Here is a 57,671-nt window from a genome sequence, read left to right on the forward strand (position 1 = left end):
TCCGCCATCGCCAGCGGGGAGTGCGGGCGGACGTCCTCAGGCTCGAGTGCGTAGTTGTCCTCGGTGATGAACGAGACATCCGGCCGGTGAAGGCTGATGGTGTACCGCAGGTATACCGTCGTGTCGTTGGTCCCGGCGTCGGTGGTTTCCTCGAAAGCGTCGGTGGTGCCGGCGGCACCGTAGAAGCCGTTCTGGGCACCGTCGATGGGATCGCCCATGAGTGAGCCNTCGGTGGTTTCCTCGAAAGCGTCGGTGGTGCCGGCGGCACCGTAGAAGCCGTTCTGGGCACCGTCGATGGGATCGCCCATGAGTGAGCCGTCGAGATACGTCTCCATCGTGGCGCCGCAGTTGTACTCGGCAGTTTCGTAGTCGGGCGCGCCGTCGGTGTCGTAGATCGTGATGCGCCGGTCGCCGTCGAACCAGTTAATCTGGTACTCACCGTTGGTNGCAGTTTCGTAGTCGGGCGCGCCGTCGGTGTCGTAGATCGTGATGCGCCGGTCGCCGTCGAACCAGTTAATCTGGTACTCACCGTTGGTACCCGGTCCCGTCTCCGCTTCGCTGTCGTTGTCCGTCCCGTTGGCGTAGCCGGTCGCACGGAACGTCGGGGTGTAATCGAGGTCTTCGATTTCGGGCGGGTCAAGGTCGGAGGCGCCGGTGGCCGCTTCGATCAAGATTCGGACCTTCCCGACGACGTGGTCGAAGCCGTCCCAGGAGACAGACAGCGACGGCTTGATGAACACCTCGTCGACGGAACCGTCGTCGCTNCGGACCTTCCCGACGACGTGGTCGAAGCCGTCCCAGGAGACAGACAGCGACGGCTTGATGAACACCTCGTCGACGGAACCGTCGTCGCTCGATAAGGCCTCCGGATTCGACGCCGAGATGTCGGCCGAGGCGGCCGCACCGGAGCCACTGAGCAGCGTGACCCCGAGACCCGAGCCGGCCGCGACCACCCCCGACATTCCCAGGTATTTGAGTACGCTACGCCTGTCCGCGTCGTACAGACCGNGCGTGACCCCGAGACCCGAGCCGGCCGCGACCACCCCCGACATTCCCAGGTATTTGAGTACGCTACGCCTGTCCGCGTCGTACAGACCGTCAAATGTGTCCTTGGACATTGCTCTGTGTACACCCGTCGATGGGTTGGTGGGTGGTGTTACACCTTCGCGCGGCGATCACTCCCAACCAGGAAGGGGTAGTTAACGATTCTACTTATAGTTGATGGATAATTGAACACTGTCTCGAACAGCGTGGTACGTAACTGACAGCGAGTGTGCCGAGACGAGATCCGGAGACGGTGTGCCGTCGTACCGCCGTCGAAGAGCAGTTCGTGCCCGCTCCAGCAATGTCGGCGAAGTGGATCCCACCCGCGGTTTCGACAGCCCCCTCCGTGGCGATGCGTCGGTCAAGCCGTCACTGAGGACGAGAGCGTCGAACCGTGCTATCGTGGTGACCAGTCGTGACGACCCGCCACCCAGCCTGTGCCCTCAGTGTTCAATTTCCGAGAGGCACGGTTCGAAAAATAACAAAAGTACCTCCATTATATCTGGGCAGAGAAACACTCCAAAGATCCACGAGAGACCGATGGACGGTGAATCCTCAGTCGATCACATCGGGGTAGAGTGAGTGTCTGCTTGAATGCAGTGTGAAACATACCCAAGCAGACAGTGAGTTAGAGGAAGAGCACCTGCTTGATTTTGTTGTCAACAGCTCCGGAGACGAACTTCCGATTGACCTCGCTGAGAATGTGAAGGTCACCTCCGATGAGTTGTACGAGGTCGTCGCCGGCGCCAGCGCCGGCAGGAGGTGGCCGTTCACGGAGTTCCGTGAGATGGTGTTGCGAGCTGCTTGGACAGCGCTTGGTGTCCGCAGGGCTGTTCCAGCGAATTGGCCACTCGACGACCGGTTCTTCCGGTAGCTGTCCACCGACCGGACAGCGGTCGTGAATGGCAACACTGTCGCTGGCGGCGACGAACCGCCGCCGGCAGTGACTCCTCTCCGTCGAAACTCACTGTCTGTGGCGTTTCGAGAATCAACCACGCATCGAAGATGCAGATTCAAGCTCTACTGGAGGGTTAGAACGTTCTCGATGTGATCGACTGAAGCTGATTCCATGCGAAAGCGAAGATGGCAGCACTCGTTACGCGTTTCTGCGTCGGCGTTGGTTGAAAAGGTTAGTAAACAAATAGTTCAATGATTATATAACAAAACAAATAGATCATTAGTTATATTAGAAAACAAATATATTATATACTATATAATGAAAATATAGTTTGTACGGTCCAATTTATATGTTGTTCGGATTTGAAGCCGAGAGGCTCTGTTGAAATCCTGTTTGTCAGACACTCTCCTCGGCGAAACAGCCGGTAAGTGGGATTACTTGTTGAATACCGTCTATTCTACTTGTACCTCCACGTCAATTGTTCACCGACAAGTCTGCTGCTCACGACATACCCAACACGGGTCGGTTACGGGGGCACCGCAATACTGGCCGGCCTTGCGGTGATGGACGGCATGTACGGCGACACGAGTACTGGTCTCGTCCTTGCTCTCGTCGCGATTTTTGTGGCGCTGTTCGGCGTGTTTAGTGAACGTGCATTCTAGGTACCCTGTCCTTCCCTATTCGACCAACTATCCTGTAAATCGCTGCGGATTTCAACAAAGCCAGTCGGGATTATATCTGTAATAGGCTCTGTGAAGTGGCTCCGGACCATCAACGAGGAAGATCGCGTCATCTATGTCGTGTCTTCACGGAGCTCCGTGAAAAACTAATCTACAAAATTATTTTGCAGATTTGAATTCGATATATAGTTGGTATTTGGTTCTAGTTCAACAAATCGTACAGCCAATACCGTTCGCCGCCAAGCTGAATCACTGTCTCATCGACGGCAGCATGAGTCGGCTTCGACCTGTTTCTGGCTGTAGATCTGCCTTGTGAACTCAGTTATAAATGGAATTCCTCAATAAGCAAAATAGTATTCAAAATAGATGATTCAGAAATGTGATACTAAATACAGGGCCTTATCGGTAGTCGCGGTGGTGCTACTGATCCTAGTTATTAATTTGACCTCGACCCGTTTCGCACCGAATTTGGACACCGCCACGGCCATTTCCAGTTCCATTTGTAATTTCATACGTCGATCACGATGTGGTCGTGGCTGCAGTTTATCGCTCGCCGAGTGCGTCGCCGACGATTACCAAATAACGACCATTGGCATTACGTTCGTATGTTTGTAATATACTCCGGGCGCTTTGTGCAGCTATTCGCAGGCGGGGCCCAGTGAACCACCCCCACGACATCGACGAGATCCGCGCCCGGATCGACGAGATTGTTTTCAAGCAATTGGAGACGGGCGAGATTGGAAGATGGTGACACCGCAGATAGACGGGATCAGCGATCCGTGGGTGAGTTCGCCCTCTACCGGAGTCTCTCGGCGGAACGGATCTGAGAGTCACCCCTCCGAGCGCGCGCAGTGAAATCACGGTGACAGTCAGACGTATAATCGAACATCTAACATCTCTGCGATTATCGACAGGAGTTCACTCGTCGTTCCGGGAGCGGCCGGCCAGTTCATCAACATACTCGAAGACACTGGGGCAACGGTCACGTACCAACCGTGTCACGTTGCCGAGGCTGAGATCCCCGTACCCGCGAGGAGCTAGCCGGATTCGACCTGGTGATACTGAGTGATGTAGGTGCCGACATCCTCCAGGTGACGCCGGAGGTCGACGCGGGTGACCGAGATGTTGACCGGTGAAAGGTGCTCGCGGAGTAGGTCCAGAAGGGCGGAGCACTCGAGATCGCCGGCGGATACATGAGCTTCGCTGACAAAGGCGGGTAGGCCCGCTACGGCAATACCGCGTTCGCGGACGCCCGCCCGGTTGAGATCGCCGACGCCGACGACCGGGTCGAAACACCAGCAGGGGCGACACCACGGAATCGAGCGTTCCGGGCAACGCGTTCCCGGCAGAGTGGCCACACGTCCTTGGCTACAATCGTGTCAGCGCCGACCCTAACGCGGACGTGCGGGCGACAGTGAACGGTAACTCGTTCCTTACCTAGGTGACCACGGCGCCGGCAGTTCATTCGCGTACGCGCCTGACTGTGCACTCCACTGGGCGCCTGAGGCGTTCCTCGAGTGGAACTACTTCCCGGCGCCGTGGGAGCGCCCCATCGACCGGGTTGTCCACGAGGCGTAGTCACGGGCCGGGCGCCTGCTACTCGTCCTCACCCGCCGCAACGCGCTCCGCGACGGCACCCAATCGACTCTCTCACGCCCACCAGACCGGCACGAGACGACCAACTATTTAGCGCTCGACAACGCACCCGCGAATACGATGCCAGACGATACCATCTACGAGGACTTGGGCGTCCCGAGCGTCGTCAATGCCACGGGCACGAAAACGCGAATCGGCGGCAGTCGGATTCGTCCCGAAGCGGTGGACGCGATGAATCGTGCGGCGGATGCCTTTGTCCGGTTATCCGATCTGCAGGCACGCGCCAGCGACCTCATTGCCGACGTAACGGGCGCGCAAGCAGGCTACGTCACGTCCGGAGCGGCGGCAGCACTAGCACTCGGGGCAGCCGCCTGCATCGCTGGGGATGACATCGGCGCGATGGCGCAACTGCCCGATACTGAAGGATTACCGGGCGAGATCGTGATGGCGCGCACTCACCGCACAGGCTACGACCACGCCCTACGGGCGGCGGGTGCGCGCATCGTCGATGTCGGGACGAACGACCACCACCTCGGAACCGGCGCACAGAACGTCGAGCCCTGGGAGTACGCTGACGCCATCACCGAAGACACCGCCGCTGTCGCATATGTGCAAAAACCGTACACGGAGCCCTCTCTCGAGGCCGTCTGCGACGTCGCACACGACCACAACGTGCCAGTCGTCGTGGACGCGGCTGCCGAACTCCCGCCGGTGACCAACCTGGAAGCGTTCATCGACGCGGGGGCGGATCTCGTGGCGTTCAGCGGTGGTAAGGCCATCCGCGGCCCGCAGACGACAGGCTTCCTTGCTGGTCGGGCGGCCCTCGTGTCGTCGGTCGCGGCGCAACATCTCGACATGCACGCGGCCGAGGCCGTCTGGGAGCCACCGACGACCCTCGTAGATCCGGAGGCGCTGGGTGGCGTCCCGCGACAGGGCATCGGTCGGCCAATGAAAGTCGGCAAGGAGGAACTTGCTGGGTTCATCCGGGCCTTGGACGCGTTCAAAGCGGAGGATCACGACGCACGCCAGCGCGAGTGGCGCGCCCGGTCTGAGCGTATCGCAGCGACCCTCGATTCGGTGGCTGGCGTTAGAACATCGATTACCGCCGCGGACAAGACGGCCGTCGCACCCGAACTGACGGTCACAGTCGAGGCCGGCTCGGCTGGGATCTCGGCCACCGAGGTCGTCGGTGCTCTCCGGCGCGAAGAACCACGCGTCTTCGTCGGCGCGGACGACCTTCCCGAGGCGTTCACAGTCAATCCCATGTGCCTCACCGATGAAGAAACCACGTACGTCGATGAACGCATTCGGGCACAGTTCGACGCGTAGTGGCCGCAGTAGTCACGGGAATCGATCGGTATCGATCCATTTTCGAACGTCGGTGAAGTTGGGCGACAGCGAGCAAATGGATGTCCGGGATTGGGAACGACAGTGCAGCAACCGGTGCACGTCCGAAGTGAGTGCGTCTGACCGTCGCCGAGCAAACAACCGGGAGCTGAGTGGAGTACGAGCAGCCGCTACGGCGCCTCGAACTCGCCCGCCGGTACGGCAGACCGGTTCGTGAGCCCATCGTCGGGCTGTCGACGGCAGATAAACAGCGGGCTGAGGCGTACTACAACCGGATTGTGGACGCCGACGTCGAACCAGGGACGATCTGAGCGAGAGTCGTGGAAACTGACGCGTCACCAGTTGTCGTTGAGGACACGGGAGGGCGCATTAAGTTTGGCGTGAATTGCGGTGGACGGTGACGGCTTCGAGCCAGTTTTGAGCTGTCCCGAGTTCGACATTGCTGAAAATAATTTTGAACGTGTATTTTCGATATTCTATTACCTAAATGATATTTTTGATGGCACTCCGACTTCCATGTCGAATGACTAGAAATCGACAGCCATCTTCAGCGAGAACTGATCCAAGATTGTCTGCGTCATCGACGAGAAATTCAACGTCATTCAGCTGGTAGCGCCGATGTAGCTCAATGAGAAACCATCGCGCCGTCTGTTTATTTGTGGTCGGATAGTGTCTTATACGGAGAATTTCGTTCGTATACGGATCAACAGCGCCGTACAGCCAGAACTTCTGGCCGTAGAGGTGAGAGCATCTTTTCGTCAACCGCGAGTTGCTCCTTAGAGACGGTCGAGATCGGCTGTAGATCAGCTTTATGAACCCAGTTGTGAATAGCGGTGTGACTCTGATCGAGCCCTTATTGGCCGATAAAGTATATACTACATAGGATGACATACACACCAACTGACATGTTATTTCTATAGTAGCCGATAGAATTTTTTACTCAGAAAATGAGGTTGCCTAGAATGGATCACCTCAACGAGATCTCCGTCGAAGAACTCCAAGAGGCGCTTGACAATGTTGACGGAAACAAGCCGACACAACGGTTGTTAGCCGCGATCGCGTACAAAAATGGCGTCACGCAAACCGAACTTGCCGAGTGGTACGATACAGAACGAAAAACGATCTACAACTGGCTCAAGCGGTTCGATACGGACGACCCACTTGAACAGACCGTTTCTGATGCTCACCGATCGGGACGAAAGCGAAAGCTTTCAGAAAAACAGCAACAAGCGTTTGAGCAAACAGTTCACGAATCGCCCCAAGAGAGCGGTATTGACGCACCGGCGTGGACGCCGGCGCTCGCACAAGAATACCTTCAAGAAACGTACGGCGTCGAGTACTCAGTCCCGAGTTGTCGGCGGTTGTTGACAGAGGCGGGGTTGAGTTTTCAAAAACCACGCCGTTCAACCGCTGAATCCGACGAAAACGAGCAAGATGAGTTCTACGACGAGATCAGAGAAAGTGGCGGGAAATGGATGCCACAGTAGTGTGTATCGATCAAACCAGGAAATCTGTCCAAGTGGAGCCGCGTGCTGCGTGGTTTCCGCGCGACACGCGGCCTTCTGTCGAACTTTCAGGCCGACGGGACTGGACGTGCCTGCTGGGCGCGATCACCGAGAACGGTGATCGCTTTTTTCTCGATTTACAGAGTACATCACCGCCGCTCACGCAAAACAGTTCATTTTAGCACTATGTGGTGAATTCGAAGATGATCTAATTGTTGTCCTCGATGAGCACCGTACTTACAGGCAACGGCCGTCACGGACTTGGCAGCCCGTGACGACCTCGCGTTTGTGACGCTCCCCTCGTACTCGCCGGAGTTGAATCCGATCCAGAAATGATGGAGACAGCTTCAAGCAGCTCTTAGCAACCAGTTCTTCGACTCGCTCGACGAGCTTACAACGGCAATCGATATCGCTCCTGATCAACTCTCGGTACTAAATATGAGTAACTATTTCTAACGTCTACTATACTTCAATCGCTCAGTGTGACGTCCGATCTCGCTCCACAAACGACAAGTCGATTTACGTAGTACGTTCGCTGAGGCGGTCGAATTCCGGCATAGACACTCAGAAATCGTCCGTCTCATCCTCTAACTGAACGCGACCCCATAATCGCCGATAGATTATTTAGGTACCATCGGCTCTGTTGAAATCCTCAACAGGGGACATATTCTGACCCGGTTGCGGTCAATACAGGTAGTTCAGCGTCCGTAGAAGAGATACGACAATACGAGAAACCCTGCTATCGGTCCTGCAACAAATCCACTCAATCCCCCGATTCGGCCACCAACAGACCCGCCAATAGCAGCCAGAATAAACCCGATAACGACACTACCAAGGATAAGAAAGGCTCCTGTCTGCCATTCCTCTAATATATCAACCCCGCCCTTATTGGACATATTTCACACATGAAATCCCTTTCATTAATAATTTGGTGTCTATCTGCACTCTTCAGCGACCGGCTGTTTCAGGCAAGACTATATCTGAAGAATAGATTTCAACAGAGCCGTACCATCCGATGGTTCACTCGAAATCACCAGACAGGAGCGACTCCTGTGATGTGGCATTACGAACTTGATCCGCGGGAAGGTAGGCCTCTCTATAAGACGTCTACGCTGTCCTGTGTTTAGAAACGTACTGCAGCGACACGGGCGCGACGGGCGCTACTTCGACTGTCGAGCGACTAGACCTTTCAGGCGTGAGACGGTCGAAATCGGCGTCCTGAAAAAAGCGATTTCTGACATCACTCTCCCGTCTCATCATAGCAACATCTACACTGGTGTAGTATCGAGATTGGAGCGAATGGCCGACTCGTTGTGGTACCCGTCCGTCGAAGACGTCGTCACCATCCACGACGACGTCGTCGCGGAGTACCCCGATACTCCCGCCGGTGTTCGGAACCGTGGTGACATCGAGTTCGCACTGAACTACATCGAAGAGGGGAACTTCGGCTCAGCGCCGGAAACCGTCCACCAGAAGGCGTATCATCTTCTGCGGCTCCTCGTCGCTAATCACCCTTTCGTCGATGCGAACAAACGTACCGCGCTCAACGTGACGGTCGTCTTCTACTTCCTCAACGGGTATCGGTTCGAGTACGACAGCGAAGTGAGGACGATACTGAAAGCGTTCGGCACCGACGAAGCGGCCGTCGATGAGGAAGAAACCGCCGAGTATCTGCGATCCCACACCGAAGAGTTGGATCTGGCCGGTGAGATCGAAGCGTGGCGAGACGAACTCGTCCGGTACGGGCTATCGGAGTTGACAGGCGATTCGTCGGACCCGAACGATTAACGGCGTTCGAAGCGTCAGTTCAGGTATGGCCACCGAAGAAGGCGCAGAAACGACCTCTCCGCTTGACGACGTGATGGAGGAGATCCGGCGGGAACTGGTTCGGCGGGTCGCGGCGGACGACCGAGATGCAAACCGAGAGATCTACGACGCTCTCGAAGACGAGTAACTGGTGCTGTTGAAATTCGTTGAGTTGGTCGCTTTTGCACCTAATTGCTGAACAAAAATCGGGTAGTGTCACCCACAGTTGGTTGATTGGTTGATCGTGTATATAATCGGTGTGCTGAACGCGGGAGATACAGGAGTATCAGCGTCTCCATACTGTTAGCGCAGCTCCCCAGCGTACGGACTGCCCTGTCTGCGGAAGCACCGTCGTGGAGTTCGGCGAACTACCGGACGAGTTGCGGGAGCGCCCGGAGGCAGATCCACGGCGGCAGCGACAGTCGGTCGAGCACCGCCGAGAGAAGCATACCGCCTATCCCGACTTACGTTAGGAAGACACGGCTGCGGCCAGCCGTATGCGATCCCTGAGGAAGCGACACCGGCGCGCTGACGGCTATCTACGGGATCGCATTTTTAACTGCGCCTCGTCCTGCAGGTAGCTACGGCTCACGGAGAGGTCGTTCACGAGACCAACGGCGCTGAACGGGACGTGCGATTCGAGAGTGTTGGCATTACATTCGCCACTACGCGGACATCCTCCGTCTTACACGGCACTCCGAATTCTCTTGAAGTGCCAGAGGACGCTTCACCGTCCAGTTCGGCTGTACGCGAATGCCATTGATGCACCAGTAGGCGGTCATCTGTCGGACGAAAGCACGCGCCTTGCAGTATTACGGCAGTCACCCCGCCGCAGTCACGCGATTAGAACGATACGGGCGCGACGGGATTATCACCGCGCGGAGCGACGCTCCCACCGGTTTCGCGGGTGTCGCTCCCTGCCTGCTCGCTTCGCTCGCGGGCGGGGTGCGCTTCCACCGACCGCCCCCTGGAACCGAGTGGCGGTAGCTTCTATGCGCCCTCGATTAACCACGGAGGGTTCAACATGCTTCTAATGGGTCGTAAGCCGGTCACCAGTTCGTCTGTTGATTCAGGATCAAAAGATGACGAGCAAAACCCGAACCCGAACCCGAGTATCGCCCACACATCGAACCGAACCCGATCATCAGTACCGAAACACCGACCCCAGTGACCAGCAGCAGTCTCTCCGAACCCGGGTGATCCGGGGATGACCCGACCCCGAGAGGCAATTAGCACCTACTTGGATGCGAGGCGATCCGAGGTCGCAGAATCAACTATCACCAGTCACAAATCTCGGCTCAGTCAGTTCCGTAGATGGTGTGAACAACAAGACGACCTCGAAATAATGGCCGATCTGTCGCCGTTAGATCTGACGCAGTATCGGTCGTGGCGACGGGAAGATGGCGATCTCTCACCTGCCAGTGAAAAGACGCAGATGGATACCCTGCGGGTATTCATCAGGTGGTGCGAGAAAATGCAAATTGTCGAGGAGAATCTGTCTAATGCCGTCGAAAGCCCCACGCTATCCAGTGACGAAAATAGCCGAGACGAGTACGTATCGGAAGATGAAGCCGAGATTATCCTTGATCACCTTGATCGGTTTGAGTACGCATCTCAGGATCACGTCGTCACTACACTGCTCTGGACCACTGGTCTGCGCACCTGCTCGATTCGGTCACTGGATCTTGGTGACGTTGATATTGACGAGGAGCTGCTGGAGTTACGGCACCGGCCAGACAGAGGTACTACACTGAAGAATCAGTATGCGTCGGAGAGAATGGTGGCGATTAAACCGACGACTGCGGCCATCCTCGAAGATTACATCGAGCATACACGTGTGGATCAGTCTGATGAGTTTGATCGGGATCCGTTGATCACGACGACGGTGAATGGGAGAGTTGGGTCATCTGTAATTCGGAAGCACAGTTACGGTCTTACTCGGCCCTGCGAACAGGGGTTGGAGTGTCCTCACGAACGTGACCCTGAGAGTTGCGACGCCGCTCAAAATAGATCAGAGGCGTATGGGTGTCCGTCGAGTAAAAGCCCTCACACGTGGCGTCGGGGGCATATTACGCATCTTTTGTCGAACGATGTGCCGCCGGAAATCGTGTCTGGTCGGGCCGATGTCACTCCCGAGGTTATCGAGGATCACTACGATAGCCGCTCGCTCCGGACACGGGTCGAACAGAGAAGGGGGTATCTCGATAATATCTGAGATTAAGTCTCAATGGTGCCAGTGACTCCGGGGGAGACGCACCGGCACCATGATCGCGCGTTCCTCACCCGCAAAACACGAATCGTAGACCTGCTCTCAGAACAGTACAGTTAGTAATCAACTGTCCAACAATCCGGAATTGCTGAGAGTATCTAATAGATTATTTACACTTGATAACGCAGCATCGTATGTCTTAGCACCATTTACCATGTATTTTCCACTCGCAAAGAGTAGGATAGTAGTTCCTTCTGTCGGTCGGTAAATGACTCCAGGGAACTGCTCTGGTTCGTATTCAGTATTCTCCATACCTAAGCCTATAATAGCCTGGTTGAGTTCTAATGTCAGATCAAGATCTCCCTGGATGACGATATTTTGAACCTCTAAATTAGTAGTCGACGGAAGCTTACTTGGAGCGATTGGCTGGAGTTCATTGATGAGATGGCTGCCCAGATCGTACAAATTTTTCTTAGATTTGCAGCCAACCAAGCTTGCCATCCCATTTGTGGGGATGAGGACCGTACCTTGCAAATTGCTTGGTTTGTAGACTAAGAATGGAAATGATTCGGGTTCATATTCACTTGAGCCAAGATAATTTCTAAGCTCTAACAGATCGAATTCCTGCTCAAGATCAATTGTAGCAACTATATTTTCGACCTTTAATCCATTCTCTGCGAGATCCTCCTCTGAAATATGTTCATCAATCTCATCTATCCGTGGCATAGGGTATTAGAATACCTCCAGGTAACTTTCTATTACGTCTTTAGTTTCCTCTGAAACTTCAAATAGTCTGTATACTTCGTTGTCAAGTTCAGATTCAAGTTCTGGTATATCTTTCTTATTTGCGGTATCTCTGTCTGATTTGAGAGCATCCAGAAGTTGTCTTACACCGTCTCCGTCAGATGGCACGGGGATGCTTATTGTTTCCCCGCTTTCGAAATGACGATTATTGACCACTGATTGAACGTATTCTGCCCGTAATTTGCTTTCATTTTCGTCTCCTTTATCGATGAGAGCGGATGTGATTTCGTCAGTACGTCCAGCTGTTACTGCGTACCGACCATTCTCAATTTCTTCAACTTGACTTTCTACTGGTTTGCGAGTTGTTTTCCATTTGTAAGTTAGGTAATCAACATCTCCTTGGTATTCCTTGACATACTCATTTGGAAATTCTTCTATTCGTTTTTGAAGAGATTCAAGATCCACTATTTTTTCAACAATTGACGCAATATCGCCGGTATGATTCGGCAACGGTATTTGATTGACATACTGTGATTTGTATCGGTATCGGAATGGTTTGCCACGTAGTGGAGGGCTTGTTTGTTTGATTGAAAATTCTGCAATAGAAGAGTTGAGCAGTCCTAACAGTTCTTTTTCCGAGTAGGGATTAGAGTCGCTGAACGTTAGAACATACACCGTGTTTTTGAAACAATCTAAGCCATTTGTGAATGAGAAATGGTTTTCAGTAGCCATATCTGGTGTTGCAATTTTGAAATCACCCTCAAACATTGACTTAGGATGGGATCCATGATATTCATAGATGCCTTTATTCCCTTTCTTTACACAGTATCTATCCTTCAGATCTTCCTCGTGCGAGTCTAAATGGGCTTTTATATTTGGATATTGGTCTATATCGACGAGGTCTCCCTGTTCATTATATGGGTATATTACAAGTTCGTCTTCCCACTCAACGGTCCATCTCCTAACATTTTTTCCACGGACTATCGGCCATAAGAGTGAATCTTCTAACTCTTTCTCTTCAGCATATTCTGGAGAGACAATAAACGATTCGTCACCCCCCGAAGCAACCCCTTCACGAACTCCGAGAGAAATATCATCAATCACATGCCGAGATTTGTTTCTAATTTGTTGCTCGGCAGTTCGAACCGGTTCTGGGGTGAATCGCCAGTTATCTTCGTTGAGTTCAGAGAGAGGGTATGTAGAAACCTCGATCGAGTCTGTAAGTATGTCATCTTGACCCAGATAGTTGCGAATGTCATCAAATATGTCTTCATCAGCTTCGTGTACTTTTGCATATGGAACCAATTTACGGGACTTGTCTCGATCAATCAACAGGATAGATGCAAAATTAGTCGCATCCGAGAATATGTCGACATCCCCAAATTCGATATACTGTTCTAATGAATATTCTGTTGAGATGAGACGGCGTATCTCTTTGCCGTAACTGGATCTGGTGAACTTATTTGAGGTAATATATCCTAATGTCCCATCCTCTTTTAACCACTCTAAGCCTCTTTCTAAGAACAGTACATAGAGGTCAAATCGACCGAAAGCAGAGGTATAGAGCTGTTTGTACCAATCCTGCTTAGAATCTTTTATATTTTTAATATTCACATATGGAGGATTCCCCACAACATAATCGTATTCCATATAATTTTTCACGACGAGTGCAAGAATACTGTCTTCAAAGATTTTGAATAGACGTCCGTCACCGTGATCCTCTCGTAAGTACTGCATCGTCTCTAAGACATCATCAACATACGGTTCAAAGAACTCCTCTGCTTCCTCATACTCTTGGTTAGTATAACGATTAATGCCCGTTGTGAGACCTCCCTGATATTCCCACATATCTTCTTGCATATGATATTTCACGACATCAAGCACACCCTGTAATGCTGCAAAGTATTCTCCAAAGCTCCGAACCCCTGCATTCACTTTTACAGTGTCATACTTTGGCATTCGGACTCTTTGGACGAGAAAGCCATCTTCTACCTCTGAATCAAGCACTTGATCTTCATCGACTTCAATTGGGAGAGGGATTGGAATCTTAACATCCTGATTATCCTCCGTTACGCTTTCTAAAGTCATTTGAGTTTGTCCATCATCACCGAGATCAATACCCGTCAGTTTACGCTCGTTACGGAGCGAGTCGGTGCGGAAGATGGGAAGCCGACGAATTGTGAAATCTTCATTATCTCGTTTGGCCTCCCGGTACTCAGGAAGAATCGTGACCATGAATCGGATCTGAGCCATCAACACCGCGAACGGGTGAACGTCCAACCCAACGATATGTGGTGTCGTACACAGGTCGGTGAGATGTTCCGACCAGTCCGGATCGTCGTCGTACCGGCGCACGTCCTCGATATATCGCTCGACGGCCTCCACGAGGAATGTCCCAGAACCACAGGAGGGATCAATAATACGCTCCTCCGAGACACCGACATCATAGTCCACTCCGTCCATGATGTACTCGATGACGGGCTGCGGCGTGTAGAACTCTCCAAGAGCCTTCCGGGTTTCTGGGTCGAAGTACCGCTGGTAGAGATTTCCAAGCGGGTCGCCCTCGATCCGGGAGAAGTCGAATTTCAACACGGCAAATGAAACGTGTGCGATAGACCGGCTGAATCGTTCTCGGGTTGCCGGACTCACGCGACTGACATCACTCCCATCTTTGGCTACGTCACGGAAGCGGTTGTACGGGTTGTCGTGCTGGCTGGCCGTCTGTTCACCGTACCCATCCGTCCACCAAACAAAAATGTCATCCTCAAAGAGACTCTGGACAAGCTGATTCCGCATGTCTTCAATCATTCCGTTAGCCGCGACAGGATAGGCGTCAAGATCGATATTACCGCTGAATCCGCCGAGTTCATCGAAGTACCGTCGAAGCCCTTTCTCTGTGGGGAAGAAGTCATGATCATCAGTTGCCTTCGCGAGCAAGAGTCGGGACAGAAGCGCGTGACCGGATTCCAGACAGAACATGAAGTCACGCAGTGACTGCTTTCCGTCGATGAAGGGTTCCCACGAATCGGGTGTGTCGTCGGGGACGCTTGCGTAGCTCGCCTCCCAAAAGTCGTAGGCCCCCTTGACGAACTTTGCCTCCTGCTCGTCCCGGAGTTCTACGAGGAGATCCATCATCGCAGTAACGAGATTTGCGAACGGGCTGTCCTCCTCTAAGCGGAACGTTTCGAAGAAGTGTTCCCGACCGAGTTGGCCGTCAAGTTCGACTTCATCAAGGTCATCAAGGAACGTTCCTACGCTTTCAGGGTTTGTGATGTCCCACGCTGGCTTCTGTAGGGCAGCGTAGAGGTCATTTGCATCGCTCTGTGTTGCATTTTCAAGCGAGATAGCAAGAAGCTGGGAACGCCCGTCGCGGCGGTACAGACGTAGTTCCTCGCCATTCGTGAGAACACCGTAGTCAGCTTTTAGCTCATCGACGTAGTGGAACAGCTGATCTTCGTGGGGGCCGAGATCGCGTCCGGTCGTTTTGAACTCGTAAACAGTGGTCACCGATTCGTTGCTATCCAGCGTAACGTAGTCGGGGCGTCGATTGTCGGGGAGTGTCCACTCGCTTCGGAGGTCGTGTCCGGTGCCTTTGTATCCGAGATGGGTATAGAAGTTCTCGTTGAGAAATGCGTTCTCGACGTCTTTCTCCGTCATATCGGCATCGAGCCGAGAAGCGATTCCGTGGAGGGAATCGAGAATCGCGGACGTGTCGGACATAGCAAGTCAGAGACAGCCACTCATTAAAAGGTTGTATCAAATTCCCTCAGTAGTTTCGAGGTACTGAAATTCCACGAGAAACAGAGGGGTCGTCTCGGTTGATCTTAGTGATTGTTATGACGTGAGCAGATCGGCGAGGGTTTTCCGATCGTCAATATCGCAGTCACTGGGTGAGTCCGGATCGCTGAGGTACACGCTCACTCCGCTCCGGTGCCCGTGATTCTGCACGTTCAGAATCTCGAAGCCAGTGGCATCAATTGTACGAGAGAGTGTGCTACCCACGAGTTTCGCACTCTTACGCTGTTCGTGGACGACTTCTAATTCGGTGAGATTTTCGTCTTCGGTGCGGTGGATGTCGATGGTTCTCGGGAGAGCGGCTATGTCATCGATCGTTTTCGTCTCGGGGGCTGCGAGTCGGTCGCGGTCGATGACGCCAGTGACTGCGGGTGGCCCGCTGATTGTCTGCCCGATATGTAATATCTCCGCGTTAACGTCTCTGAGAGCGAAGAACACGAGTCCGGGCACGAGTAGGTCACCGGGGATCGAGGATAATCTGATGAAGAAGTCACTGGGCATGGAGGGGGCCGTGGTTTCAATCTCGTCTGTGAAGTTGTATTTCTGAAGGAGCCTCAGTGATTTGGGAAGTTCGGTCGTGTCTGTGTTGGAGGTGGCCATCGCCTTGCTGTACCGATGTTATTCGGGTAAGAGTGAGCCATACCCGTGGTGAAAGTGTAAGTAATCAGACTAATATTAAAGGCACCGAAAATACACCGGAAGATCAGCCAACCAAAATCCCTATTTAAATATGACTTGTTGAGCGAATATCCAATATGTTTAGCTCAGAGCCAACTCTCGACATGCTCCCCTCATTTATCGTTGTAGTGCTGATTTCTGTTTTCCTCATTAGTATCGGACACCGGTTTATCGACACTGTCTCAGACAAAACAACGTGGACTCACTTCGGTGGAGGATTTGTGTCGGGATTGTATCTCGGATATGATGTCGACCCGGACGCGATGATACTGCGGGAGCTTGTTGACCTAACAGTGATTCTCGGATCATCGTTTCTCTCGTCTGTATTATCTGCTCTGAATATCCTGTTCGTTTTTGAAATCCTGCTTGGGTCGTTCTATATTGCAGACAAGCGAGGGAAGGCCGGAGTGCTTGGCTCTGTATTAGTGATCTGCTCCGGTTACTTGCTGCCGGGAACGACACAGGTGGTGGGTATCGGTTTATTCATAGCTGGCAGTTTGGCCTTCATGTATTCTGACGAGTCTGATTTCTGAATCCGGTGTTTGAGACGTGTGTGCCGTGATTTTAGTGGCCCTGTTGAAATCCTCAACTGGTGATATGTTCTCAGCGTTCTGCTGAATACAGAGGTTCTATGAAGCAAGCGAAGTTGTTCGTTCCCCACGATTATCGGTGGGATAGCGTCTGAGTACGTGTACGAATATAATACTCTAAGAGTCAAAGCAGACCGCACAACCTCCTGCCGGCTTTCCACCAAAGATAAATCATTAATCAACAAAACTCGTCTCATATCCCATGCAACCTAAAGACCAAGCAAACTTTCCCGAATTCAGCGGTTCTACATTTATACTATTCAGAATCGCAGAAATCGAAACCCTGGACACCTACGAAGACAATCTGGAACGATACCGGGAGAAAGACTTCTCCTACGTACCAATCCCTGAAGCTGACAAATACTACAACTTGAACACGGAATCACTCGAAGATCTCCACGAAAACCAGTACGTCGAAAAGAACATCAGCGTCCGAAAACTGTTCACTCTACTATCCACATACCCATTCCTCCTCCATGATAGCCTAACAGGATTAAAAGCATACGTTGACGAGGACGGAGACTACTATTTCGAAGGCGGAGATCCGCCCGAAGATGCAGTCAAGAAAGACCTCGAAGAATTGGAAGAACAACACCCGGACATCTTGGACGAAATCCGCCAATCCCGTTACTGGTTCGTTAATCTTGCCGACCTAAACCGCCGGGAAATCCGAGAGGCACTGTACCCTGTCGTAGCAGAACTTGAGTCAGAGATAGCGGACGCAATCAGAGAAGATGTTGACGAACCCGAAGACTTGTATCATAACGCTCCAGACCACGTCGTCGGTCGCCGAGAGAAAGACAGACTCAGAGATATGGGGCTTCACACAGCCGAATACCTGAACCTTGGCGACATGATCGGATTGCTGAAGGGCCGTCAACATCTTTGGGGCGATTTCGGATTCAGTGATGCTGATGAAGTAGAGGACCGTCTCGGGAGTCTCAACCAGCTCCGTAACAGCGTGATGCACTCAAACCGGACACTGATCCGAAGCCAGACAGACATCGAAAAAACACTGGAACGAGTGAACGACGCTCAACGGATCATCATTAAATCCCGAGGAGGCTCAGTTGAAGCACTTCAAACCAGATTGTGGGAAGAAGGATAGATCATTCAGGTCAATTGACCGAGTTCAGGCTTGACCTACGTTCCCAACCGACCGCTTCTTTCATTTTTTCCATCCACCAACTCCAGCCCCCCCCACCCAACAATGCTGCTTATGCGCTCTGTATCTCGCACGCCGATCCGATCAGTTCTTAAGGATTTCAACAGATCCATTTTGGTGTATTTACATTCGTAACTTGAGGTGTGTCGTGGAGAATCCCGAGCGGAAACGCGAGGTGTGGGGACCGACATAGCCAAACCCGCCAATATCGGTGGTTATCTCCCGACCGTTTAAGCACGGAAAGGAATCCCGATGAGATACGATGACACCATCGATTTACCTGCTGCACGCTGCGGTCGTTCTGAGTATCGCCGCTGGTTCCGTGATCACGCCCGTTATCTTCAGTGACTTCGCCCGGAACCACGTCGGGGCGGGTGCGTGATGAACGCTGATTTATCCTCCGGGGAGCTGCGGGTCGGTGCGGAGTGCGGATCTCCCACAGAACGGATCGCAGTGCTTGAGCAGGGTGGACGAGTCCTCCGCTGTGTGTTTCACCAAGACGTGTTCAATTCGCACAGCCTCAAATTATGGGGCGGGATTGAACGCGGGAAGATCGGGCGTGGGCATCTGGATCTGGAGCGCGCGGATGACGCGACTCGCATGGCGCTGCAAGCGGCTCTCGAACCAATCTCGTAGACTGTTGGTAGCGCGTTCCAACGTGGAATCCCGAGAAAAAGCTCCGGAAAACCGCTGTGTGTGGCCGAGAAAAAGCTCCGGAAAACCGCTGTGTGTGGCCGAGAAAAAGCTCCGGAAAACCGCTGTCCAAATCGCCATACACAACCGGGGTTCACTGATATTCATACAGATAGCTCCGGAAAACCGCTGTGTGGGTCCCGTGAAAAGACTCCGGAAAACCGCTGTGTGGATCCCGTGAAAAGACTCCGGAAAACCGCTGTGTGGATCCCGTGAAAAGACTCCGGAAAACCGCTGTGTCCCTCCTCGTTGTGACTGGACCTACACCTAACTACCTCTCTATTGGATAGGTGCGTATCGTCGAGACTGACCATTAAGGGCGGAGAGGCCACACCTCCGAGTATGGACGTATCCATGCCTGAGTCTGTGGATCTGGCGTCACATCATGTCGTTCCTGAATCCGGTATCGAGCGCGAGCGCCTCGATTCCTACCACGAGATCAGCCCCGATGAACCGACACTCCCGCGCCCGCCAGCCCCGCAGTCGAAACAGTACGCCGTGTTGGTCACGGATGACCCGGTCGAGATCGGAGGACGCACGGAACGAGACTGCTACCGTGTGGTGACAGAGTCACTGGCAGAGCCGGAGAAAGTGGGTGGTGAGTGGTGCTGGCGTAAGTCCGAGGTCGTACCGTGGACCACCGATCTGCACAACATCATCGTCGGTGACCACGCTTACGAAACGTACAGTGACAGGAGTCACGAGTACGTAGTGACGCTATTCGCAGGGGTGCTGAGTCGGGAACAGGAGGCGGTTGAGGTGGATGGCGGGCCAGGGACACAGGCCGAACTCGGATTCACAGGAGTCACTGGCCAGTGACTGCGGAGTGACCACCGCACAAGCAGAAATAGGCCGTGTGAACCGACTATTCGGTTAGTGCGAATGTGAAGTTGATGTCCCACGACGGCGATTGCACAGCATCCCGTTGATCGGGGAGGAGTCCGGTGAGCGGGGAATCGCATTCAATCGTGAAGTCTTCTGTTCGGAAGGTGCTGAGGATGCTTGCGTTGCTGTGGTATTCGTCACCTGTCAATATCTCGCTTGCCACGGCGCGGGTCTGCTCCGAACTGTCGTCGTAGACGCTGAGGACAGTTACCTGAGCGCCCCAGTCCAGCAGGACATCATCATCGTCAATCCGATGCTCGATGAGCAGATACCCATCATAGTCGACAATGTCCCCGGAGTCGTACAGGGTGACGTGCCCGAGGTCTGAGGTGGCGGTGAATTCCGTCTCGTATTTCTGGACTGCGACCTTGAGGTCGCCCGAGGACGCGATTGTGTGGTTGTTGTCTGCTGTCAGTGCATCTGCGGCGTCTGCGAGCGTCTCGTCTGTATCCTTCATATCTACAGTTCAACCCCATTAACATATAAGGGATTTCGAGTTTTTGAGTCTGGAAACGAGACAGAAAACCCGTGAGGCGCTTGTTTTCGGTCGATTCGGATTATCTCGGATGAGCCAGTGACTGCGAATTAGTTACTAACGCCGGTACTGCTCCCAGTATCCTCTTTTCGGAGTATCGAACCGCAGTTCTTCCACCGTATCAATACAATGGTTGAATCCCCACATTGCGTTCGCGGACTTTTGTTGATCGAGAATAATCTCCTTACCCTTTTCTCGATACCATCTCTGTTCGCTTGGAGTCGGTACCTTCACCGCGATCTCTCGGGCCTTCTCTATTTCATCCATTTCGGCGTGAGGACCGCGAACATATTCCTTATTCGGGAAAGCATCACACATCTTCTCAATCATGACTCTGAGCAGATCCCCGTATTCAACGGGCGCAAATACCTCTCGGAAAGACGTTAATCCTTGTAGGAGATTGAACTTCCAGATTTCCGTCCGTTCTGAAACCTCTATCCGGGGTATGTCCCCATCCCCGTGTAGAGGCTCGATGTCGAAGGTAGCAGGATCAAGAAGCATCAGTAGGTGGTTGGGGCCGATTGGACAGTAAATTTCCACTCGTTCGAAGAAATCCATCGTATTTGGATCTCGATCGGGATGTACATCGCGCCACCAGACGACAGGGAAGTCAGATGTGAAGAAGGGCAGCTCGGTATGGTTCTCGATTACACGCCAACCCATCATCATCAGGTTCTCAAAAGCGTGTTTCGAGTCGTGATGCACCACATCTTCCCAGTCATAATTTTGCCCTCCAAGAGCTTCGTTAAGGGTGCCCATGGTTTGATGGAACATTTTTGATCGTGGTGTTCGATCGCGCTGAAAAAGAAGGAACTCAGAGATCCAGATTAACTCGCTCTCAGAAAGAGAATCGCCAGAGTCCAACGATTTAAGCGCATTACGCATGTCTTCTTCCGCATCGGTTGTTTGCGGGTTTTCGAATAATTCGTCGGCGAACCCTGTTGCTGATGCCGCCTTCTGGATTGGATAGTAATCCTTGGGGTGATAGTAGTCGCCACCGCCGTGCTTTTCTACGAGTGAGTACCGGGAAATTCGGTCATCATTTTCGGGGGCGAATAGCCTCAGATACGCTTGGGGGACGTAGTGTTCATTCTTCATTTATACAGGACACATTTCTAAAATGAGATGAATTTTCCGGAGGTGGATTCTTTTCCTCAGAGTCACTGAGTCGATATATGAGCGACCCCACCGATGGTGTATCGGAGTGGGTGGATCAGACGACTGCATACCGCCGGGTGCGGTCAATCGCCAGTACTGTGTCTCAGCCTCGTTCTGTGAAGTATATCGCGTCTGAGGCGCGAGTGTCTGAGGTGACGGCGCGCGAGTATCTGAATCGGCTCGCTGATCTGGGCGTCCTTCTGAAGTCCGAGCGAGAGGGAACACTGGTGTATTCCGAAGACCCGCTGTACACGCGGATGAGGGGCGTTCGAGAGCTGCTGAACGAACATGATCGAGAGGAGCTTATCGAGTTGCAGGCGGAAATCGAGGCAGACTCCGAGGCACGGGATTCGGATCTGGTATCGTATCGACTCTCGCTGGTAGAGGAAGCGATTGAGAACTACGATCGGTTACGGGTCTGATCAGTACAGGTCTGTTGAGTTTAATCAGTCTGAACGCTGGGTTTAATCACAATGTGTTCCTTCACCAACTATGTCTCGCTTGGGAGTCCTCCGTGACCTAATCTCCCGCTACATCTCCTCATTTCTCTGGTGGATCGCGGGAGAGATTCCATTCCTGAAGACAATCGTCCGTACAATACCGATCGTTAACCGGTGGTTTGCTGAACGTATCGGGGAAGATGTGACTGTCGCTGATAGATCGTCGATGGACAATGCGGAAATCAGTGTCAAAGTCGATACAATGCCGACGCCCGCAGAGATGGAATTCAAAATCCCGGTAGATAACCTCAGCGCGGACACTCTCGAAGTATCTGGGGTAGACCTTCGGGTCGGGGTCAGCAAGGACGGTGATGCACTTGGGAAGGTTCAATGGTTGGATGACAGAGGAGTGGAGGATCCGCGATTCATCGTAAATCCGTCTATCTCCGGGAAATCCGAAACTGAAGCATTCCGTGTTCGACTGACGCCGCGCCCGTACATTTACCGACGACGTGATTCGTTCTCAATCTATGTCTCGGGAACAGTTCGATTCAGAACGTCATTTGGTTCTGTGTGGATTCCGATAACCCAGATGGTGCGTATTGATGACGACCTCATCGAAAGCCGATTCAGCATCGCTCACGGAGATGTTGATGGGCGGTACCCGTCAGAATTTCCGGGATAACTCACTACGTATCCTCGATCGATCAGACTTCAACAGACCCTGGTAAACCCTTATGTGTAATTGGACGAGAAAGGGGATATGGCAACGATCAGTGAGGAACTGGATGTTGGCAAAGTCTCACTAACTGACGTAAAAGAAGCGGGTTATTCCGCAGAATACGACTATCTGTATGTGAGGCTGTCTGGAGACAATTACTATTTCGTCACCACCAGTGGCGATAGAGTTGTAAAAGGCAAAGTAGCTGAGAAGGCGCTGGACTCATCCGAAGCGAATGATAAGTTAGATCAGTTGATTTCGGATGCTGACGATGATTAATGCCGGTTGAGACATTAGTGGGGATTGCTCAATATTGGGAAGCGATCATAGCTGCATCGGCGTTGGTTGTCTCGATTCTGTCGCTGTTGCGGGATAAGCAGTCGCGGCAGATGGATATGCTACACGAGGTTTTCCGGAATATCGGTGAGTTGAATTCTCAGCTTGTCGATTACAATCCCAGTGAGAGGGACGAAGAACAGCGAAAGCAGGACGGGAAAATAATATTTCAAGAGAAGGCCAAGGAGTTTGACTATCTGTGTTTCTTGATTAATCGGAATAAAGTCAAGGAGAGGGATGTTTACGAACTCGGTGGTGACGATATAGTCGACTTCTATGAGTCGTATAGTGATCGGATGGATGGTGAAAGCTATTCGGACATAGAGCCGGTCGTTGAACGCTGGGAGACACACCCCCCGACAACGGTATGGAACCGTCTGATATTGAGATGGAAGAAAACCAGACTGGGTTCTCCTACCGAATCATCTGAGGGTGAAGAAAGTGAATCAGAATCAAGCAGCAGTGAAGATGACGCTGACGGTGAGACTGAGAAAGCCGAGTCCTAACTCTATCGACGGTTAGTGGTTCCCGGGAACGGATGGGGACGTGTGCCTCTGACTTGGCCGGGCTGCCTCCTACAAGCGCCCGCGCGTCCCCGTCTTGCGATTAGGGGCCGAAGTGGTATCTCTGTGTTGGTAGAGTCTGTCAACGACTCGGGGGTCGCCGAGGTCTGAGGTCTTAAAAACCCCCTCCGAATTACGAGTGTAAACCCACGAATCAGCGCCTCTATACGTTGTTTTTGGAGGGTGGGGGACCCCGTGTTTTCAGTGGGTCAGAGTCAATCGAGGGCATCGCCCCGGAGTTGAGCGTCGAGCCACGGATCATCACCATATCTTGCGCGCACAATCTCCTCGATCTCGTCCGTGATCGCAATTCCGGCATAATTGCTTACCTCAAGCTCTGTGGCGGCCATTCGCCTCGTTAATTCAGAGTTGAGATAGTCAATAGTCAAGCCGAGGGCTTCCGCGAGCTTTTCGTCGCCGTGTTGTTCCTTGAACGCCCGGATGTCGTCTCGGTGAGACGCGGCGTCGAGAATCGCCTCGAAGGTTTCGGTTTCCTCGATTTCGTCTACGTCGGTGTTTGTCATGGTATCTCAATCGTGATCGTCACAGATTACGATTGGTGTTGCGTGCTACGTGATACCGTGACGTGATCTCCGGGTATCTGCCGCGAATGTCGCCGATGATGTGTCCACGAGGCCGCCGACCCCCTGCCACCCCCAACAGATCCAAGTGTGGGCACACCTTTGTGACCATTACGAAGATGCCCGAAACGACGAAGACAACGGTCGTCCAAGACTCCGAAGGATATTATCGAGTTAGAGTTCCGAAGTCCCTCGGGGACGCCATGGATCTCGCTGGAGAAAAAGTAGAGTGGTCGGTTGACTCGGGGAGATCCCTCAAAATCACTCGGGTGGATGACGATGAGTGACGTGGTTCGCGTCATCAGGCAGTCGCAGGGCAGCGAGGACAGTATCTCCCTCCAGCAGCAACGAGAAAGCACCCGCGAACTCAGTGAGGAACTCGGCGCGGAGTCACTCGACACGATTGACCTCGGGAACACCTCGGGCTTTAGTCTGTTCTACAAAGACCCAGACGATGAGGGGCGTCTGGATGCTAACTCCGAGATGAAGCAACTGATCGCGGGGTTGCGCGCCGGACGGTGGGACTGCCTGATCGCGCACGATGACACGCGACTCGCTCGCGATGAGTATTTCAGCGTGATCAAACACGCGGCTTTGGAAGGTGGGTGCGAATTCAGATTTGTATCGGATGTTCCGGATGACCGACTGACGTTCCGGATTCAGAGAATCGTCGAATCGGAAGCGAAGGCCAAGGAGATCGAGAAATCCAAGGCTGCGGTGGAGCATCGCCGTGAACAGGGGTTTTACCACGGAGCGCCGCCGTTCGGACTCGAATTCGATGAGAACGGGGAATTTTTGGTTAAGGACATGGGTGAGTGGCCGATCGTCAAGCGCGTGTTCACCCTGCGGGAGGAAGGACAGTCGTACCGTGACATCTCCAAAACGATCGGCGTGATCAGCAAGAGCGCAGTCGGCAACATCTTAACCGATAACCGGGAGCTGTATTTGGCTCGGATGCCTGCGGATCACCCCGCTGTTTCTGCGGATTAAGTTCAGTGACTGCGGAGTGACCACCGCGAGTCACTGAAAACTGAGCGGGTGGCTGTGTATTAAGGGCAGTGAGGGACTCCCGTGATACAGCACCCAATATTGGGTAGAGTATCATGTTAGACTCACTCAGAAGCGGTGACGGTACAGCACGTGAAACAATCATCAGCATCGGATTCGCGGCGCTAATCGTCACGTCCATGGTCGCGTCCGGGTTCGCGGCTGCTCCCGCATCAGCCGCGCCGGAAGACGACAACAAAACCGCGCAGTGGACGACTGCTGCTGATTGGATCACCACCGTGGAATCCAACAGCGACACGGTGGTCACGGTTCGGGACACGGGCGATCTCAGCAGTAGCATCGTGGCGTATGACAGCACTGGCTCCGAAAAATGGAGTCGGGCGGAATCCGACTACATCAACGATGACATCGCGGTCAGTGACTCCTACGTGTACTACGGCACTGCGAACAACACGGCAGTGCTGCGCGATGTTGACACGGGCGACCTCGTGTGGAGTGATTCACGTGACCGGGACTGGGTCGGTACTCCTGCAATCAACGAGGACGCCGGGATGGTGTACAACACCGAAACTCGGGAATTTCTCGGGCATGACATCAACACCGGCGAAACTGAATTCGTGACCCGGCCAACGTCCGCGTCGGAGATGAATCTGATTACGTCCCCGGTGAACGGGGAGATGTGGGTGGTGACCCCGGGATTTAGCGGTGGAACTGCACTTACGTCGATCGATCCGGCTACCGGGAAGTCTGTGGAACGGTCGACGTTCTCTACTGCGGTGGGTGTCGCGTCAGGAGCGACCGATCACCACGACGGTGACTTCTACATCGAGGACTCCGGCTCGCTCGCTGAACTGACCCCGGAAACTGGTGAGTCAAAGCGGATCGACGTGGACGGTGTTGACTTCAGCACGGGCGGGTACTCTGTCGGGCCGACAGGAGATGTCCTGACGGAAGTCACGGATGACCAGGACGCGGTGATTGTCGATCCTGACACCAGCGAAGTCACTGATGAGTACCCAACTGGAACTGACACACCGAACAACTACGAGTACGCTGATGTGTCCGGGGATGGTGAGGCATCCGTGTTCGTCGGAACGACCGGCAGCACTGGGGAACTGAGTCGGTGGGGTGCCCCGACTCCGAACGGTGTCAGTGGGAAGGTAGTGAATCAGGACGGTGACCCTGTCGCTGACACGCACGTGAGTGTGTATGCGACTAATGTCAGTCACCCGGACATCGCTGACGCGCAGGACGCCCTCGACTACACCGAAGAAATCAGCGGTGTGAACGTGTCCAGAATCGGAATTCCGGACAACTACGATCTGAAGGGCGCTCTGGAGTCGGCGGACACGACGATGCCGATGGTGCATGACACTGCGGCGTGGCATGACCCTGACGCGGGCGGCGTCGACGTCGCTCCGGGGTCGGATCTCGCTGAACCGAGTTTTCGGGTTGAAGCGGGGGAAACGCACACGGTGAGTCTGTGGGATCCCAGTGAGGAGTCGATGGGGTTGCTCTCGGATCCGTATGACCGGAATCTCCCGGCGACCACGACAGGCGGCACCGTGACTGTTGAGCGGTTCGGGGCGACTGGATCCGTGGTCGACAGCTGGGAGCAGGACACTTCCCCGAGTTACTCCGCTGTCGGGCGTGAGAAGGAACACGAGACGCTGCGCCTCACTCTGAAAGCCGGGATTTACCGGATTGACGCGCACGATGGCGGTGAGGCGTGGGTTGTTGCTGGTGATGGACTGAGCGCGGAGGACTCGGTGGATGACATCCCGGGGACTGATCTCGGATTCAGTGACTCGCTCGGGGATTCTGACCGGGAGCAAGAGATCAAGGACGCGGTGAATGATTCGAAACTCACTCGCCTGCACGCGAAGACGAACAGTGACGGGGAGTTCCGTTTCGGTGACCTGCCGCAGAATTACGAGGCGGTTGCAGTGACTGCGTATGGCGCGGAGACGGACATGATCGAACAGTCCACGGATGTCCCTGACGCGGTCACTGACCCGTCTCTTGGGGAGTTCCGGTCGGCGTACAAGGACGTGGATGATGCTGGCGGAATCCCGGAATCTGGGCTGAGTGTGGTGGTGCAGTCTGAGCAGGTGACAACGTCAGTCCCGAATCAGAACGTCGTTGTGCCGGTGACTGAGATGAACAGCCCGGGGATCGAGACGCTCGGCGTGGCGATGTCGCGCCTCGATTCGCTCCGTGATCTGCTCGATTCGGAGGATTACAGTAACCTCAACGACGTGCTGGGCAACACCCCGGATCTCTCCCAAGAGGAGGTTGAGGAGCGCATCGATGCAGTCACTGATGTCATCGATAACGGCGGGGATGACGGGGACGACAGCGGTGTCAACGTCCCGGAACCGGGCTGGAACACTGACGACGGCCCTGACGTGGATGTGGACACCGGCGATAACCCGAGTGTGACCGTCACCGTGCCGTTCGCCGGGTCGTTAGTGATGGAACACACCACCGTCATCGCCGAATTCAGCAACGGGGATTCTGCGGTTCTGAACGAGTCTGACTACCGCATCGAATCCGGCCTCCTCGGGAACGACAAAGTCGTGATTGAGGACTACGAGCTTCCTGACGACGCTGAAGGCGTGGAATTCGATGTTCTCGCGAGTGACGGTGGAGTCGACAGTGGCGCTGAGAACACGACTGAGTCGGTAGAGGAAGCCGCTGACTTCGGGCGAGAGAAGGTACAGGTTCAGAATCCGGGGAGTGACGGTGAACTTCCGGGGATTGCGGCGTTCGCGGTCAGTGACTCGCAGCCGACTCCCGGTGATGACATTGAAGTCCGGGTCGTGCCCGAGGACGATGACGACTCCTATCTCGGTGTGGCGAATGCGTCAGTCACTGCTCCGAACGGTACGGAAATCCCGACTTCCGCAGCTGGTGATCTCGTAACTGCTCCCGTGAGTAGTGCCGGGGAGCATCACGTTTCGATGCAGATCGAGACACCGACTGGATCTGTGACGGAATCCATCAGTGTCGGTGCTGTGGAGTCCCCGGTTCCTGTTCCGCCTTCGGTGCGGGTTGAGTCCGGGCCGAGTGGGTATTACGGCGTGGCTGCGGACGGCGCGGAACACGGCGCGGTGACAGTGACTGGCGCTGAAACTGACATCGAAATCGACGCAGCGGACGCAACTCGCCCGCTGCACGTGTATGCGACGGATCTTCCAGTGACTCAGGACATCACGATCGACGCGACAGACGCGGAAGGTGAACCGGTTAGTCAGACTGCCCCGATTAAGCTCCACACGTCGGAGTTACCCGCTGAAGCACACGTCAGAGCGCACGGGGAACCGATTGAGATTGACGGATCCGAGAATGCTGCGGGTGTTCGGAAGAACACTGGTGATGGGACGCTAATCGAAACGCGGATGCAGGACGGCAGTGCTGACGTGTCCGTCGTCACCTCACCGAGCATCTTCGAAGAAATCGAGTGGTGGTGGGACACCTCGAACCCGCTCACCGGAATTCCGGTGCTTCAGAGCGGAGCTGTCGGTGTGGGAGGTGTTTCTGCGTGAACGATTTGAGTCGGCGTGACCTGATGAAGGGCGGTGGGTCAGTCGCCGCAGGTGCCCCGTTCCTCCTCCCGACATCGATGAGCGAGTCGGTGTTCGCTCCGGGTGTTGAAGCGCGCACCACCCTATTCGGCGGATTCGACGCAGATGGAGTTCCGGCGGGGGTGAACAGCGATCCGAAGTGGGTGGTGTCGACCGGGGACACCGCCGAAGTCACTGACTGGGCGGACGGGCATGACCGCCGCCTCATCCGCAGTACGGACACCGAGGGCGGGCGCGTAGTCGTGTCCGCTCCCGCTGAGGAAATCGGTGCAGCGTCCTCGCTGTGGTCGTCCGGACTGGTGCAGGCCGTTGACGTTGACCGTGTCGACGTGGTTCGTGAATTTGCAGTCGATCCGGTGGAGTCACTGACGCAGAGCGTGAGTGATGTGCCGACGCCGCCCGGTGACTGGATGGTGTCTGCACTGCCTGAGTACGAGATTAATCGGGGGGTTGCAGTTGGTGAAGACGTGGAACCGGCATCGATGAGCGCGGTGAAGGACGTGCTGAACGTCCCGGACACCACGGCGACCGGCGAAGGGATCACTGTTGCAGTGCTTGACACCGGCGTTAATTACGATTCCTCGCTGTACGGTTCCCGGATCGTTGCGGGACGGAATGTGTTGGAGGAGACGGACATCGATCCGTCGACGGACGACTACAGCGCCACACAGAACACGAATCTGCACGGTGACTGGGTTGCGTCGGCAGTCGCGTCATCCACGACCGGAATCGCGCCAGATGCCGATGTGATCCCGGTGAAGGTTCTGGGTGATGACGGATCGGGGGACACCGAGTTCATTCTTGACGGCATCCAGTACGCCGCGAATCAGGGCGCGGACATCTTGGTGATGAGCCTCGGCACGCCAATGAGAACCCCGGACGTTGAAGACGAACTCACCCGTGTCATGTCGGAAGAAGGAGTCACTGGAGCGTTCGTCGCGGCTGGGAATAGCCGCCCGTCAACTCGGTACGTGAGCAGTCCAGCGAGTGAGCCGGACACGATCACGGTCGGGGCTACGACCACGGACTCGCCCACTGACGCGATGAGCGCGTACTTTTCGTGCGTTGGAGATCGCCCGGAGACGGGCGCGGGCGTCGACGTGGCCGCGCCCGGGATGCAGATCAGAACCGACGTAGCAGACAGCACCGGAACAGTCACCAGCAAGGAACTGAGCGGTACGTCGATGGCCGCGCCGATCGCGGCAGGCGTCGGCGCACTCATGCTCTCGTCGAACTCCGAGGTAGTCGGTGATCCGGTGCTGTTCAGGAAGTCGATGCGTGATGCGGCGGTGCCTGTTCCGGCAGCGAGTGAATCGGAGGTTGGGGCTGGCATGGTTGATGCGTCTCTCGCGGAGTCACTGGGTGAATCAGAGAACAAGCAGATGGATGTGCAGGATGATCTGGCCGCGTACCGAGGAGCGACAAATAAGTTACTTCCAAAAGTATGGGGAGCGACCGGGCGCGAATTCCCCAAGGATTTCAGTCAGTGACTCACCCCGAATCAAACGCAGTGACTCGACGGGCGTTCCTCGCAAGTGCAGCTGCTGTCGGCGCAGTCGCGGGTTCTCAGTCAGTCACTGCAACACACCCCGAACAGAAACCCGATCACGTCACTGTCCGGTACGACACCGACATCATCGAGAGGTATCAGCCCGCCCTGGTACTGGATGGAGTTGAAATCGAGCCGTACAGTTACTGCGCAATGGTCGCTGAATCCCCGGAGCGTGGACTCGGGTGCGTTGTCGGATTCCATAGGTACACGCATCAGGAAGGGTTCTCGATGGAGGACTCGCATTTCGGCGACACTGAACCCGCCTACGTCTTTTTCGACAGTCGAACCGGGGATGTGGTGCAGGTCGTCTACAGTGGGTATCACTGGTATCAGGCGAGTACGTGGGCGAATAACCTCGACTACGTGGTTGACGATCGGCAACGCCCAATCCTCCGGGTCATCCCGCCGCATCACCACCACACCACCGACTTCGCTCGCAGTGAGATCAGTGACGTGCGGACTGACATCCCCACCAGCGACCTCACTGAACGCTATCCGGAGTGGCTGGAAGATGATCTTGAAGACCAGATCCGTCCGGGTTCGGTGTATAGTCCGTGGAATATGCGGGACTGGGAGGCGTGGTGGGAGCCGTCAACGATGACGGAATTCGAAATCACATTGCAACGAATCTGGTTGGCGTGGGAGGGCGTCCGACTCCGCTGACGAGTCAGTAACTCCACTATTCAGCACGTCTCACGACTTCATGTTGGCAGGTCATGCCAACCTCACATCGGGTGTGAGGATTTCAGTTCTTCCCTGTACTCCGACCAATATAGGGTTGCGTGGCGAGCAATTAAGGGCAGTGACCCATTCCGAACATCCGGATGAGTATCCTAAACATCAATCGCAGTAGCGTCATCAGTCTGATGATGGCGCTGATCATCGGCATGGCCGCCGTTACGGGCGGCGCAGCCGCAGCCAGCTGGGACACAGAGACGACAAACACCGGTACCGAGAGTGATCTGACGGGAGGGCCTGCCTCCTTCATGATCGACTCCGACAGCGACACCTCCGGGCAGGACGTGTACGTGGAGACACAGGGCGCGGCGAGTAGCGACCTCACTGTTGAGGTAATCCCGGCGAATCCGGACGTGAACACGACGCTCTTCAGCACGTCCGACTTCACCACGCAGGATGACGCGAACGGGCACTACTCGGCGACTCTGACGCAGACCGAGCTTGAGAACAACCTCCCGCGAACCGCCGGGCCGTCTCAGTACACGGTTCAGGTCGTGAATTCCTCGGACGAGGTTATTCTTTCGAATCCGCTCGAACTCACCTACGACAACGGTGACACCGTCATCTCGCTGACGGGTGATTCCACCGGGACGACGGGTCTCGACACGCCGCTGCTCGCTGACGGACTCACGATTTCGGAGCAGGACACGCTCCTCCCGAACTTCCTCACGGACGACAACACCTCGGTTGCGTCGATGTCGAGTCAGGTCGGGATTCCGACCGACCCGGCGAATGCGTCCACGGTCATCTCGCTGGACAGTCAGGAGACTCGTGACGCCTACGACGCCGCCGCTGCTGACGCTGAGGCTGGCGAGCAGATCGATGCCGTCGCCTCCGTCAACAGTGAGCCGGTTCAGGTCTTCGCAGTCGGTGACGCCGCTCCTGAAGACGTTGAGGGCGCGTACCTCACCTACGACGACACTGACGGCGACCTCACCCTCGAAACGAACGGCGACGAGAATCTCGAATCCGCGAACACCGCGTTCGTCACGTCGACCGCTGGTGACGGCGGGTACGGCCCGTTCTCGGAGTTCGGCGTGTTCAGCTTCGACTCCTTCGATTTCGGTGACTTCTGAGATCGTAACACAATGAAATGGAAGCATGTCGGGTACATGTACGCCGCGATGTGGGTGATCGCCATCGTGCTTGCCGCAGAGATGGCTGTCCGCAACTTAATCTCGACAGATGACGGTGCAATCGAGGAGAATCGATCGATGAACGACCGGAACGCCGAACACGACGACACCGAACCGGCGGAGTAGGGGTGTAGAAGACTCCGTTCGCTGCACCGTTTTCTAACCAATTTCAGAAAACAGAATAGAAGACAAGAACCCATGAATAGGAACACATTCCTCTCGGTTGTCGGTGCTGTGTTACTGGTCGGCGCTCTCCTCTACGGAGCCGCTGGCCTCGCAGCAGCCGACACCACAACAGACACGAACGTATCGGTACTCGATGAGATGATTTACGGCGATGCGGCAGCGGAAGACCCCGGTGTACTGGATCAGGTCAGCGCCGCCATGGACGGATTCCGAGGCGCTATGGAGGGCTGGGTTGAGCAGCAGCGGTACGACGCTGAGGAGGCTGACGGTGTCGATGCTGCCGCTCAGTCCCTCACCGAGTCGATTAATGCACAGTCCAGCAGCGAAGCACCGGACGGTGCAGTGACTTGGTCGGAGTACCTGAACTCCCGGGTCACTGCGGATCAGGACGTACAGGTCATCGAGGTCGACATGCACATGGACGGAGAATCCGCGACCCGGTACATCATCGCGGACTACAACACCACCGACTCCACCTACAACTCAGTGACTGCGGTGCAGGGAACTGACCGGTCGGTGGATCGTTCAGTGACGCTGTGCGGCATGGCAGCGGATCAGGCCTCCGAGGAGGTTGAAGCGGTAGTTGACGGGTTCATCTCCAGTGACTCGATGCTCACGATTGACGAGGTTAGCCGACTCAACTCGCAGTACGGCGACCACGTCGCCGGGGACATCGATGGGCTTAACGATGAAATCGGGGCGGACTGCTCGGTGGGTGGTTCGCAGTGAATGCCTCGGATGTAGTCGTGAAGCCCGTGTCGTGGACATGGACACAAGTCACTGGGTGGGCGAGTAATGTCCGGAACCTCGTCACTGACACGAGTCTGGACGACATCCTCCCGCCCGCTGTCACCGAGGGTGTGGAGTGGCTCGCGGAGCAGCTCCCGCTTGCGTTTGGAACCGGGAGTCCGGAAGACCAGATCAAGGCTTCAGCCGTCCTCGCGGTGGCATCCATCATCACGTCAGTGTTCAGTGGCGGCCTCACGATCGGGGCGGTGCTGGTGTTCGCACTCACTGGGATGATCGGCGCGCTCCGATTCTGGCCCGCGCTCGACTCGGCGTGGGGTTCGCTCGGTGATGTCCGGGGTTCCGGCGGCGAGAAAGAGTGGAGGCGTCGATGAATGATCGCGCGCTCACGATCCTACTCGGGATCATGGTGGTGTTGTCAGTGACGACTGCTGGCCTCGCAGGTGCATCAGAGTCGGTGGAGGCGGCGGAATGCACGGCAGTGACTCACAGTGACTTCCTCAGCAACGAGGATGCGATCAAGGCCGCGCAGACCGACAGTGGCGGGACGAGCGTCGAGCAGAACACGGAGGTGACCGTCAGTCAGAATTCGGCGTTCGTGAGAGTTGGCGCTGAGAACCCGAACGGATACTGTGTCGAACTCACCGTCGAGATCAGTAACGAGGTCGTGGCTCCGAGTGACATCGGCAGCGTCACTGCATCCGGTGACTCCCAGACTGAAGCCGAGTGGGAGGCAATCCACGACTACGACTCCGGGTCGACACACACGCGCGTGACGATGCGACTGGGCGCGGGCGAGGACGCAATCATCGCCCCGTCCAAGACTCGGGTCATCGCGCTGGACTGGACAGGGCTGACCAGTGAGGCGACGTCGGGCGATGCGTCATGGATTGGCGGCTTGTTCAGCCCGGAAACCGAGTTAGAGCAGAACGAGTACGTGATCACGCCGCCGGAGAACGGCGATGTAGTGACTGTGGACTTGACGGCGGAGGACGGCACTGAGGTGCAGGACTGGCGCGCGTCCTACGGTGACAGCCCTGTGGAGCAGGACGTTGAGGATCCGGTTTACTACACTCGGGACACCGCTGCGGATCAGCTCACGTTCCACTTCAACAAGAACCGGAATGTGGACTTCGTCGCGAATCCCAGCACGGCGCAGAAACTCCAGACCGACATCGACTCGTACTTCAACGGGTTCGACAGTCTGTTCAACTGGGGGGCGAGCTAAATGGCGGGGACGTGGGATGTTGTGCTGCTCATCGCGGGCGCGGTACTGCTCGCTCCCGTAATCGTGAACCCGTCAACGTGGCCGATTGCCGCCGCGATAGGGCTGACCGTCGTACTCGGAGGGAAACTGTTGAAGTACCTCCTCGGGGAGATGTGGGATCTGGAAAAGCAGCGGCGGATGGGGGAGAAATCCGGGTTCAGTGACGACCTGATGTACGGATCCGAGTCCGGTGACGATGACCGAGGTGGTCGATGAGTTCCGTGTTATTCACCGCGCCCGTGGCTCTCGCAGGGATCCTCGGCGTTATCGTGTACGGTAAGTGGTCGGACTCGGTGACGACACTGAGGGACGGGAGTGCGGTCGTGAGCAGCGCGCTCCGAATCATGGTCGGGGTGTTCTTCGTGAGTACGGAGTACCCGCTTTTCGTGGTTCTCGGCGTCGTGATGATCGCAATCGGCACCGTCATGGGGGCGAGTGGGGCAGACCGTGTTCTCGGTGGGCGACTCCGCCGGACGCTATCCACGTGATCCCCTGATCTGAGTCACTGCGGTCAGTGACTCCCTGATTCTGACGTTTGCCGTCCAACCATTTATCCCCAGACTCCTACCAATATCGGGTATGATCGAACGGAACGCGGAGGAATTGAGAAGCGAATTTTTGCAGCACGTCGCTTTTATCGAGGATAAAACCCTGAAGACGGAGATTCTGACGTGGATCGATGAGAGTGTCATCCGCACCGATTCCGTGTCCGGCGCGGAACACGTCGAGGGGCGGCTTGCGGAGTTGAAGGCGTCGAATCCGATGCGGCACGACTCCGGCGACCCCGAGGACGACTTCCCTGCTGACTGCAAGGGCTGCCCGCATTACGGTGTCGTGTGCCCCGTCATCTCCGACCGCACGACGCGGGAGACTCGGCACCGGCGACTGGAGCAGGCGGAGACGGAGCAGGATCGCCTCCGCGTGTATCAGGACATCGCCACGGACGCGGACTGCCACATCATTCCCGCCGCGATCAGTGACTGGAAGCAGAACGACCGCGAAATCATCGAACGCGGCTACGAACTATTCTCGGCGATGGTTCGGCACCTCGACTCCGACGAGTTAGACGTGGACGCGCCGGACATCGGGGACGACCCCGAGATCGAGGACGTGTGGCGCGACACCCCCACAGAATCCGGCGGGATGCAGCTATCAGAAGACGAACTGCTGGATCGCGGTGTGTTACAGTCCGAGGAGGCGGATGGGTGATGCAGGCGTCACCGACCGGACTCGCGATCGCCGTTCTCGTCGTCGTCGGTATCGTGGGGGTGACGTGGGTCGTGAGCCGCCGCCTCCTCCAAAACTCGGGGAACGCCACGGACGCGGTGGACACCCCAGCAGACTCCCCTGATGACCCCGATGACGTGTCCGAGTTAGGGATCACTGACCGCGCAAAGTCGTGGACTCGGGCGAGGAAGATGCTGTACGGGTCTGCGGCGGCGGCGGCAGTGCTGTTGTCGGGTGGGGCGTGGCGTGTCATGCAGACGGGAGCGCCCACGTCTACCCTGCTGAGTCCGGAGGCCGGGATGGTCACGATCGGAGTCACTGGCGTTGTTCTCGGCATCCGATTCCACGCAAGCCAAAACGACTCCACGAACCCGTTGTACGTCCAAAACGAGCAACCGGGCGGTGACGATGTTGTCCGGAAAATCCCGCACCCTGAATCCGAAGTCACGGTTCGTGATGGACGCCCTGTCGTCCCGGAACTCACTCCGAACCCGATCCTCGGAGTGTTTCATCGGTTCAAGTTACTCGCGGAAGACCGGAATCTTCGCAGCACCAGGAAGCCGGGGAGTGACCGAGTTGAACACATGGTTCCGGATCACGCCGTGGAGCTACCCGATGGTGGGTGGTTCGTAAGGACGTGGGCGTCAGCCAGTGACTCCGGGGAGACGATTCTCGGCTCTCCGAGCGCCCCCGCTGACTACACTTATTCCAGCCCTCGGTCGATGAGTTACGCCGAGTCGACGGGGCAGCGAGAGGAAATTCGGCGGATGAGGATAGAGAACCGGGAGCTGAGGAAGACGGCTGCGAAGGCGGAGTCGGAACTGCGGTCGTGGCGGCAGACAGTCTTGAATGAAGAATTCAGGAACAAAGAAGAGATGAAGGAAGAATTCGGAGAATTCACTGAGCAGATCGCGACGGTATTGGACGCCAGTCAGGACGGTGGGAGTGATGACGGTGACGACTCCTCCGACTCCGTGTTCGACGGCGGTGATTCTGAGTGACTCGTCGATTCACTGCACTCACGGCGATCATGCTGGTGGTGTGTCTGATCGGCGCGGGGGTCGGCGGGGTTGCGGCGGACTCGCCGGGAGTCACTGCCGACCAGTTCGCAGTGGGTGATCAGGTCAGTGAACCCGTGGATGAGGAACCCACGCAGAACGAGACGGCTGAACAAGACGGCGGCGGGAACACGTCGACGGAGTCCAGTGACTCCGACCAGCCTCCCGACACAGACACGCCGTCGATGAGTGACACCGCGCGAATCACCGGGGTGGACACCGAGAGCGAAGTCGGGAGTGCGACCGCGCGCGATAGCGCGAACGGCACGGCGTTCAACACGAAGGGGGAGTTCGTTGTGTTCAGGGTGTCGGAGCCGCTGGACGCCGCCAGAATCCAGCAATCCCCCGCGACAGTTGAGATGCTCGGCCCGCAATCCGTCATGGTGGAGTTCGAGTCGGATGCCGCGCCGCTCGATGAGGAGAGCCTGTACACGCTCGAACTGTTCTACACTGACGGCAGTGACTCGCAGGTGGATCTGTACGCGAGTGACACTGACATCACAGTCGGGTCTGACGTGATGGAGGACATGCGCCCGGTCATCCTCGGCATCATGGACAGAGCGGAGGAAGCCGGGTACGAGGACAGCGCGACCGGACTCCAGAATTACGTTGAGGACACCGAGGAGACTGCGGAACTCCTCGACAGCGTCTTCTCGGAGCAAGCGGCGCGACTCGCTCAGATCGGACTCATGGCCGCAATGAACCCGCTGTTCTGGGTGATTGTCGTGTCCGGAGCCGCGCTCCTCGCCGTTCGCTCCTACCGACGCGATGGGCGCATCCACCGACTCATCAGCCAAGACACCGGGCAGGACACCCGACTCCTCCGCGAAGCATGGCTTCAGTGGCAAAGCGACCGACAAACAGCGGCGGAGGAGCCGCTGTCCGAACTGAAATCGGTCGGTCAGATGGGGGAGATTTACTGGAGAGACACCTACGGCGTCTCCTCAGTCGCTGACCTCGCGGAAATCGCGCACAACGGAATCCCCGTCGAGGACGAACACGGGGACGTGAATCACGTGGGCGGTATCGAGGAACTGCAAGAAGCGGACGACCTGATGGAATCGTGGCTGGAGCCGGTGTGCCGCGAATCTCGTGTGGCCGCGCCCGAGATCGCGCTCGCGCATCTCAAGTCTGCACTGACTCGGATGTGCAGTGACCACGGGATGAGTCACCGGTACCGGTCGACTCGGGAGGACGTGCGTCGACTCATCGAACAGCGCGATGGATCGACGGCCAGCAGTGAATTCGACACCGATGGAGGAACCCAATGATGAACCCGCGTGACGTGGTGAAGAAACTGGTCGGTGACCCGGAGACAGTGGAAGACCGAGTGCTTCCCGGGGTTGCGCTCGTGTCGATCTCAATCGCCGCCGCCGGACTGATCTACACGTTACTCATCCGGGGGATAGAGGCCGGAGGCGCGTCGAGTCTGCCGTATCTCGAACCAGTGATGCAGTACGCCACCAGCCCGTGGATCCTCGTTCTGGTCGCCGTGTTCATCGGGCGCGCGTGGTTGACGGGAAGCAAGAAGCGGGAGGCGCGCACGGCAGCCACAGCCACCGGGCGCTCCCCGCGAACGGTGAAGCGCCTGTCGATGGAGGCGTCCCGGGCGTCCGGCTGCACGCGCGCAATCATCACGTCCGAGGATGATGTGGAGTCGGCGCGTGACCGGATCGAGGCGGCGCTGGACGGTGACGCCGACCGATTGGAACCCACCGCAGTCACTGACTCCGAGGGTGACGAATCCGGTGGGGAGTCACTGAGCAGTGACTCCGAATCCCCACGCGACGGTGCGTCGTGGAGTCAGAAGTTGAAGGAGAAGCAGCTGGACGTGGCCGCGACTCTCGACATCCCCCGCGTCATCTGGGGCGGTGTCATCCCGGCAGTCACTGCTATGGCCGCGCTCCTCATCGCCGTTCAGATCTGGGTGAGTCCGATTGTTTACCCGTTCATCTTCGCCGCCGGAGTCGGGGTCGGCGCGGCGAATCTGTGGCGGCACCACGTCATGGATCACCGCAGGATCGATTCGTTGGAAGGGTCTACCAACATCGAGCAGTGGGATCAGGTCGCGGCGCTGGTGAAAACGGTGGAGACGCCTGACAGCACCGTGTACATCGGGTGGCTCCGAGGAACGGCCTTCGCTCACTACAACCGAGGCGAATTCAGTCACGGACTCGCAGTTCGGGCGTGTGAAACAACCCATGGCGACCCGGTGAGTCCGTCCATCATGACGCAGTACGCCCGGAATCTTCAGAAGATGTACCCCGACTTACGAGGGTTCTTGGCTAATGAGAGGGAGCAGATCATCCACGATCTGCTCGATGAGGTGCAGGGCAGCGACATGGGGATGATCCCCCGGCAGACACTCATCACTGACGTTGTTGAGAAAGGAATCAAGAACTCCGCCACGGGACGTATCGAAGGCGATCACGGACACGATCCGAAACTGGTCGCGGAATGTTACAGGGCACTCGTTCCGGCGGCGCTGGTTGAGGAGGACATCGAAATCGAGCGCGATGGGGAGTCGCAGACAATCCCCTCCGTCCGACTCCGAACCGACCCCGTGCCGCTGGACTTCAGTGAGATCACCGCGCAGTTCAGCTTCAGATTCGGATCCCTCGGTTCCCCACGGTATCCGGTCCCGGACACTGGCGTCGATGACATCCCGGAGTGGGCAGAATCCGCGATCAGCGAGTACCACCCCGACAACTGAACCCCACATTCAAATCTTCAAATGACCACAGACTTCAGCAGTTTACAGTCCAGTGACTTCGGCGAGACGACGGACGCGCTCGCATCCACGATCGAATCCAAACAGCAAGACGTACAGGAAGAACGCGCTCGTGCCATAGAAGCGTATGCGCGGAAGCTCATCAAGGCGGCGCAGATGAGTCTCAGCGGCGTCGACCCGGAGTCGGTCGCCGATGACACCAGTGACCGCGACATCCTCAGAGAGATCCATCACGTGCTACGGCTCTCCCCACGGATCGAGGAGGTGATGTCCCCAGCCACGGACACGGCAGTGACGCCGCGATCCGCGTCCCTATTCCGTCGATTGTGCAGCAGGTACGACGACGAGAACCCAGTGACTGCGGACAAAACCGCCGAGCTACAAGTGTACGTCGAGGCCGCCGAGTCACTGGGGTGGCTACACAGCATCAGCGACATGACGAGGTACGCGCCGATCCGGCTGGAGACGCTGGACGTGGCGGGGTCGCAATCACGAGTCACTGAATCCAGTCCACTCGGTCGACTCCGAATCGCGCACGACGACCCGAGTAGCCTCGAACACCGCGCGGTGGACATCCCACACGAGGACTGCGAGCATATCTTGATGATCGCCAACCCCCGCAAAGGGAAGGACAGTCTCGCGTGCCGTATCGCCGGGAATTTGAAGGATGAGCATCAGTACAAGTGGTTTAGCCTCTTTGACGACGGGCGGAATGAGACACCGATGATCTCGATTCCGAACACCGAGGACGCAATCAAGGAGTCACTGGCGAACGTCGATCAGGTGCCGAAAGGGTACCAGTCGACCGTTTGGGTTCCGAACAGCAATCTACCAGATCGCCTCCCGAGGAATCACCGCCCGTTCGCTATCGGGGTGGATTCGCTGACTCCCGGCATTATCGCGTCACTGAGCGGCGTCTCCCCTGAGTCCAGCGTCGAACGGAGGATCAAGCAGGCACTCAGTGACGCGATGAATCACGGCGGGGACGTGGACATCCTCATCGATCGCCTCGAAGAACTGGCCGGTGAGACGGCGGCAGTCGTGGAAGTCACGGAACGAGTCGATGACGGAACAGGGGAAGAAACCTCCGCGAGAAGCTATGAGATGGGTGAGGCCAGCGTTCTGGAGGACTGCGCGGAGTCACTGATGCTCCTCGCGTCAGAGGGTCTGCTGGTGGACGCGGGCGATCCGTTAGCCCTCGATATGCCCGCCGTACTCGACGATCAGGAACACGTTGCGATTCTGAACTGCAATTTTCTCTCTGACGGCGATGAGCATCTCAAATTCCTTTTGGTTAATCTGTGGATGCAGCTCATCTTCCGCGCGCGAGACACACACCCGGATCTCCCCCGTGCAGTCCTCGAACTCAGGGAGATCAAGAATCTCGCCCCGAGTAAGCTCGGCGACACCAAATACCGGCAGGTCGTGCAGTCACTCCGGCAAACGATCTACAGGATCGCGAGTCAGGGCGGATCACGGCGGGTGATGATGGTCGGATCCACGCAGAAGCTCAACGACGTGTACAAAGCTGTACGCGGCAATTTCCCGTTAAAAATCGTGCTTCAGATCGGGGAGGAGAAAATCAACACGCTGCGAAGCGCCGGGTTCAACCTCAAGAATAAGGAAAAAGACCAACTGAAAGGATTTAGGGTCGGATGGGGGATGCTCATCAGCCACGACGGGAAACATTACCCGATTCAATGGAGTGGCGCTCGCTGCGGGCTGGGACTCGGGGATCAGCACTGGCTCACGCGGTACGCGGACGCCGCAGGCGCGCGCATCCACACCCCCGGCGAGAGTTTCACCGTGGACACGTGGATCGACATGGACGGTGGCGTCCACCACACCGAGGAGGATGGAGCGCCGAACACGCACCAGTGGTACCTCACACCCCCGGACATCGTCGGAGAGATCGACGGGGAGCCGATCATAGACGACGCGGTGCTGACAGAGTCACTGGAAAAACGGCAGGGAACGCCCGCTCCGCCGCAAGACCTCCGCCCCGCCGACGTGACGTCGGGTGAGGTTGATCGGGAGATGACGATGATGAGCAGCGACCGAGCTGAACAGGCCATTCAATCCGGTTCCAGTGACTCCCCGGATTTGGTCGGTGTCCTCGGGGAGTGGGTGGAGTTCGAGGACGACAAATTTGGTCGGATGATGAGGACACTGGAAACAATTGAGCGGCATGACCTCGGGAGTTACGACGACATCGCGCAGAGATCCGGCGTCAAAAGGAACACGTTGAGTAAGTACATCAGAAAACAGAACGAACTCGGAGCTGCCGTCGAGAAACACGACGACGTGTACCAGATCACGGAGACAGGGTACGATGCACTGCCCTCCGTCGACTGGGACTCGGCCCGTGACTGACTCTTACGCGCACGACATCAGTTGGTGGATCCGCCCCGACTCACCCCCTACTGGCTGGGGTAGTGTGTGCGATCAATACCCCGCCGGAATATCGATAAAGCGCGTGCGTCACGTACAGTGTATGCGGGGCACCTTGCGCGCGGCGGCACAACGCACACGCTCGCGAAGAATCGCATGACGTGACCGGGGCAGTGACTGTGCCCGAGTCATCGAACCCTACCAGTCACTGCCTCGGTTCATCACCACCGACAGACTCGGGTTCGTCCTCACCAGACTCGTGGGGATACGCGAACACATCCGGCGCTCCCGTCCCAGTGAAGTACACCCGGCTCAGTGGGCCGGGCCGCCAAATACTGCTGCGCGGCGGATCACGCTCCACCCATCCCTCCTCCTCCATCACGCGCAGTGTCCGTCGCGCCNCCCGGCTCAGTGGGCCGGGCCGCCAAATACTGCTGCGCGGCGGATCACGCTCCACCCATCCCTCCTCCTCCATCACGCGCAGTGTCCGTCGCGCCGTCTTCCGTTGCGACTCAGGAATATCATCGAGTTCCTTGATTTTGAACGAATTCCCGCGAGCTAACTCCTCAATCAACGTCATCCATATCTCGTCTTTAATCGCCACACCCACTCACCATGCATCCACGCAGTCACTCNATCATCGAGTTCCTTGATTTTGAACGAATTCCCGCGAGCTAACTCCTCAATCAACGTCATCCATATCTCGTCTTTAATCGCCACACCCACTCACCATGCATCCACGCAGTCACTCACCGCCATAGAACCCACGATATTGGTGAGAGTACAAACCGGAGAAAACTCAGCAGGTCAGTGACTCAGCAATACACCCCGATTTTACTCTGCGTTCCGAGACAACTTATTTTTCGCAGCTCGGACGTTCTGCGACACGGTGGACTGACTCACATCACGCTTAGACGCCCAGTCTAACTGGCGTTCGTTATTCATCACGGTTTGGATGTAATCCGTGGATTCGGCGGGTGTGCAGCCAGCTTCTGCGAGTGCAGTGTGGGCGTAATCCGATGTCAGCTCCGGTTCGTGCCAATCGGTTTCAGGTTCAGAACGGTACGCAGGCGCAGTATTAACCGACTCGCCGGTAGACTCGAACGTCAATCCGAGGCGAGAGAACGGGTTTGCATCCATGATTCCAGCAAATTCGAAGAAATCGCGGATCACGCGACGCGGAACAAGAGTGCGGTAGTTGTGATCAATCTCCGATATTACAACATCGATGCTCATCTCTTTGTCTTCAACTGGCTGCCTGATCTTGTCAACGGGGATGTACCCATCTGTCTGCTTCACATCCTCCCAAAATGCGGCTTCAGCTTCGCTCGCTGCTTGCTCCACGATCATGTGCCGGATGGACTCCCAATGGTTGATTAGGCCGTTGTTGATGAGGCCGTTGTTGATTCCTTCGCGGTGTTCTTCCGGAGCTTCAGCTGCGTACTCGGCAAGTTTCTCGCTGATGTGATCAGCAGTCGGGAGGGTATCGAGGGCCGGGAGTTCGTGAATTTTGAAAGTCCCAACCTCCTTTACATCCCAGTATTCAGTGCCGTCTTCCGTTTCGTCTCGGTGTAATTCCACGACTTTGTCGGCTTCGGGGATGTACGACAGTACTCCGTTTTTGATTTCAGAGATTGGCGTCCAGTTACTCGGGGTTTCTTCGAGGGTTTCAGCGGGCAGAACGGCTGTGCGGATGGTTGTGGACTGTGCGTCGTTCGAATCAGACATGTTCTGTCTCATTACATTCCATTGTTTTAGCTACCCCTATATAAGAGTTACATCGGATTATAAGTATAGCTTAATTTTTGGGTGTTTCTCAAGCATCACTGAAACAATAGCCAGAAAACCAGACCCAAGTCACTCGGGTACCCACCATTTAAGATCGGGACGCCATTCCGTCGATACACGCCCCGATACACCCACGCGGGGCGGTCAAGGAACACAACACAACAACGTCAAAACCAGACCACAGTCCTCACTTCGCCGCGCTTTCTGCTTGTTGTCAATCACGGCACGCAGTCACTGGGACTCCCCCAGTCACTGCACCTCATACGTCCACTGGGTAGTGCTTCCCGAGGTCCGCGTCCATGTCCTCAACCGCGTGATTACTCAGTGTCGCTACCAACCGCCGCGCCTCCTCCAGATCCGGCATCCGATCCGACTCCGACGTGGCCGCATCCTCAATCGTGTCGAGGCGGGTGTCCAGATCATCGAGTCGACGCTCCACCCTGAGCAGTCGCTCCTCCGCGCTGCGGATGTCGTTCGATTTGGGATTGAGATCCCACGACTCCGCTTTTTCGACACCGGAGTCGGTGAGGGTTGCGCGTGTCGGCGGGATAGGTGTCGGGGCTGTGTCGTCCTTGTCAAGAGTCACTAAGTCCGCAGCTTCGAGTTTCTGGAAGCGGCGGCGGACATAGTCGTTGTCGGTGATCCCGGTCACGGTTTTGGCTTCGGAGGTTGTGAGTCGACGGTCATCCTGCCGGGAAAGTGCGTCGAGTACCAGCAGTGCGTCCGAATCGAGTCGTGTATCTTTGTGTTTCATCTTACAATTGTCGGCATGGAAGAAATCCCTATAAGAGTTGCGCAGAACTCTACGCGCGAGACGTGAGAAACCAATCAGAAAACAGTAGAACCCCAAAATACAGCGTAATGAGTATTAACGAGTCACGTGACCGGCCACTCGTAACGCGCAATGAGTAACCCAAAACCAACAGGTGAGACGGCAACGTGAGTTACGCGACAAAATCCCTCGCATACTAAGGCGAAATAGAAAGCAGAAGAGGAAATCGGGGTGAGGAGAACAAGGAAAGATCAGAGATCAAGAGCAGAACGGGGGTGAGAGGGAGCGAGAGCAGGAAGAAGGAGAAGAACGGTGAAGGGAAAGAGGAGAAGAAAAAGACGGGAGAGAAGAAGAGGAAGGGGTCACGGACGGGAGACAAGAGAGGAAGAAAAGGAAACAAAAACAAGGGAATCAGGAAGTCGGGAAACACGAAAGAGAATCGAACTGAAGCGATTACTTCACCCCGGAAAAGCTGTAGCTGTCATTGCTGTATTGCTGTTGGATGGCTGTAGCGACCGTAGGGAGCGTCCGAGCCTCCACGCGACCAATGGCCCTCGCGACCCGATCCCCCGGCGCGTGCCCGGCACCTGGACACCCGCGCCGCCCAACATCTACTCCACCTTGTCTACCTATTACGACTGTTCTGCCTACTCTACCTATTACGACTGTTCTGCCTACTCTACCTATTACGACTGTTCTGCCTACTCTACCTANCGACTGTTCTGCCTACTCTACCTATTACGACTGTTCTGCCTACTCTACCTATTACGACTGTTCTGCCTACTCTACATACTTTGCCTATTACGCCTATTCTAACCGTATTTTGAACCCACACATACAGTAATTCGGTATATTTTTATATTAATCAAACACATGAACAAGCGCACCGCGCAGAAAGAAACGTCAGGGTTTGGTGAAGTCCCGAGAGAAATCGGGGGTTGCTGGCCGCTCAGTGAACAACTGGCCACGTGATCTGAGGCCTCCGATTCTCCCGGATTCAAACATCTCACCGAGATCTTGCTTTTGACCGAGCGTCGAGTCACTGGCTATTATCACGGGCACGCACACGTGTGGACGGCCAGTGACTCACGTCGCCGCACACCGCACCGCAGACACCACTCACAGGATTCTAATCAAGCTCACCGGCAACACCTCATAACCACCGAGAAACAGCTCCACCAAGACTACTCAGGGAGATACGACTGCATCACCAACAGCGAATCGAAATGCGGCGCAGCACGACCCCGACCCAATACGCACACGCAGATCACGATCACAGTCACTGGCCCAGATCACGTCCCGAACCTTGGTCGATATACTCCCGAAAGGCAGATTCCATGAGATTCCATGGGATTACCAATACACACGCTCACCACCACCTCACCCCACTCACTCATCGAAATCCCGTTGAAATCACACCCTCGATTCCCATGGGATCACCGACCCCCCACATTTTGTTTTTAGACGGGGTCGCGCTCAGAAACTCGTCNCTCACTCATCGAAATCCCGTTGAAATCACACCCTCGATTCCCATGGGATCACCGACCCCCCACATTTTGTTTTTAGACGGGGTCGCGCTCAGAAACTCGTCACCCCTCACACCGACCACCAGATCCAGTAGCTCCAGTACAAATCCATGGAATCCCATGGGATCACCAATACACACGTTCACCACCACTTCACTCCATTCACACGCCGAAATCTCGTCTGAAACACCCCTCGATTTCCATGGGATCACCGACCCCCCACATTTTGTTTTTAGACGGGGTCGCGCTCAATACTCAGTGAGATTCACGGGGAACAACTCACCCCATGAGATCCCATGGGATCACCAATACACACGTCCACAGCCACCTCACCACTGTCACGCGCCGGAAACTCGTCTGAAACACCCCTTGATTCCCATGGGATCACCGACCCCCCACATTTTGTTTTTAGACGGGGTCGCGCGATATGACTCAACCCCCCTCGCTCAACAACTCAGCGAAGTCGGCGGCAGCTGTCGCAGGGCTGTCGCTGTCACGACCCTGCTGTACTACTCGCGGGCAACTGTTATGCTTACTATTAATAAAAAAATTAAAAAATAGAATAGATAGTTAATATAATGGTTATACACAGAAACCCTTAAGTAGATATGTCCCGTACATTACCGTAGAGGGTCTTACCGACAGACCTACCGCACGGAGTGGGGTAGGGTCGTCCCTCGACCCCCTCCGCCTTTTCCTCGCGCCCCCCGCTAAAAACAAAATGTGGGGGTGCGAGATCCCATGGGATTTCGGGGACGTGAAACTGCTTATTTTGGGGGTAGAACGTCGAACACACGTCACAGTACGGAGTACCGTGATCCCATGGGATTCCATGGATTGAGGTGTTTCGACTATTCACCGAGAGTATTTTGAGCGAGATATGAACCGTGATCCAGTGACTTTGGCCGAGATTGAGTTACATCACGAGATCCGTCTGTGAGGTGCGCGCGACATCAGTCACTGCGTCACTGATCAGGGGGTGTTCGTGTTGAGCGCGCGACCCCCGCTAAAAACAAAATGTGGGGGGTCGGTGATCCCATGGGATTACGGGGTCGTGAATCTGGTTATTCTCGGGGTAGACCCGTGTTTCTATGCCGCAAGTGGGGAGTACGGCAATCCCATGGAATTTCCACTGGAGTCACTGGACCCACTGGAGCGGGGGGTACCACTGGATCTGGTGGTTCACTGGATCCGGTGGTTAATTTCACCTGAAATCCGCAACTCAACAAGGCATATAAGGGGCGCGATCTGACACCGAAATACGATGACCTCAATCCAAACTACAGTCGATGACGACATCGCGGACGCATTTACTCAATGGGCCGAAGAGAATTACAAAAGTAAAGCCGCTGCACTCCGCGATTACATCAAAAAAGCCCCAAAAGGCGAATCCGTTCACAGCGCCACAACAAACGAAGACCTCGAAGACCAGATCGAAGACCTCCGCGACACGATCGAATCTGGGTCGATCAACGTTCAGAATCAGACTCATCAGAATCAGGAACAGAACAGTGCTGAATCCGAAAATGAAGACGTGGATCTGATCGAGATGTACGACCCGGATGTTGACGCAGAGGAGTTGCCTGACGACCTCACCCCGGAACACGACGATGAATCGTGCGTGCGCAAAGACATCCTCGAATCTGTAGTCAAAAAGTGGGAGGAAACCGGTGAAGTCCCCGAGCTGAATCCGACGCACATCAGCACGGATCCCCGTCCGCAAGGCGGTGACACACCCGTTGCGCTCGGCATCGGGATTATTCAGCACCGATTCGAGAACACGATCCAGCACTCCTCGATTGTGGACGTGTTAGCGTCTGATAACGGTGGATTAGGGTACACGAAGCAGTACGTCCGGGAAAACGGGCACGCTCACGACATTGCAGGCACTATGGTGCCTGTCCCCGGCGAGGATGGCGTGTACATCGTGGATGACGACGTTAAGTCAGCCGCACTCACCCAAACCGAACACGAAATCGAAACTGAAGTACAGGCGCTCGAAAATGCGGATGATTGGCGGTCGTTCGATGCGTCGATTCGGAAGCTGGATGACCTCCTGAAAGACCTCCGGACGATTAAGCAGAACATGGGTGTGACGAGTCAGATCAGCGAGGACGATGTTAATGACGACATCATAGCTGCTGGCCGTGATCTCAGCGAAGACCTGTTCTTCGACGCGCTCGCGGACGCTGAAGGCGTTGTTGAGGAGTTTGAGGAGCGGTTAGAAGAGATGCGTGACGCAGATACGTATCCGGAGTACGTGGCTGCTGACCCCGACTATAACCGTGTAATCAACGCTAAGGCCACGGTCCAAAAGCCGGGCGATCATGATGACCCATACGGTGCGTTATCGCAAGACGATCTCAGCGCCGCTGACGACGTACAAGACCGGTTTGAGGAGGTCAGAGGGCAAATCAAGAGAGTTCGGTATCACAAACAGGGCATGATTGAGGAATCCGAAAAACGCCGCGTTGAGTACCGCGAACTGGGTGTTCAGAACCTCGTGGACATCGCGATGGAAACAGAGGATCTGAGTGTCGCTGAATCGGCAGTGAACGCTATTGACGACCTACACGCCTGCAAACACAGCACTACACGACAGACGTATGCTGATCTAACGATTGAGGTGGATTACCAGTCGATGCGCAGTAAACTCACCCGTAATTTCCGGCAGTTAGAGAGCTGTGATTGGGGTCTTTGGGGTTAGGTTTCTCAGTTCTCTGTTGTTAGTTCTCTTTCTGTTTTTCGTTCCCGTGACTGCGAACAGACTCACGCAGTCACTGGGTTCGAGTTCGGTTTCGGATCTCGATGAGATTGAGGACATGGCAGACGATGCTGTGGAGGCCGTTGAGGACCATGCTGAGGGGAACCGTGACGATGTTGTTGGTGGTGTTGAGGCGTAGGCGGGTCGGCCAGTGACTGCGGGTGGGGTGACGGCGTCCGTCTTTTCTGCGGTGTGCGGTGAATCGACGAGTCACTGGCCTCGGATGATCGATCCGAATGATGGCCTCGGATGAGCAATCAGAAACGCATCTCGATGGCTCTCCCGATTTACTCGACCCCATAGATGCTCAGTTCTTCATCGAACCCGTTCCGTCTCAAAGCGTCACTCGACCCCAAATACTAACATGAATGCCGTTTTGGTTCTTCCCGAATCGACAGACGGCGGCGACCGTCGTCACGGAGCGTGACGAAATCACCCCTCGAAATGAACCCGAAATACTACCGATCGCTACGCTGTCCCGTGGTTTGCTATGTATCCGCACCAAGAGGGTGTGTGACGGGCGCGACGGGATTTGAACCCGCGGCATCTTGGTCCGGAACCAAGTGCTCTGTCCGCTGAGCTACGCGCCCTCACGACCGGATATCCGCGGCGAGCGTTTAACGCTTCTGACTGCGGTCGCCCGGATCGGTCGACGGCGGGAAATCGACGCAGTCCGGCTCGGCACTGTCACCCCGGCGAGACGCCTTTTGAAGGTGAGATCTCCACTCGAAATCGTCCCCTTCGCCGCCGTGCTGCTGTCACCGGCGATGTTCGACGGCGCGCTCACCGCGATCGACGAGGAGCGCGCCGGGCTTCTCGCGATGGCGCAGGCGCGTTCGCGCTCTGCGTGAGCGGCGGATTCGCCGACGCATGGGACGCGGCCGAGGCGAGGGATCTGAGCCGCCGAGGCGATCCGCTTCGACGGGAGGGAAGGCCCAGCGACCCGATGACGGGAGATCGCTCGCAGCCACCTGTGCTCGCCTCTGATTATCCCGTCTGATACTCTGAGGGCGCGGGTTTATCCGATCGCACCCGAAGGGGAGACCGAACTAGCGTGACCCTCCGCCCGACCGATCGTCCGTCGACCGCCCGTCGAGACGCCCGCGCCGGCGACGACCGCCGGGAGTCCGACGACGGCGGGGAAGACGGCTCCGTCCGCGAGCCGCCAGCCGCGAACGGGGCGGCAGCGACGACCGGGGCGACGGGGGCGCGCGGTGAGGCTGACGCGGACGAGGATGTCGAGTCGGCCATCCCGGACGCTCCGGGTGCCGACCGCTTCGTCGCGGCCGTCGCGGTCGACGGCGAAGTGCTGTTCGCCGGGCCCTCGGTGCCCGCGGTGCTCGGGGTCGAGCGGACGGCCCTCCTCGGGGGAGACCTGCTGGACCACGTCCACCCGAACGACCGCGAGCCCGTCGCCGACGCGCTCTCCGCGGTCGCGACCGACCGCGTCGTCACCCACCGGCTCCGTCACGCCAACGGCGGATTCGTCTGGGTCGAGTCGGTCGTCGACGAGGAGTTGGCCCCCGAGTTCGGCGGGCGCGTCGTCACCGCGCGCCGCGTCGACGCCGAGCAGGCCTTCCCGGAGCGGTTCCGAGAGTTCTTGGAGTACGGCACGGACCTGGTCACCGTCGTCGACGACGACGGTCGAGTCCGGTACGAGAGCCCGTCGGTCGAGGAGGTGCTCGGCTACGAGCAGGGGTCGACCGTGGGGCGGTCCCCGCTCGGCTACGTCCACCCCGACGACCGCGAGCGCGTGACGGAGCGGTTCTACCGCGCGCTCAACGACCCCGACGCGACGCCCACATTGGAGTACCGCTACCGCACCGCCGACGGCGACTGGGTCTGGCTGGAGTCCCGGACCCGGTCGCTGCCGGCCGACGCCGCGGTCGGGCACTTGCTCATCAACTCGCGAGACGTGAGCGAGCGGAAGGCGCGCGAGCGCCGCCTCACCGACCGCAACGAGCGGCTGGACCGCTTCGCCAGCATCGTCTCCCACGATCTCCGAAACCCGCTGTCGGTGATCCGGGGGTCGATGGAGATGGCACGGCTGAAAGGCGACACCGAGCCGCTGGAGCGCGGCGAGCGCGCCGTCGACCGGATCGACCAGCTGGTCTCGGAGTTGCTGACGCTCGCCCGACAGGGATCCGGGATCGACGAGCCGACCGAGTTCGCGCTCGGCGCCGTCGCCCGCGAGGCGTGGGACACCGCCGGGAGCGCGGACGCGAGGCTCGTCGTGGGCGCCGACGCCCGGGTGCGCGGCGACCGCGGTCGCCTGAGACAGGCGTTCGAGAACCTGTTCCGGAACGCGACGGAACACGCCGCGCCGGACGGCGGAGAAAGCGTTCGACCGACCGACGGGGGCGAGGACGCCCGGCCGACCGACGGCCCGAGCGACGCCCGGCCGACCGATGGCGACGAGGACGCCCCGCTCACCGTCGTCGTGACCGCGACCGACGGGGGGTTCCTCGTGGCCGACGACGGACCGGGGATCGCCCCGGCGCACCGCGAGGCGGTCTTCGACCCCGGCTTCACGACCCGCGAGGCCGGGACGGGCTACGGGCTCGACATCGTCCGCGAGGTCGTCGAGTCGCACGGCTGGACGGTCGGGCTCCGGGGCGGCGGCGCGGACCCCCCGTGCCCGGACGACGTGGCAGTCCCCGGTGGGGCGTGCTTCGTGGTCCGAGGGCCCGCCCCCCACGCGGCCGAGGCGGGCGAGCCGTGGATCGACGGGTGACCGCGATCGGCGCGGGCGACACGGGAGCGTCCCGTCCCGTCGCGTTTATTCCTCCCGCGCGCCAATCCGGCCCGTGACCCCCGTGGACGCGACCGTCCGGCCGGTCGAGCGCGCCGACCTCCTCGCCGTGATCCGGATCGAGCGGGCGTGCTTCTCGGACCCGTGGCCGTACGACGCCTTCGAGCGGCTGCTCGACGAGCCCGCGTTCCTCGTCGCGGAGCGGGAGGGGGCGGTCGTCGGCTACGTCGTCGCGGATTCCACCCCGAATCACGGGCGCGACATCGGCCACGTGAAGGACCTCGCGGTCCACCCCGAGGCGCGCGAGGAGGGGATCGGTCGGACGCTGCTTCGGTCCGCGCTCGCGCGGCTTCGCGCCGTCGGCGTCGCCGTCGTGCGGCTGGAGGTCCGCGAGAGCAACGCGGCCGCGCGCTCGCTGTACGCGGACGAGGGGTTCGACCCGATCCGCCGCATCTCGAACTACTACCGAGACGGCGAAGACGCGCTCGTGCTCGTCGTCGACCTCGCGGAGTGGGCCGGCGGGGAGTGACGGCCGCGTTGCTCACGCGGAGTTCCGCGTTTGACAAGCCTTAGTGCCCCAGGGGCGAATCCCGTGGTATGAGTTCGGTTCCCGAGCGAACGGAGATCGACGAGTCGTACAAGTGGGACCTCCAGAGCGTCTACGCGGACGACGAGGAGTGGGAAGACGCGTACGAGGCGGTCTCTGACCGGATCGAGGAGCTCGCGGCGTACGAGGGGCGCGTCACCGACGACGCCGGAACCCTCCTCGAACTGCTGGAGCTACGCGAGGAGATCTTCCGTGACCTCCAGCGGGTGACGACGTACGCCCGGCTCCGCAGCGCCGAGGACACCCGGAACCAGGAGTATCAGGCGATGTCCGCGAAGGCGTCCTCGCTCGGCTCCGAGGCGTCGAGCGCGATCTCCTACCTCGAGCCGGAGCTCCAGTCGCTCACGGAGGCGGAGGTCGACTCCTTTATCGACGCCGAGCCGGCCCTCGACGAGTACGAGCACTACCTCGACGACGTGTTGCGGATGAAAGAGCACACACGCTCCGCCGAGGTCGAGGAGGTGCTCGCCGATCTGTCCGAGGTCACCGACGCCCCGAGCGAGATCTACTCGATGCTGACGAACGCCGACATGACCTACGGCGTCGTCGAAGACCCCGACGGCGAGGAGGTCGAGATCACCCAGTCGAACTTCACGAAGCTCCAGAAGAACCCGGACCGGGCGTTCCGCGAGCGCGTCCACGAGACGTTCTACGACGAGTGGTCGAGCGTCCGAAACACGGTCGGCACCTCCCTCGAAAAGGCCGTCAGAGAGCACGCGACGAGCGCCGAGATCCGCGGCTACGACTCCGCGCGTGCGGCCGCGCTCGACGGCTCGAACGTCCCGGTCGAGGTGTACGACACCCTCGTCGACAGCGTCGACGACAACCTCGACGTGCTCCACCGCCACGCGGAGCTGAAAGAGGAGGCGCTCGGCGTCGACCGGCTGGAGAGCCACGATCTGTACATGTCGCTGACGGGCGATCAGGGGCCCGACGTGGAGTACGAGCAGGCCCGCGAGTGGGTGATCGAGGCGGTCGCGCCGCTGGGCGAGCCGTACCAGGAGCGGATGGCCGAGGGGCTCGACTCGCGGTGGGTGGACGTGTACGAGAACCGCGGGAAACGCTCGGGCGCGTTCTCCTCGGGCACGTACGACACCCAGCCGTTCATCCTGATGAACTACCAGGACGACATCGCCTCGATGTTCACGCTCGCGCACGAGCTCGGCCACTCGATGCACTCCGAGCTGGCCGGCGACGCCCAGCCGTGGCACGACGCGAGCTACGAGATCTTCGTCGCGGAGATCGCCTCCACCGTCAACGAGACCCTGCTCACCCACCACCTGCTCGACACGGTCGAGGACGACGCGCTGCGCACCCACGTCCTCGACGAGTACCTCGAACGCTTCCGCTCGACGCTGTTCCGGCAGACGATGTTCGCGGCGTTCGAACAGCGGATCCACGAGCGCGTCGAGGCCGGCGAGGCGCTCACCCCCGACGCGTTCGACGAGATCTACGCCGACCTCAAGGGCGACTACTACGCGCCGGCCGAGCTGACCGGGGGTATCGAGCGCGAGTGGGAGCGCATTCCGCACTTCTACTACAACTTCTACGTCTACCAGTACGCGACCGGTATCTCCGCGGCGGCCGCGATCGTCGAGCGCGTCCTCGACGAGGGCGACGAGGCCGCCGCCGACTACCGGGAGATGCTGAAGGCCGGCGGCTCCGACTACCCCCTCGAGGTCGTCGAACTGGCGGGGATCGACATGGCCTCGCCGGACCCGATCGAGTCGGCCGTCGGGATCTACGACGAGTACCTCGACGAGATCGCGGCGCTGCTGGATCTGGAGTAGGTAGTCTCGACCGTCGAGCAACGACGCGTCGACCGCCGCTCTGGGAGGTACCCCGATCGGTGAACTGCACCCTCCCGTCGCGGAACTCGGGAACTTCGGTCACCCGTCCGCGAAGAGACCGTCGACGATCGTCTCGATCATCGCGTCTTCGACCTGCTCGTAGGCGACGTCGTTGTCGGCACCGATCGGGGCGTTTCGCGAACGCGCAGTGAAGACGAGCGACATGAGTAACTGATCGATCAGTTCGGGATCGTCGTACCGGAACGCGTCGAGTTCGGCCCACCGCTTAGCGAACGGGAGCTCGGAGTGTCGGGTGTCGGAGCTGATCGGATCATCGGGGACCTTCGCGTCGGCGATCCGATCTTGGAGCGCGCGTAACTCGCCGTCGACGATCAGCGTGGAGATGAGCGGGTTCGATCGCACTTCACTGAGGGTCGTTTTCAACAACACGCGCACCTCTTCGCGCGGAGTGTCGACCGCTTTGACGGCTTCGGCGATCTGCGCCTCCAGCGATTCGCGCTCCGCGAGAAGCACCTCGACGTACAGCGCTTCCTTCGAATCGAAGAACTGGTAGAACGTGCTCGTCCCGATCCCGGCCTCCTCCGTGAGGTCGCTGATCCGCGTGCGTTCGAACCCGAACTGAGTGAACAGATCTCTACCGGCCTCGATCAGTTGATTTCGGATACGCTCTCGGTCTCGTTCGGTGAATCTACTCATTATCGTGGTACTCAGACGCTGTCTATCGATCGGTATCGGTCCATCGATCATGCGTTACGAATCCAGAAACAAAGAGTTTATTCATTTTTGGAACCGTGAATAGGTATGGAACGGACTCCGAGATTGTCCACCGAGGTAGGGCCTGTCCGATATCACCGTCGTCAGACGCGCACGCTGACGGGAAACCGATGATGCGCGGACGAGCAGACGGACGCGACGACCGAGCTGGGGGGTGGTCGGCGTGACGCGGACGAAACTTCTCGCCGTGTTCGCCGCGGTACTGATGCTGACGAGCGGGACCGTCGGAGCGGTCGCGGGCACGGCGCACGGGGGCTCGACCGCCGGCGGGGCGACCGCGGACGCGGCGACCGCGACCCTCGACGGGACGACGGCCGCGGACCCGGCCGCGCGACCCCAGACCGCAGGCGTCATCCGCGGGTCGCCGGAGCTCTCAGTGACGGCCCCGCGACCGGAAGTCACGCCCGGCCGGACGAACGAAGTGGAACTCCAGATCATCAATGACGGCGACATGGACCTCGGCACGCCGGAGACACGGGAAGTGGTCACCACCGCGCGCAACGTCCGCCTGACGGCCGACGGCGGCGACACCCCGTTCACGGTGGAAACGGGCACGATCGGGCTCGGTTCCGTGACCGAAACCGCACCCCGTGAGGTGCCGATCGCCGTGAGCGTGCCGAACGGGACCGAGGCGGGGAGCTACGAGCTCGACGTCGAACTGGAGTACTCCTACACGTACCAACAGTCCGGCGGCGTCACCTACGACCGGACAGAGACGGTCGACGCCGAGGTCGAGTTGGAGGTCACCGAAGACGCGCGGTTCCGGATCGTCGACGTGACGACCGACGCGCAGATCGGTGACCAGGGAGTGCTCGAGGCCGAGATCAGAAACGTCGGCGCGACCGCCGCGAACGACGCGACGGTCGCGTTGGAGTCGTCGAGCGCCGGACTTGGGCTGGGACAGGGAACCTCCGACGCGGCCCTGATCGAATCGATCGCGCCCGGTGAGACGGTCACGGTCCCGTACGACGCTTCGTTCGCGGCGACGGCGCCCGAACGGAAATACGCGATCTCCGGGAGCGTCTCCTTCGAGACGCCGGACGGAATTCCCCAGGTCGACGAGGGGCTTTCCGCCGGTGTGGCGCCACTCGGCGAACAGACGTTCGCCGTCCGCGACGTCGAGTCGAGCCTGCGGGTGGGTGAGGACGGCGAACTACGCGGAACGGTGACGAATGACGGACCGGTCGCGGCCAACAACGTCGTCGTCCAGTACGCGGACGAGTCCGGGAGCGTCATTCCGATCGAACGCTCGACCGCAGTCGGCACGTTGGAGCCGGGCGAGTCGGCCGACTTCACGCTCCCGATCGCGATCGGCGGTGAAGCGGAGGCCGGACTCCGTTCGCTCGGACTCGCGGTCCAGTACCGCAACGACGGCGGTGAGGCTCGCCTCTACGACGAGGTGGCCGTCGACACCGAGGTCGCGCCGGAGCGGGACCGGTTCACCGTCGCGGTCGAAAATCGAACCATCGATGCGGGCGGGACACGAACCGTCGAGGTCGCGGTGACGAACAACCTCGAAGAGACCGCGAGCGACGTCGAGGCGCGGCTGTTCGCCGACGATCCGCTCGACACGGGCACCACCGACACGGGCTACGTCCAGTCCCTCGAACCGGGTGAAACGACGACGATGACGTTCGAGTTGACCACCACCGGCTCTGCGACGGCCGGGAGCACCTACCCGATCTCGCTCGACTTCCGGTACGATGACGCAGACGGCGACAGTCATCTCTCGGACACCTACCGCGTTCCGATCGACGTGACCGAGAGCGAGGGCGGCGGGATTCCGATCCCCGTGATCGTCGTCGCGCTCCTCGTGATCGGAACCGGCGGACTGGTCCTCTATCGGAGGCGGCAGTAACTGATGTCGGTCGGTGAGCAGATCGAGGCGGGGACGCGGCGGCTCAACGACGCCATCGTCGACAGGCCGCGCCAGGTCATCGTCGCGTTCCTCGTACTCACCATGGTGTTCGCCGGCGGGATGGGGCTCGTCAGCACCGACACCGGAGCCACCGACGCGTTCACCGAAGGCCTCGACGAACAGGAGGCGCTCGATGCGGTCAACGAGCAGTTCGACGACCCGTTCGAGCCGAGAAGCGAGTCCACCCAACTCATTCACACCGGCGGGAACGTCCTAACCAAGGAGGCGCTCGTCCGCGACATCCGGCTGCTCGAAGAGCTGACGAACCGTGACGACCTCCGGGTGGCGTCGGTTAACGGACCCGCGCCTGTCGTTGCGAGGGCCATCGACCCGTCGGCGACGACGGTCACCGAGCAGCGGCGCGCACTCGAAGGCGCCACTCCCACTCAGATCCGTCGGGCGGTTCGCGGACTCGAAGGGGAGCCGCAGTTCGGCCGGGCGCTGTCGACCGATTTCAACCCGACGAGCGCCAGCGCGTCGGCGTCGATCACGGTCGTCTCACACCAGGTCCCTCCGGGCTTTTCCGACGGGAACCTCCAGGAGATTCAGACGACGATCCAGACGATAACGAACGACTACCCCGGAGACATCCGGGCGTTCGGTATCGGGATCACGAACGCGGAGACGGCGAACGTGATCGGCGACTCGCTGACGATCGTGATGCCGGTCGTCGTGCTGCTGCTGTTGCTGTTCCTGGTCGTGGCGTACCGCGACCCGATCGACCTCTCGCTGGGGCTGTTATCGCTGCTCATGACCGTTATCTGGACGTTCGGATTCCTCGGGTTCTCCGGCATCCCGTTCAGCCAGCAGATGATCTCCGTCCCGGTCCTGCTGCTCGCGGTCGGCGTCGACTTCGGGATACACATCATCAACCGCTACCGCGAGGAGACCGTCAAGGGCTACGAGGCCGTCGAGGCGATGCGAGAGGCGAACAACCAGCTCATGATCGCCTTCGTCATCGTCACGGCGACGACGGTCTTCGGGTTCGGCGCGAACGTGATCTCGGATCTCGGACCGATCCGGGACCTGGGGATCGCCTCCGCGATCGGCATCATATTCACGTTCCTGATCTTCGGGCTGTTCCTGCCGGCGGCGAAGCTCGAGGTCGACAAGCTGCGTGACGCGTACGGGGTTCCCGAATTCAACTCGGCCCCGATCTCCTCCAGCGACTCCACGCTCGGTCGGCTGCTGACGTTCCCGACGCAGGTCAGTCAGTACGCGCCGATCGCGTTCGTGATCGTGTTGCTCGTCACCGGGGGGATGGCCGCGACGTACGGCAGCGGCGTCGACACGTCCTTCGAGACGGAGGACTTCCTTCCGCCCGAAGAACTCCCCGAGTACGTGACCGCGTTGCCGGAGCCG

General features: G+C 57.6%; 47 protein-coding genes, 1 tRNA gene and 7 pseudogenes (1 of these 55 running past the window's edge). 40 read left to right on the forward strand and 15 right to left on the reverse strand.

Annotated features, from left to right (window positions below; all coding sequences use genetic code 11):
• Positions 1 to 1,645: 1,645 nt before the first annotated feature.
• Positions 1,646 to 1,798: pseudogene (locus tag C471_RS17825) on the forward strand (ISH3 family transposase); the annotation flags it as partial.
• Positions 1,772 to 1,918: pseudogene (locus tag C471_RS17830) on the forward strand (ISH3 family transposase); the annotation flags it as partial. The pseudogenes C471_RS17825 and C471_RS17830, both read left to right, overlap by 27 nt.
• Before the next feature lie 770 nt (positions 1,919 to 2,688).
• Here C471_RS17830 and C471_RS18330 read toward each other — a convergent pair.
• From C471_RS18330 to C471_RS18010, 3 genes and pseudogenes are all read right to left on the reverse strand, one after another.
• Positions 2,689 to 2,777: pseudogene (locus tag C471_RS18330) on the reverse strand (IS6 family transposase); the annotation flags it as partial.
• A gap of 54 nt (positions 2,778 to 2,831) precedes the next feature.
• Positions 2,832 to 2,940 (reverse strand): annotated as a pseudogene (locus C471_RS18335) (IS6 family transposase); the annotation flags it as partial.
• A gap of 719 nt (positions 2,941 to 3,659) precedes the next feature.
• The gene (locus C471_RS18010) at positions 3,660 to 3,980 is read right to left on the reverse strand and encodes a hypothetical protein (RefSeq protein ID WP_152421837.1); all 321 of its coding nucleotides are present in this window, start codon (positions 3,978 to 3,980) and stop codon (positions 3,660 to 3,662) included.
• Positions 3,981 to 4,071: 91 nt separating this feature from the next.
• Between C471_RS18010 and C471_RS18015 the strand changes: the two are divergent.
• The 3 genes and pseudogenes from C471_RS18015 to C471_RS17390 form a co-directional block, all read left to right on the forward strand.
• Positions 4,072 to 4,200, forward strand: a pseudogene (locus C471_RS18015) (glutamine amidotransferase); the annotation flags it as partial.
• A gap of 138 nt (positions 4,201 to 4,338) precedes the next feature.
• Positions 4,339 to 5,547 carry an aminotransferase class V-fold PLP-dependent enzyme gene (locus tag C471_RS07560; RefSeq protein ID WP_004047740.1) on the forward strand — a complete coding sequence of 403 codons (1,209 nt, stop codon included), beginning with the start codon at positions 4,339 to 4,341 and terminating at the stop codon, positions 5,545 to 5,547.
• Positions 5,548 to 5,717: 170 nt separating this feature from the next.
• Positions 5,718 to 5,876: a hypothetical protein gene (locus C471_RS17390; RefSeq protein ID WP_160163131.1), complete on the forward strand. Its 159-nt coding sequence runs from the start codon at positions 5,718 to 5,720 to the stop codon at positions 5,874 to 5,876.
• A 58-nt stretch (positions 5,877 to 5,934) separates the two neighbouring features.
• On the opposite strand, the pseudogene C471_RS18430 reads toward C471_RS17390, so the two are convergent.
• A pseudogene (locus C471_RS18430) lies at positions 5,935 to 6,418 on the reverse strand (IS6 family transposase); the annotation flags it as partial.
• A 109-nt stretch (positions 6,419 to 6,527) separates the two neighbouring features.
• Here C471_RS18430 and C471_RS16270 point away from each other — a divergent pair.
• A pseudogene (locus tag C471_RS16270) lies at positions 6,528 to 7,526 on the forward strand (IS630 family transposase).
• 242 nt (positions 7,527 to 7,768) lie between these two features.
• Here the strand turns inward: C471_RS16270 and C471_RS16935 are convergent.
• Positions 7,769 to 7,966, reverse strand: a complete 198-nt coding sequence (locus tag C471_RS16935) for a hypothetical protein (protein ID WP_152421838.1) — start codon at positions 7,964 to 7,966, stop codon at positions 7,769 to 7,771.
• Between the two features lie 403 nt (positions 7,967 to 8,369).
• Here C471_RS16935 and C471_RS07570 point away from each other — a divergent pair, with 403 nt between their 5' ends.
• From C471_RS07570 to C471_RS07575, 3 genes are all read left to right on the forward strand, one after another.
• Positions 8,370 to 8,858, forward strand: a complete 489-nt coding sequence (locus C471_RS07570) for a type II toxin-antitoxin system death-on-curing family toxin (RefSeq protein ID WP_004047744.1) — start codon at positions 8,370 to 8,372, stop codon at positions 8,856 to 8,858.
• A 25-nt stretch (positions 8,859 to 8,883) separates the two neighbouring features.
• Positions 8,884 to 9,024, forward strand: a complete 141-nt coding sequence (locus C471_RS17635; protein ID WP_004047745.1) for a hypothetical protein — start codon at positions 8,884 to 8,886, stop codon at positions 9,022 to 9,024.
• 1,326 nt (positions 9,025 to 10,350) lie between these two features.
• Positions 10,351 to 11,091: a tyrosine-type recombinase/integrase gene (locus C471_RS07575; protein ID WP_239638632.1), complete on the forward strand. Its 741-nt coding sequence runs from the start codon at positions 10,351 to 10,353 to the stop codon at positions 11,089 to 11,091.
• A 117-nt stretch (positions 11,092 to 11,208) separates the two neighbouring features.
• Here C471_RS07575 and C471_RS16275 read toward each other — a convergent pair whose 3' ends face one another.
• The 3 genes from C471_RS16275 to C471_RS07595 all read right to left on the reverse strand — a co-directional run bounded on the left by C471_RS16275 (position 11,209) and on the right by C471_RS07595 (position 16,224).
• Positions 11,209 to 11,811, reverse strand: coding sequence for a TATA-box-binding family protein (locus C471_RS16275; protein WP_004047750.1), 603 nt, complete (start codon positions 11,809 to 11,811; stop codon positions 11,209 to 11,211).
• 6 nt (positions 11,812 to 11,817) lie between these two features.
• Positions 11,818 to 15,549, reverse strand: a complete 3,732-nt coding sequence (locus tag C471_RS16280) for an Eco57I restriction-modification methylase domain-containing protein (RefSeq protein WP_004047752.1) — start codon at positions 15,547 to 15,549, stop codon at positions 11,818 to 11,820.
• 114 nt (positions 15,550 to 15,663) lie between these two features.
• Entirely contained in the window at positions 15,664 to 16,224 is a 561-nt protein-coding gene (locus C471_RS07595; protein ID WP_004047754.1) for a hypothetical protein, read from the reverse strand.
• A 155-nt stretch (positions 16,225 to 16,379) separates the two neighbouring features.
• On the opposite strand from C471_RS07595, the gene C471_RS07600 reads away from it, so the two are divergent.
• From C471_RS07600 to C471_RS07610, 3 genes are all read left to right on the forward strand, one after another.
• Positions 16,380 to 16,835: a hypothetical protein gene (locus C471_RS07600; protein ID WP_004047756.1), complete on the forward strand. Its 456-nt coding sequence runs from the start codon at positions 16,380 to 16,382 to the stop codon at positions 16,833 to 16,835.
• A gap of 259 nt (positions 16,836 to 17,094) precedes the next feature.
• Positions 17,095 to 18,000 (forward strand): hypothetical protein, encoded by a 906-nt coding sequence (locus tag C471_RS16940; protein WP_152421839.1) that lies wholly within the window; start codon positions 17,095 to 17,097, stop codon positions 17,998 to 18,000.
• A 1,092-nt stretch (positions 18,001 to 19,092) separates the two neighbouring features.
• A complete protein-coding gene (locus C471_RS07610) occupies positions 19,093 to 19,569 on the forward strand; it encodes a hypothetical protein (protein ID WP_004047760.1) in 477 nt (158 codons plus the stop codon).
• A 46-nt stretch (positions 19,570 to 19,615) separates the two neighbouring features.
• Here the strand turns inward: C471_RS07610 and C471_RS07615 are convergent, their stop codons facing one another.
• Complete coding sequence (locus tag C471_RS07615) at positions 19,616 to 20,092, reverse strand: hypothetical protein (RefSeq protein ID WP_004047762.1); 477 nt, start codon at positions 20,090 to 20,092, stop codon at positions 19,616 to 19,618.
• A gap of 135 nt (positions 20,093 to 20,227) precedes the next feature.
• Entirely contained in the window at positions 20,228 to 21,268 is a 1,041-nt protein-coding gene (locus C471_RS07620; RefSeq protein WP_080505553.1) for a DUF4238 domain-containing protein, read from the reverse strand.
• A gap of 77 nt (positions 21,269 to 21,345) precedes the next feature.
• On the opposite strand from C471_RS07620, the gene C471_RS07625 reads away from it, so the two are divergent.
• The 4 genes from C471_RS07625 (at position 21,346) to C471_RS16955 (ending at position 23,331) form a co-directional block, all read left to right on the forward strand.
• Positions 21,346 to 21,750 (forward strand): DUF7342 family protein, encoded by a 405-nt coding sequence (locus tag C471_RS07625; protein WP_049909095.1) that lies wholly within the window; start codon positions 21,346 to 21,348, stop codon positions 21,748 to 21,750.
• A gap of 70 nt (positions 21,751 to 21,820) precedes the next feature.
• On the forward strand, positions 21,821 to 22,453 hold the full coding sequence (locus C471_RS16945) for a hypothetical protein (RefSeq protein ID WP_152421840.1): 633 nt from the start codon (positions 21,821 to 21,823) through the stop codon (positions 22,451 to 22,453).
• A gap of 78 nt (positions 22,454 to 22,531) precedes the next feature.
• On the forward strand, positions 22,532 to 22,768 hold the full coding sequence (locus tag C471_RS16950; RefSeq protein ID WP_152421841.1) for a hypothetical protein: 237 nt from the start codon (positions 22,532 to 22,534) through the stop codon (positions 22,766 to 22,768).
• Entirely contained in the window at positions 22,768 to 23,331 is a 564-nt protein-coding gene (locus C471_RS16955; protein ID WP_004047768.1) for a hypothetical protein, read from the forward strand. The genes C471_RS16950 and C471_RS16955 overlap by 1 nt, the downstream gene beginning before the upstream one ends.
• Before the next feature lie 272 nt (positions 23,332 to 23,603).
• On the opposite strand, the gene C471_RS07635 is transcribed toward C471_RS16955, so the two are convergent.
• Positions 23,604 to 23,912, reverse strand: a complete 309-nt coding sequence (locus C471_RS07635) for a DUF7437 domain-containing protein (protein WP_004047770.1) — start codon at positions 23,910 to 23,912, stop codon at positions 23,604 to 23,606.
• Between the two features lie 336 nt (positions 23,913 to 24,248).
• Between C471_RS07635 and C471_RS07640 the strand changes: the two genes are divergently transcribed.
• The 16 genes from C471_RS07640 (at position 24,249) to C471_RS07715 (ending at position 41,579) form a co-directional block, all read left to right on the forward strand.
• Complete coding sequence (locus C471_RS07640; protein WP_152421842.1) at positions 24,249 to 24,959, forward strand: recombinase family protein; 711 nt, start codon at positions 24,249 to 24,251, stop codon at positions 24,957 to 24,959.
• A gap of 113 nt (positions 24,960 to 25,072) precedes the next feature.
• Positions 25,073 to 28,525, forward strand: a complete 3,453-nt coding sequence (locus C471_RS07645; RefSeq protein ID WP_049909098.1) for an outer membrane protein assembly factor BamB family protein — start codon at positions 25,073 to 25,075, stop codon at positions 28,523 to 28,525.
• Positions 28,526 to 28,548: 23 nt separating this feature from the next.
• Positions 28,549 to 30,054, forward strand: a complete 1,506-nt coding sequence (locus C471_RS07650) for a S8 family peptidase (RefSeq protein WP_004047776.1) — start codon at positions 28,549 to 28,551, stop codon at positions 30,052 to 30,054.
• Positions 30,051 to 30,779: a hypothetical protein gene (locus C471_RS07655; protein WP_152421843.1), complete on the forward strand. Its 729-nt coding sequence runs from the start codon at positions 30,051 to 30,053 to the stop codon at positions 30,777 to 30,779. Before C471_RS07650 ends, C471_RS07655 begins: the two co-directional genes overlap by 4 nt.
• Before the next feature lie 161 nt (positions 30,780 to 30,940).
• Positions 30,941 to 31,930: a hypothetical protein gene (locus C471_RS07665; RefSeq protein ID WP_152421844.1), complete on the forward strand. Its 990-nt coding sequence runs from the start codon at positions 30,941 to 30,943 to the stop codon at positions 31,928 to 31,930.
• Between the two features lie 12 nt (positions 31,931 to 31,942).
• Complete coding sequence (locus C471_RS17395; RefSeq protein ID WP_160163132.1) at positions 31,943 to 32,116, forward strand: hypothetical protein; 174 nt, start codon at positions 31,943 to 31,945, stop codon at positions 32,114 to 32,116.
• A 72-nt stretch (positions 32,117 to 32,188) separates the two neighbouring features.
• The gene (locus tag C471_RS07670) at positions 32,189 to 32,905 is read left to right on the forward strand and encodes a hypothetical protein (protein ID WP_049909103.1); all 717 of its coding nucleotides are present in this window, start codon (positions 32,189 to 32,191) and stop codon (positions 32,903 to 32,905) included.
• Positions 32,902 to 33,297: a hypothetical protein gene (locus C471_RS07675; RefSeq protein ID WP_004047784.1), complete on the forward strand. Its 396-nt coding sequence runs from the start codon at positions 32,902 to 32,904 to the stop codon at positions 33,295 to 33,297. The genes C471_RS07670 and C471_RS07675 overlap by 4 nt, the downstream gene beginning before the upstream one ends.
• Complete coding sequence (locus C471_RS07680) at positions 33,294 to 34,151, forward strand: hypothetical protein (RefSeq protein WP_049909105.1); 858 nt, start codon at positions 33,294 to 33,296, stop codon at positions 34,149 to 34,151. Before C471_RS07675 ends, C471_RS07680 begins: the two co-directional genes overlap by 4 nt.
• Positions 34,152 to 34,406, forward strand: a complete 255-nt coding sequence (locus tag C471_RS07685) for a hypothetical protein (protein WP_004047788.1) — start codon at positions 34,152 to 34,154, stop codon at positions 34,404 to 34,406.
• Entirely contained in the window at positions 34,403 to 34,678 is a 276-nt protein-coding gene (locus C471_RS07690; protein ID WP_004047789.1) for a hypothetical protein, read from the forward strand. Before C471_RS07685 ends, C471_RS07690 begins: the two co-directional genes overlap by 4 nt.
• A gap of 91 nt (positions 34,679 to 34,769) precedes the next feature.
• Positions 34,770 to 35,399, forward strand: coding sequence for a hypothetical protein (locus C471_RS07695; protein ID WP_004047791.1), 630 nt, complete (start codon positions 34,770 to 34,772; stop codon positions 35,397 to 35,399).
• Entirely contained in the window at positions 35,399 to 36,418 is a 1,020-nt protein-coding gene (locus C471_RS07700; protein ID WP_004047793.1) for a hypothetical protein, read from the forward strand. The genes C471_RS07695 and C471_RS07700 overlap by 1 nt, the downstream gene beginning before the upstream one ends.
• Positions 36,415 to 37,746 carry a hypothetical protein gene (locus tag C471_RS07705; protein ID WP_004047795.1) on the forward strand — a complete coding sequence of 444 codons (1,332 nt, stop codon included), beginning with the start codon at positions 36,415 to 36,417 and terminating at the stop codon, positions 37,744 to 37,746. The genes C471_RS07700 and C471_RS07705 overlap by 4 nt, the downstream gene beginning before the upstream one ends.
• The gene (locus C471_RS07710) at positions 37,746 to 39,188 is read left to right on the forward strand and encodes a hypothetical protein (protein ID WP_049909109.1); all 1,443 of its coding nucleotides are present in this window, start codon (positions 37,746 to 37,748) and stop codon (positions 39,186 to 39,188) included. Before C471_RS07705 ends, C471_RS07710 begins: the two co-directional genes overlap by 1 nt.
• Before the next feature lie 21 nt (positions 39,189 to 39,209).
• A complete protein-coding gene (locus C471_RS07715; RefSeq protein WP_004047799.1) occupies positions 39,210 to 41,579 on the forward strand; it encodes a hypothetical protein in 2,370 nt (789 codons plus the stop codon).
• 852 nt (positions 41,580 to 42,431) lie between these two features.
• Here C471_RS07715 and C471_RS07725 read toward each other — a convergent pair.
• Positions 42,432 to 43,337, reverse strand: a complete 906-nt coding sequence (locus C471_RS07725; RefSeq protein WP_049909112.1) for a hypothetical protein — start codon at positions 43,335 to 43,337, stop codon at positions 42,432 to 42,434.
• 307 nt (positions 43,338 to 43,644) lie between these two features.
• The gene (locus C471_RS07730; RefSeq protein ID WP_004047804.1) at positions 43,645 to 44,139 is read right to left on the reverse strand and encodes a hypothetical protein; all 495 of its coding nucleotides are present in this window, start codon (positions 44,137 to 44,139) and stop codon (positions 43,645 to 43,647) included.
• Between the two features lie 2,808 nt (positions 44,140 to 46,947).
• On the opposite strand from C471_RS07730, the gene C471_RS07740 reads away from it, so the two are divergent.
• Both C471_RS07740 and C471_RS17400 read left to right on the forward strand, forming a co-directional pair.
• On the forward strand, positions 46,948 to 48,390 hold the full coding sequence (locus C471_RS07740; protein ID WP_004047806.1) for a hypothetical protein: 1,443 nt from the start codon (positions 46,948 to 46,950) through the stop codon (positions 48,388 to 48,390).
• Between the two features lie 46 nt (positions 48,391 to 48,436).
• Complete coding sequence (locus C471_RS17400; protein ID WP_160163133.1) at positions 48,437 to 48,586, forward strand: hypothetical protein; 150 nt, start codon at positions 48,437 to 48,439, stop codon at positions 48,584 to 48,586.
• Between the two features lie 378 nt (positions 48,587 to 48,964).
• Here the strand turns inward: C471_RS17400 and C471_RS07745 are convergent.
• A tRNA-Arg gene (locus C471_RS07745) sits at positions 48,965 to 49,037 on the reverse strand.
• Between the two features lie 123 nt (positions 49,038 to 49,160).
• On the opposite strand from C471_RS07745, the gene C471_RS16965 reads away from it, so the two are divergent.
• The 4 genes from C471_RS16965 (at position 49,161) to pepF (ending at position 53,596) form a co-directional block, all read left to right on the forward strand.
• Positions 49,161 to 49,298 carry a hypothetical protein gene (locus C471_RS16965; RefSeq protein WP_239638630.1) on the forward strand — a complete coding sequence of 46 codons (138 nt, stop codon included), beginning with the start codon at positions 49,161 to 49,163 and terminating at the stop codon, positions 49,296 to 49,298.
• 203 nt (positions 49,299 to 49,501) lie between these two features.
• The gene (locus C471_RS07750; protein WP_004047808.1) at positions 49,502 to 51,181 is read left to right on the forward strand and encodes a PAS domain-containing protein; all 1,680 of its coding nucleotides are present in this window, start codon (positions 49,502 to 49,504) and stop codon (positions 51,179 to 51,181) included.
• 73 nt (positions 51,182 to 51,254) lie between these two features.
• On the forward strand, positions 51,255 to 51,728 hold the full coding sequence (gene rimI, locus C471_RS07755) for a ribosomal protein S18-alanine N-acetyltransferase (RefSeq protein WP_049909115.1): 474 nt from the start codon (positions 51,255 to 51,257) through the stop codon (positions 51,726 to 51,728).
• A gap of 68 nt (positions 51,729 to 51,796) precedes the next feature.
• A complete protein-coding gene (gene pepF / locus C471_RS07760) occupies positions 51,797 to 53,596 on the forward strand; it encodes an oligoendopeptidase F (RefSeq protein WP_004047813.1) in 1,800 nt (599 codons plus the stop codon).
• Between the two features lie 99 nt (positions 53,597 to 53,695).
• On the opposite strand, the gene C471_RS07765 is transcribed toward pepF, so the two are convergent.
• Positions 53,696 to 54,313 (reverse strand): TetR/AcrR family transcriptional regulator, encoded by a 618-nt coding sequence (locus C471_RS07765; protein WP_004047814.1) that lies wholly within the window; start codon positions 54,311 to 54,313, stop codon positions 53,696 to 53,698.
• A gap of 232 nt (positions 54,314 to 54,545) precedes the next feature.
• On the opposite strand from C471_RS07765, the gene C471_RS07770 reads away from it, so the two are divergent.
• Together C471_RS07770 and C471_RS07775 are read left to right on the forward strand one after the other, a co-directional pair.
• Positions 54,546 to 56,249 (forward strand): COG1361 S-layer family protein, encoded by a 1,704-nt coding sequence (locus tag C471_RS07770; RefSeq protein ID WP_004047816.1) that lies wholly within the window; start codon positions 54,546 to 54,548, stop codon positions 56,247 to 56,249.
• Between the two features lie 3 nt (positions 56,250 to 56,252).
• Positions 56,253 to 57,671, forward strand: the 5' portion of a protein-coding gene (locus C471_RS07775; RefSeq protein ID WP_004047817.1) for an efflux RND transporter permease subunit. Its footprint extends 1,059 nt past the window's final position; only the first 1,419 of its 2,478 coding nucleotides appear in the window; the start codon lies at positions 56,253 to 56,255; its stop codon lies beyond the right edge, outside the window.

It is taken from the genome of Halorubrum saccharovorum DSM 1137 (assembly GCF_000337915.1).
GTDB lineage: Archaea > Halobacteriota > Halobacteria > Halobacteriales > Haloferacaceae > Halorubrum > Halorubrum saccharovorum.

Coding starts and splice junctions, on each gene's coding strand:
- C471_RS07575 (WP_239638632.1), top strand. CDS start 10,351: ATGCAAATTGTCGAGGAGAATCTGTCTAATGCCGTCGAAAGCCCCACG.
- C471_RS07635 (WP_004047770.1), bottom strand. CDS start 23,912: ATGACAAACACCGACGTAGACGAAATCGAGGAAACCGAAACCTTCGAG.
- C471_RS07685 (WP_004047788.1), top strand. CDS start 34,152: ATGGCGGGGACGTGGGATGTTGTGCTGCTCATCGCGGGCGCGGTACTG.
- C471_RS07560 (WP_004047740.1), top strand. CDS start 4,339: ATGCCAGACGATACCATCTACGAGGACTTGGGCGTCCCGAGCGTCGTC.
- C471_RS07665 (WP_152421844.1), top strand. CDS start 30,941: ATGAGTATCCTAAACATCAATCGCAGTAGCGTCATCAGTCTGATGATG.
- C471_RS16935 (WP_152421838.1), bottom strand. CDS start 7,966: ATGTCCAATAAGGGCGGGGTTGATATATTAGAGGAATGGCAGACAGGA.
- C471_RS16275 (WP_004047750.1), bottom strand. CDS start 11,811: ATGCCACGGATAGATGAGATTGATGAACATATTTCAGAGGAGGATCTC.
- C471_RS07680 (WP_049909105.1), top strand. CDS start 33,294: ATGAATGATCGCGCGCTCACGATCCTACTCGGGATCATGGTGGTGTTG.
- C471_RS07620 (WP_080505553.1), bottom strand. CDS start 21,268: ATGAAGAATGAACACTACGTCCCCCAAGCGTATCTGAGGCTATTCGCC.
- C471_RS16950 (WP_152421841.1), top strand. CDS start 22,532: ATGGCAACGATCAGTGAGGAACTGGATGTTGGCAAAGTCTCACTAACT.
- C471_RS07595 (WP_004047754.1), bottom strand. CDS start 16,224: ATGGCCACCTCCAACACAGACACGACCGAACTTCCCAAATCACTGAGG.
- C471_RS07640 (WP_152421842.1), top strand. CDS start 24,249: ATGAGTGACGTGGTTCGCGTCATCAGGCAGTCGCAGGGCAGCGAGGAC.
- C471_RS07695 (WP_004047791.1), top strand. CDS start 34,770: ATGATCGAACGGAACGCGGAGGAATTGAGAAGCGAATTTTTGCAGCAC.
- C471_RS16945 (WP_152421840.1), top strand. CDS start 21,821: ATGTCTCGCTTGGGAGTCCTCCGTGACCTAATCTCCCGCTACATCTCC.
- C471_RS07645 (WP_049909098.1), top strand. CDS start 25,073: ATGTTAGACTCACTCAGAAGCGGTGACGGTACAGCACGTGAAACAATC.
- C471_RS07610 (WP_004047760.1), top strand. CDS start 19,093: ATGGACGTATCCATGCCTGAGTCTGTGGATCTGGCGTCACATCATGTC.
- C471_RS07625 (WP_049909095.1), top strand. CDS start 21,346: ATGAGCGACCCCACCGATGGTGTATCGGAGTGGGTGGATCAGACGACT.
- C471_RS16280 (WP_004047752.1), bottom strand. CDS start 15,549: ATGTCCGACACGTCCGCGATTCTCGATTCCCTCCACGGAATCGCTTCT.
- C471_RS07570 (WP_004047744.1), top strand. CDS start 8,370: ATGGCCGACTCGTTGTGGTACCCGTCCGTCGAAGACGTCGTCACCATC.
- C471_RS07715 (WP_004047799.1), top strand. CDS start 39,210: ATGACCACAGACTTCAGCAGTTTACAGTCCAGTGACTTCGGCGAGACG.
- C471_RS17395 (WP_160163132.1), top strand. CDS start 31,943: ATGAAATGGAAGCATGTCGGGTACATGTACGCCGCGATGTGGGTGATC.
- C471_RS07730 (WP_004047804.1), bottom strand. CDS start 44,139: ATGAAACACAAAGATACACGACTCGATTCGGACGCACTGCTGGTACTC.
- C471_RS07690 (WP_004047789.1), top strand. CDS start 34,403: ATGAGTTCCGTGTTATTCACCGCGCCCGTGGCTCTCGCAGGGATCCTC.
- C471_RS07725 (WP_049909112.1), bottom strand. CDS start 43,337: ATGAGACAGAACATGTCTGATTCGAACGACGCACAGTCCACAACCATC.
- C471_RS07765 (WP_004047814.1), bottom strand. CDS start 54,313: ATGAGTAGATTCACCGAACGAGACCGAGAGCGTATCCGAAATCAACTG.
- C471_RS07670 (WP_049909103.1), top strand. CDS start 32,189: ATGAATAGGAACACATTCCTCTCGGTTGTCGGTGCTGTGTTACTGGTC.
- C471_RS16940 (WP_152421839.1), top strand. CDS start 17,095: ATGCAACCTAAAGACCAAGCAAACTTTCCCGAATTCAGCGGTTCTACA.
- C471_RS17635 (WP_004047745.1), top strand. CDS start 8,884: ATGGCCACCGAAGAAGGCGCAGAAACGACCTCTCCGCTTGACGACGTG.
- C471_RS16955 (WP_004047768.1), top strand. CDS start 22,768: ATGCCGGTTGAGACATTAGTGGGGATTGCTCAATATTGGGAAGCGATC.
- C471_RS07740 (WP_004047806.1), top strand. CDS start 46,948: ATGACCTCAATCCAAACTACAGTCGATGACGACATCGCGGACGCATTT.
- C471_RS07615 (WP_004047762.1), bottom strand. CDS start 20,092: ATGAAGGATACAGACGAGACGCTCGCAGACGCCGCAGATGCACTGACA.
- C471_RS07710 (WP_049909109.1), top strand. CDS start 37,746: ATGAACCCGCGTGACGTGGTGAAGAAACTGGTCGGTGACCCGGAGACA.
- C471_RS07650 (WP_004047776.1), top strand. CDS start 28,549: ATGAAGGGCGGTGGGTCAGTCGCCGCAGGTGCCCCGTTCCTCCTCCCG.
- C471_RS07700 (WP_004047793.1), top strand. CDS start 35,399: ATGCAGGCGTCACCGACCGGACTCGCGATCGCCGTTCTCGTCGTCGTC.
- C471_RS07600 (WP_004047756.1), top strand. CDS start 16,380: ATGTTTAGCTCAGAGCCAACTCTCGACATGCTCCCCTCATTTATCGTT.
- pepF (WP_004047813.1), top strand. CDS start 51,797: ATGAGTTCGGTTCCCGAGCGAACGGAGATCGACGAGTCGTACAAGTGG.